This is a genomic window from Rhodococcus sp. KBW08 (assembly GCF_003852455.1).
Taxonomy (GTDB): domain Bacteria; phylum Actinomycetota; class Actinomycetes; order Mycobacteriales; family Mycobacteriaceae; genus Rhodococcus_F; species Rhodococcus_F baikonurensis.
The window spans coordinates 1-54,839 of sequence record NZ_QAJJ01000026.1; the positions used below are offsets into that span (position 1 = coordinate 1).

Consider the following 54,839-nt stretch of genomic DNA (forward strand, 5'->3'; position numbering starts at 1 on the left):
TCGGGATGCGTGGCAGCTGGATGGTGAGTACATCAAGGGTGAGGGTCTGGATCTGGTGCGTGTCCGGCACGGATTGCAGTCGCGGATGGTGTTGCTGATCGTGGAGATGTTTTCCCGGGAGGTTCTCGGCGGGAAGGGTTTTCGGGCGATCGCGCAGTGGTTGCACGGGTCGACGAATCTGGAGATCGGTGAGTGCAGCCTGCTGGTCGGGTTGGCGCGGTTGTTGATGCTCGACCCGGTGGTGGCGGATGCTTTTCATCGTGGTGACGTGGATGCGTTGAAGGCCCGTCAGGTGGCGTCGTTTTGTCAGCATCCGCCGAAGAACATGTCGCTGGCGGATGTGGACAAGGCCCGCGGAATCCTGTTGAGATTGGCGTCGAAGAATATTGCGGATTGTGATGCGGTGCGGGCAGCGATTCGCCGGATCGAGAAGCAGTACGGCACACGCGAGGACGGGGTCCCGGTCGGCGAGGATTCGGAGCGGAATGAGTTCTATGCCTCGAAAGGCTTGTACGGGCGGGTCACTGTGAAGGGTGACTTGGATGCTGTGAACGGGGCCCGTCTGATCACCTTGTTGTCTAGCCTGTCCGCTCCGACACCGGAGAAGGACGGCGTCAAAGACACCCGCACTCCGGCTTTACGACGCGCGGACGGGTTTTGTGAACTACTGCGGCGGTATGAGCGGGCGGGGTTGGGTCCGATCGAGGGTGGGGTGAAACCGCACATCACGGTAACGGCCAGTGCGAAAGACATGACAGACCTGCAAGCGTTGAAGGACTTGCTGCCGTCGACCGAGGAGTTGGGGTTCGCGTGGACGGATTGGGTGGGCCCGATCAGTATCGATACTGCCCGGATGTTGGCCTGCGACTGTACCGTCACCCGAATTTTGTTGGACGAGAATGGTGTTCCGCTCGACTGCGGTAAGGAAGCGAGAACGGCGACGGTGCCGCAGCGGCGGGCGTTGGCAGTTCGTGATGGTGGGTGCGCGTTTCCGGGGTGTGGGACTCCGTCGGGGTGGTGCGATGCCCATCATATTGTTCATTGGAATGACGGTGGCCCAACAGATCTCGATAATCTGATCTTGTTGTGCGGTCATCATCATCGGACGATGCACCACACGGAGTGGCGGGTGGAGATCGGAGCGGATCGGAAGTCGGTGTTTTATCCGCCGATGTCGATCGATCCGTATCAACAGCCGATCGGCGGGAACAGTCCACCGACAGCGGCGTGAACCGCGGCCCACTGAAAACTCATACACCGGGGCACAACCATGCTCCGGTGTATCCGCATGCTGTGTTGCGGTGGGAGGGGCCGGCACCAATACCATCGAGGGATGAGTTCTCCGCGTGACCTTGCTGCCATCCCGAGTCCCGCGCTCGAGGGCACTGCGCTCACCGTCGTGGTCCCGGTCGGTTCTTTCGAACAACACGGACCGCACCTGCCTCTCGATACTGACACGCGGATCGCGAGAGCAGTCGCACAGGCTCTGCCCGACGTCGTCGTGGCACCGGCCATCGAATACGGGGCGAGCGGCGAACACGAAGGGTTTGCCGGCACGATTTCGATCGGTGCCGAGGCCATGGAAACCCTCGTCGTGGAATACGGAAGGTCGGCGTTCAGATGGACGAAGCGGGTGCTGTTCGTCAACGGCCACGGCGGAAACGGTCCCGCGCTGGCCAAAGCTGTGGCACTTCTTCGATACGAGGGACGTGACGCCGCGTGGGTGCCGTGCGCTGTTGCGGGTGCCGATGCGCACGCGGGACACACTGAAACGAGCCTATTGCTGCACCTTTCGCCCGATTTGGTGCACATGAGCCTTGCTGAGACAGGAAATTTGTCTCCTATCGCGGACCTGATGCCAGGAATGCGTTCGGGCGGTATGGTCGCTGTGTCGCAAAACGGCGTTCTCGGCAATCCAGTCGGGGCTACCGCCGAAGACGGCGCATACATCTTCGGTGAGTTGGTAGGACGCGTGACGGATGGACTGGCCCGGTGGGAGCCTGGTCCAGATGGGAGGCTTCGGTGACGACCACGACCGAGTGGGGGCGGACGGTCCACCTGCGACGGCTTTCGAGGCTGCGACGAGTTGCAGCACGACGGGCTACGTCCCTTACGATCATCTGATGCGACCAGCAAGACTCCCCGACGGCTTCGGCATTCGGTTGGACCCCAAGGTGCGCACGTACTCGGGCGGCCGGGTGCTCATCGGCGGCTCTCCGACACGGATGCTCAAGCTGGCTCCGACGGCTGCGGCGATGATCGGCGACGGCTTCCTCGAGGTGGTCGATCAGCAGAGCGCTGCGGTTGCTCGGCACCTCCTTGATTCAGGCGTTGCGAATCCTCGTCCGATGTCGACGCCGTCCGCTGCCGATGTCACCGTCGTGATTCCGGTCAAGGACAACCAGGCCGGCGTCGAACGGTTGCTGCCCGTCCTCAAGGATCTGACCGTCATCGTTGTCGACGACGGTTCGGAAGTGCCGGTGGAGCCTCGTCGCGCCTGCCCGGGCACCGGCACCATCACAGTGGTGCGGCACGAGAGCGCCCGCGGACCATCGGCAGCGAGAAACTCGGGATTGCGTTCGGCCCAAACACGTTTCGTAGCTTTCCTCGACTCCGACGTCATACCGCGTGCCGGTTGGCTCGAGTTGATGTTGGGCCACTTCAGCGATCCAGGGGTTGCCCTTGTTGCACCCCGCATCGTCGCCCTCGATCCGTACGGGACGGCGCTGGCGCGGTACGAGAACATGCGATCGTCGCTCGACCTCGGACGCAAGGAAGCTGCGGTGAAGTCGGGCAGTCCGGTCGCCTATGTCCCCAGCGCGGCCGTGATCGTCCGGCGCGACGTGGCGCTCGAATGCAACGGTTTCGACGAGAGTCTCGAAGTAGCGGAGGACGTCGATTTCTGCTGGCGACTGCAGGCTGCGGGTTGGCGACTGCGGTACGAACCGGTAGCGCATGTCGCCCACGATCATCGAGTTCAGTTCAACAAGTGGTTCGCCAGGAGAGCGTTCTACGGCACGGGTGCGGCGCCGTTGGCTGCAAGACACGAGGGTTCGGTTCCGCCGATGGCGATGTCGTTCTCGACGCTCTTCGCGTGCATCGCCGCCGCAACACTGACCCGTTCCGGTCTTGCGGGTGCGTTGGGCGCACTGCTCTTCACCGTGTATCGCCTGCGAAAGATGTTCAACGGCCTGAGTCAGCCCACCCGGATCGCAGCGATCCTCACTGCGCAGGGGTTTGTCGGAGGATTCTGGCAACTCGCCTCGGCGATGTGTCGTCACTACTGGCCCGTGACGCTCTTGGCGGTGATCGCCTCCCGTCGAATTCGGCGACTGGCCGTCGCTGCGGCCGTTACCGAAGGTGTGGTGGACTGGTATCGCCACCGTGAGCCGGGCGGGTTGGGTCCGGTTCGGTACGTCTTGTTCAAACGAGCAGACGACATCGCGTATGGAGCCGGACTCTGGCGGGGTGCGTTCGACGCCCGTGACTGGGCGGCACTGAAACCTCGAATCACCAAGTGACAGAAGCCGACTACGCAGATTTCCTGGTTGTCGGTGGTGGCACGTGTGGCTGCGTCGTCGCAGCCAGGCTCAGTGAAGATCCATCCGCCACGGTGATGCTCCTCGAATCGGGAAGTGGATATCGTTCGGCGCTCGAACTTCCGGACGTCCTGGGTGATCCGTACCGATTGCCGGTCGGACCTGCGAGCGAATACACGTGGACGTATCCGGTCGAACTGACACCGCGTCGGGCGTCCACGATTGCGCGCGGGCGGACACTCGGTGGGTCCGGGGCCGTCAACGGTGCGTACTTCACCCGCGCGACCCGTGCAGATTTCGAGAATTGGCCGAGCTCATGGGGCTACGACGACGTCTTGCCGTACTTCAAGAAGTCTGAGACGGATCGTGATTTCGAGGGCGAGTTCCACGGGACGGCCGGTCCGATCCCGGTCGAGCGTCGAGCGTGGGACCAACTGCATCCACTGAGCGGCGAATTCCAGGCGGCAGCGCTCGCAGCGGGCTTTCCCGACGACGTCGACAAGAATGCGCCGGACTCGTTCGGCGTCGGCCGAGTGCCACTGAACGTGGCGGATCATCGTCGGATCAGTACTGCGATCGGGTATCTGATGCCGGCGTTGCACCGCCCGAATTTGCGGGTGCAATCCGGAATTAACGTCATTCGCATCGTATTCTCGGGAACCCGTGCGATCGGCGTCGACGTTCTCGACGACGGCAACGTCCGACGCATTCGTGCCGACCACGTGATCGTGTGTTCGGGTGCCGTGGCGACGCCGCACATCCTCTTGAATTCCGGTGTCGGTCCGGCGGAACAACTTGCAGAGCAAGGAGTTTCCGTCATTCTCGACAGGCCTGGCGTCGGACAGAACTTCGTCGACCATCCGGAAGTGCTGCTGCCCTACCGTTTTTCGACGCCTCGCACGATTCGCTCGCAGACACCGGTGCTGGAGACTGCTCTCAATCTAGCCGAGCTTGAAATCCGTCCGTACACCGCATCTTTCACGGATTTGGTTCCCGGTGTGCCTCGTATGGATCACGGCGTCGGAGTGGTTCTCATGGCGCCGCGCAGCCGGGGAAGTATCGAACTGGCATCGGGGGATCCCGCTGGGGCACCGCGTATTCGATACAACTACGTCGCGTCGACGCACGATCGAGCAGCCATTCGGGAAGGAATGCAGATCGCCGAGAACCTTCTCGAGTCGATCGCCGAGACCGGGTTGATCGACCGCCCCGTCGTGGAGTACACCGACGAGTGGATCGAATCTCGCCTCGGTACGTCCTTGCACATGTCCGGTAGCTGCGTGATGGGTGCCGAATCGGACCCGTTCGCAGTCGTCGATGATCGGTGCCGTGTGATCGGCGCGCAAGGACTCAGTATTGTTGACACGTCAATCCTGCCGACGATCCCGACCCGCGGCCCACACGCGACCGCGGTGATGGTCGCGGAACGAGCAAGCGCCATCCTGCTCGGTGACGAGTGACCGCGAGGGGCGGCAGGCTAGGTCGACAGTCATACCGAATGGTCGTTCTCGCCTATGGGCTGTGATCGGCGTTACAGTGGTCCACGGAGCGGAGGAACGCAAAATATGGCACGTGAACAGGCTGTGCCTGGCAACCCGTGGGTGGCGGTCAGGCCAGGCGATGACGTCGCGTTACTTGCGCGGCGACTTTCGTCTGCCCATCAGTCGTTCATCGATGCCCGCGGCGTGCCCGGCCAAGGGCTGACCGACGACTCCCATGTCCGTTCGGTCGTGCTCGAGTCCTGGATGCGGAGCCGCAACAAGGGAGTAAATCCTGATGTTGTCGGCAACCCTGAGATGCTCGAAGGGTTGGAGCTCGAAAAATATCGCTCCGCGCATCCCATGTCACTGATTCGTCCGGTGATTCGGAAACTCCTGGTGGAGGATGCTGCCGAGACCGGATTGCTGATCGCGATCAGCGACGCACATGGTCGATTGCTCTGGGTGGAGGGTGACAATTCGGCCAAGGACAAGGCGTTGTCCATGAACTTCGTCGAAGGCGCCGACTGGAGCGAAGATCGTGTCGGCACCAATGCGCCGGGAACGGCTCTTGCTCTCGATCACTCCGTACAGATATTCGGATCCGAGCATTTCAACCGAACCGTGCACGACTGGAGTTGTTCGGCCGCACCCGTCCACGATCCCACCACTGGGCAAATCCTCGGTGCCATCGACATCACCGGTGGTCCCAGGGTCGCGGTTCCCGAAGTGCTGTCACTGATCCGTGCAACTGTTGCGGCCGCCGAATCGGAATTGCGATTCCACCTCTTGAACTCGCCCATCCCGCTCAGCGCCACGGCTCCGCGCCTCGAAACATTCGGAGCAGGCCGGCCGACGCTGGTTCGAGGCGGTGACCGCATCCCGATTTCGCAGCGTCACGCCGAGATTCTCCTTCTGCTCTCCGAACATCCGGAGGGTCTCAGCTCCGACCACCTTGCGGTCCTGCTCGACGAGGGTGAACTCGACGCAGTGACCATTCGTGCGGAAATGTCGCGTCTTCGTAAGGTTTTCGGTGCCGACCGTTTGGCTTCGCGTCCTTATCGGATCATCACGGAGTTCACGACAGACGTCGGCGACGTGCGGGCAGCGTTGGATCGCGGAGACGCAGCGACGGCGATGAAACTGTATTCGGGCCCGGTGCTGGCAGGCTCGGCCTCTCCCGGCATCGAAGAGGTGCGGGAAGAGCTACGCACCAGGGTTCAGGCGGCACTACTGCGTGGAGGTGACGCCAACCTTCTGGCCCGGTGGACCACGTCCGTACACGGGCGCGAAGACTCCGTCGTGTGGGAGGCCTACCTGTCCACATTGGATCCTCAATCTCCGCTGTATTCACAGGTCCAGGCAAGAATTGATCTCCTCGACCGCCAATTGGGCATCTGAGAATCATCTGCGTTTCTCGCACGCAACGTACTTGCAACGTTGCAACTCCTAGTGTTGTGAATCACACCCCACCGGGGGGTGGGATTGCAGTCACCGCTTTGGTGGGTGCGCCCAGGAAGATCACGTTTACATAGGAGCTTGCAATGACCGTGTACGCCCGCCCAGGTACCGCCGACGCGATCATGTCCTTCCAGTCTCGATACGACAACTGGATCGGCAACGAATGGGTTGCTCCGGTCAAGGGTCAGTACTTCGAGAACCCGACACCGGTGACCGGACAGAATTTCTGTGACGTGGCTCGTTCCACCGCAGAAGACATCGAACTCGCTCTCGACGCAGCGCACGCAGCAGCTCCGGCCTGGGGCAAGACCTCGGTCGCCGAGCGCGCGATCATCTTGAACAAGATCGCTGATCGAATGGAGGAGAACCTCGAATCGATCGCACTCGCCGAGTCGTGGGACAACGGCAAGCCGATCCGCGAGACCCTCAACGCCGACATTCCTCTCGCCATCGATCACTTCCGTTACTTCGCGGGAGCCATTCGCGCACAGGAAGGTTCGCTTTCGGAGATCAACTCCGACACCGTGGCGTACCACTTCCACGAGCCGCTCGGCGTAGTCGGCCAGATCATTCCGTGGAACTTCCCGATCCTCATGGCCGTGTGGAAGCTTGCTCCCGCCCTCGCTGCCGGCAATGCCATCGTGCTCAAGCCTGCCGAGCAGACACCCGTGTCGATCCTGCACCTCATCGGCATCATCGGTGACCTGCTGCCTGCCGGTGTTCTCAACATCGTCAACGGCTTCGGCGTCGAGGCCGGCAAGCCGCTGGCGTCGAGCCCGCGTATCAAGAAGATCGCGTTCACCGGTGAAACCACCACAGGTCGCCTGATCATGCAGTACGCGTCGCAGAACCTCATCCCCGTGACCCTCGAACTCGGTGGCAAGAGCCCCAACATCTTCTTCTCCGACGTCCTCGCCTCCAACGACGACTACCAGGACAAGGCACTCGAGGGCTTCACGATGTTCGCCCTCAACCAGGGCGAGGTCTGCACCTGCCCGTCACGTTCGCTGATCCAGGAAGACATCTTCGACGAGTTCCTCGCAATGGCGGCCATCCGCACGAAGGCTGTGCGCCAAGGGGATCCGCTCGACACCGACACCATGATCGGTGCGCAGGCCAGCAACGACCAGCTCGAGAAGATCCTCTCGTACATCGAGATCGGCAAGGCCGAAGGCGCCAAGGTCATCACGGGCGGCGAGCGGGCCGAACTCGGCGGAGACCTGTCCGGCGGCTACTACGTCCAGCCGACGGTGTTCACCGGCAACAACAAGATGCGCATCTTCCAGGAAGAGATCTTTGGACCCGTCGTCTCGGTCACCTCGTTCAAGGACTACGACGAGGCCATCGAAATCGCCAACGACACCCTCTACGGTTTGGGTGCCGGTGTCTGGTCCCGCGACGGCGGAGTTGCGTACCGCGCTGGCCGCGACATCCAGGCCGGTCGCGTCTGGACCAACACGTACCACCAGTACCCGGCACACGCCGCTTTCGGTGGATACAAGCAGTCCGGCATCGGCCGCGAGAACCACCTGATGATGCTCTCGCACTACCAGCAGACCAAGAACCTCCTGGTCAGCTACGCCCAGAAGGCTCAGGGCTTCTTCTGATCGACCCACCGGCACCCGTGAGCCCCTCGCTGCGGGTGCCGGTGAGCACGACTGCAACACGCGAAACCTGCACAAACACACGGAGGTTGGAATGAGCGCCACGGACACACCCGATACCGGCGCCGTTCCACCCCGGTTGGTGACCACCGCTGGGGCGGCTGACCTCCTGCGCCGCCTCAGCGGGACTCACGGCGAACTGATGATGCATCAATCCGGCGGATGCTGCGACGGCTCGGCCCCGATGTGTTATCCCTCAGGCGAATTCATCGTCGGGGACCGCGACGTACTACTCGGAATCGTCGATCTCCGACTTGCTGTCGGGGAGATTCCCGAAGACCTTCCCACCGGAACCGACGCAGTCCAGGTCTGGATTTCCGGATCACAGTTCGAAGCCTGGAAGCACACCCAGTTGGTGCTGGACGTCGTGCCCGGCCGCGGTAGTGGATTCAGCCTGGAGTCTCCTGAGGGATTCAGATTCCTCAGTCGAGCAAGGGCATTCACACCGGACGAAAACGAAGCACTCGGCGCGTCGAGCATTCTCGTAGGCGCTGACTGGGAAGCGGGCGTGCGACCTTTGCCTCCGACGGTTCCCCAGGTGGTCGCCGAGGCCGTCGATGCCTGCCCGGTGCCGGGCACGGCCGCCCGATCCTGAGAACGGCCGCCTGAAGAAGATCTGAACAGACTCGGGGCCGCGCACATGACAGCCAGTTAACAGCACGGTCATCTCCAGGCGACCTTCTCCGCACATCGCCCACATACCGTTCATTTCACGCGACGCATCCACCGTGCGTCGTCTCATTCTTGACCGATTCAGAGGATGGACATGTCTCTTTCCGACCACGCAACCGGCAAAAACGCCGGTGCCGCGGGTGCACACCACGACGGCGCAGACTTCCATGCGGAAGACAATTCGTATCTGGAGAAACGAACACTCCGAAAGGGAACAGCAGGGTGGGTGCTGCTTGCGGGGTTGGGCGTCAGCTATGTGATTTCCGGCGACTACGCCGGCTGGAACAACGGTCTGGCCGAAGGTGGTTTCGGTGGCCTTCTCATCGCGGCGGTTGTCATCGCGGGTATGTACCTGGCGATGGTGCTCGGTATGGCCGAGATGTCGTCGGCGCTTCCGGCCGCGGGTGGCGGATACACCTTCGCCAGACGGGCCATGGGGCCCTGGGGCGGATTTGCCACCGGCACAGCAATTCTCATCGAGTACTCGATCGCGCCCGCGGCGATCGCGACCTTCATCGGTGCATACGTCGAATCCCTGAACCTGTTCGGGATCACCGACGGGTGGTGGGTGTACCTCGCGGTGTACGCGATCTTCATCGGCATTCACCTCACCGGCGCCGGTGAGGCACTCAAGGCGATGTTCATCATCACCGCCATTGCACTCGTCGGCCTGGTCGTGTTCGCGGTTTCGGCTGTCGGCCTTTTCGATTCGTCCAACCTCACCGATATCGCCGTCGACACCAGCGCGGTCGGATCTTCGTCGTTCCTGCCGTTCGGTCTGCTCGGAATCTGGGCCGCCGTGCCCTTCGCGATCTGGTTCTTCCTTGCTGTCGAGGGTGTGCCACTGGCCGCCGAGGAAGCGCGTGAGCCGGAGAAGAACGTACCCCGCGGCATCATCATCAGCATGTTGATCCTGATCGTCACAGGCGCAACGGTTCTCTTCCTCGCCACCGGTGCGCTCGGCGCCGACGCCCTGTCGACCTCCGGAAATCCGCTCGTCGAGGCACTGGGGGACAGCGGAGCGGCGAAGGCCGTCAACTACATCGGCCTCGCCGGTCTGGTCGCGAGCTTCTTCTCGATCATGTACGCGTACTCCCGTCAGACGTTTGCGCTCTCCCGCGCCGGTTACCTGCCGAAAAACCTGTCGGTGACCAACAAGCGCAAGGCACCCACTCTCGCTCTCGTCGTTCCCGGAATCATCGGCTTCGCGCTCTCACTCACCGGTGAAGGTGCCATGTTGCTCAACATGGCCGTGTTCGGCGCGGCAGTGAGCTACGTCCTGATGATGGTGAGTCACATCGTCCTTCGTAAGCGCGAGCCGAACATGCCGCGCCCGTACCGTACGCCCGGTGGTATCGCCACCACCTCGTTTGCGCTCGTGATCGCGGCAGTATCGGTGGTGGCCACCTTCCTGGTCGATCCCGTTGCAGCACTGTTGACCTTGGTTGCCTTCGGAGTCCTCATGGCGTACTTCGGTCTCTACAGTCGCCACCACCTTGTTGCCAACTCGCCGGACGAGGAGTTTGCTGTACTTGCACAGGCGGAAGAAGAATTGGGATGAGTCGCGGGATGGCCAAGTATCACCAGCAGGTATCCGGAACCAACTACTCGTTCGACGGTCTCGTCGATCTGATGGCAAAAGCGACACCGCTGCGCTCGGGCGACGAGCTCGCCGGATGCGCGGCAAGCTCCGACGCCGAACGTGCTGCTGCCCAATGGGTTCTGGCTGACCTTCCGCTGACCGTATTCCTCGAAGATCTGTTGGTTCCGTACGAGGACGACGAGGTAACTCGGCTCATCATCGACAGCCACGATCGCCTCGCCTTTGCACCGGTGGCCCACCTGACGGTTGGCGGACTGCGGGACTGGCTGCTCGAGACTGCGTCGGCGCCGGAAGCTTCCGCACGCTTGTCCGCCGTGAGTCCAGGACTCACCCCGGAAATGGTTGCCGCGGTCAGCAAGATCATGCGCAATCAGGACCTGATCGCCGTCGCGAAGGCCATCACGGTCACCGCGGGGTTCCGCACGACCATCGGGCTACCTGGACGGCTGAGCACTCGACTCCAGCCGAATCACCCGACGGACGATCCACGCGGCATTGCGGCGGCAACGCTCGACGGTCTCCTGATGGGATGTGGCGACGCCGTCATCGGTATCAACCCCGCGACGGACTCGCCCCAGGCCACCTCGGATCTGCTCCACCTGCTCGACGACATCCGTCAGAGATTCGAGATCCCGACTCAGTCGTGCGTGCTCTCGCACGTGACCACCACGATCGGACTGATCGAATCGGGGGTGCCGGTCGATCTGGTCTTCCAATCGATTGCCGGTACCGAAGGCGCCAATTCCGGTTTCGGAGTGAATATTCCGCTCCTGCGTGAGGGCAACGAGGCCGGGCGCTCCTTGAACCGCGGGACGGTCGGCAACAACGTCATGTACCTCGAGACGGGGCAGGGATCCGCCCTCAGTTCAGGTGCCCACTACGGCACCGGCGGAGCCCCGGTCGATCAGCAGACGCTCGAAACACGGGCATACGCCGTGGCACGTGATCTCGAACCGTTGCTGGTCAACACCGTGGTCGGCTTCATCGGTCCCGAGTATCTCTACGACGGCAAGCAGATCATTCGCGCGGGCTTGGAAGATCACTTCTGCGGAAAACTCCTCGGGCTGCCGATGGGAGTGGACGTCTGCTACACCAACCACGCCGAAGCCGATCAAGACGACATGGACAACCTGCTCACCTTGCTGGGCGTCGCCGGCGCGGCGTTCGTGATCGCGGTGCCCGGCGCCGACGACGTGATGCTCGGCTATCAAAGTCTGGCGTTCCACGACGCGCTGTACGTGCGTAAGGTTCTCGGCTTGCAGCCTGCCCCGGAGTTCGAGACCTGGCTCCATAATTTGGGGATGACCGACGCAAACGGTCGGGTTCTTCCGATCGATGCCGAGATGTCGCCGCTGCGGGCTCTGACGGTGAACTCATGACAGAAGATCAGGCACCGATCCTCGATTTCTGGGGTCCACTGCGCAAGACCACACAATCGCGCATCGGGTTGGGCCGCGCCGGTGATTCGTTGCCCACCAAGCGGGTTCTCGAATTCAAGGCGGCGCACGCCGCAGCTCGCGACGCGGTCCACGAGCCTCTCGATTCCGAGACTCTCGCCAGTCGGGTCGAAGGGGTGGGTATCGGGGCTCCGGTGGTGGTCGCGAGCAGCGTCTCCACCCGCAGCGAGTATCTCCGGAGGCCCGACCTAGGGCGCCGGCCCGCGGACCTGAGCGCGATCTCGAGCTCCGACAAGGAAATCGGGTTCATCCTCGCCGACGGACTCTCCCCGCGAGCACTGATGGACCACGGCGAGCAACTCCTGTCCGCGTTGGTCACGCTGTTGGGGGAGCGGTACTCCATCGCGCCGCCCGTGATTGCTACCAACGCCCGTGTGGCGCTGGGCGATCACATCGCCGCAGCGATGGGAGTGCAGACGGCGATCGTCCTGATCGGCGAACGTCCAGGGCTCTCCGTTGCGGACAGCGTCGGTATCTATCTGACTCACCTCCCGCGCGTCGGTCGCACCGACGCGGATCGAAACTGCATTTCCAATGTCCACCCACCGGAGGGTCTCGGATACGAGCAGGCTGCTCGTGTTGTCCTTGGGCTGGTGGCGGGAGCGCGCCAATTGGGCCGCTCCGGTGTCGACCTCAAGGACACCTCTCGCGCCGACGCCGTTGCGTCGGGCGAAGTGTTGACGCTCGATTAGTTGACAGCTGCACGGCATACCCGGGTCGATCGACACTCGGGTATGCCGTCGTACCCGAATCACGACGAAAATGAGGGAATCGATGTTCCGTTCGCTGCATGCCCGCGCCCTGTGCGCGTTGGCCGTAGGTAGTGTCCTGTTGAGTGCAACTGCATGTAGTTCGGCCGAGAGTGCCACGAAAGAGGATGCGGCGCAGAGTGATTCATCCTGCTCGGCGTTGGATCCCAGTCTGGCGTGGTACGGCGACAACCGTGTGAGGTTGGATGCCATGATGACGGAGTTCGGAACGTGTGGAGCTGCGGGTGATGTCGATGGCGGTGCTCCGTTGGCGCTCTTCGACTGGGACAACACAGTTGTCAAGAACGACATCGGAAGCGCCACTGCATTCTGGATGATCAAGAACAACAAGGTGTTACAGCCCGCCGGGGGCGACTGGGTAACCACCAGTCGCTTCATGACTCCAGCAGGCGCTGCCGCCCTTTCCGCCGCGTGTGGCTCGGAGACCGCCCCGGGTCAACCCCTGGCAACCAGCACCGACGTCGACTGCGCGGACGAGATCGTTGCGGTGCTCGAGGAGAAGACGCGCGACGGTCAGGCCGCATTCGACGGCTACGATCACCGCCGGACCAAGGCCGCGTATGCGTGGGCCGTGCAGTTGATGGCGGGGCACACCGAGGATGAGGTCACCGAGTACGCGCGCGCAGCGCGAGCCGAGAATCTCGCTGCTGCAGAAGGATCCGATCAGACCGTCGGTACCACGGAGGTCGACGGCTCGGTGCGCTACTACGCGCAGATCGAAGATTTGGTGAAGTCTCTCGGCGCTCATGGGTTCGACGTGCGGATCATCTCCGCCTCGGCTGAACCAGTTGTTCGAGTCTGGGCGGAACAGCTGGGATTGGGCGCCGATCACGTGATGGGCGTGCGTCCCATCGTCGAGGGCGGGGTTCTGTCCGGGCGCCTGCGTGGATGTGGTGGCGTTGCGGACGGTGACGACTCGGTCATTCCGTACATCGACGGCAAGCGGTGCCAGGTCAACGAGGTTGTCTTCGGGGTCCAAGGGCTTACGGCGTTCGAGCAGTTGCCTGCCGATCGGCGTCAGGTGTTTGCTGCCGGTGATTCCGTCACCGACGTGACTTTTCTCGGAGATGCGACCGGTGCGCGTCTGGTGATCAACCGGAACAATCCCGAACTGATGTGCAACGCCTACGACAACAGTGACGGGAAATGGCTGGTCAACCCCATGTTCATCGAACCGAAAGCACAGGCGGATGCTCCCTATCACTGCTCGACCGAGGCCTACACCGACGCGGCCGGGGCCAAAGGCGCCGTGACTCGTGCGGACGGCAGCGTGATCCCCGATCAGGTCGATTCCGTTGCCTGATAGGCGGCTTGTCGCAGTGACTTCACAACGATCGATCAGCGTGTGATCTGATTCTGTCGAGCCCTTTGTCGGGCTGCGGAAACCGGTGGGTGTCCGCTGACATGCTGGAGCCGCAGAGGCGGCACGTGAGTAGGAGAAATCGATGGCCTTCGCTGGCAACGTGGACGAATTGGCGCTGCTTCAAGCAGTACGTCTCAAGGAGCGGGTCGGAGCGGTGGTCCTGGCCGAGCACTTGGGCGTCAGCGCATCGTCCGGTCAAGCTGCGTACGACGCACTTGTCGAGCAGGGCAAAGCGGTCGAATCGGACGACGCCATCAGCCTGACCGAGAAGGGCTTGTCAGAACTCGAAGATCAGTTGGACGCTGAGCGGGTCTCGATCGACGAGGACTCCATCGGTGAGGTGTACGAGGCGTTCCTTCCCTTGGACGCCGAGTTCGTCGCACTCGTCGACGGCGCAGACGCGGATTCCCTTGCAGAGCTGGATCGCCGGGCGGCAAACCTGTTCGACGATCTGTCGGCTTTCGTTCCGCGGTTGTCTCGCTACCAGGATCTCTTCTCGGACGCTCTCGCGAAAGTTCAAGCGGGGGAGTCCAAGTGGATTTCGGAACCGATCATCGACTCCTATGCCACGGTGTGGGGGGAGATCCGTCAGGAGCTGTTCGGGGCTGCCGGTAAGGCTTGATCCGTAGCGTTCTACCCTGACGCCGTTCACAATGGGCCGTCCGATTCGTGAGAACGAATCGGACGGCCTGTGGCATGTCAGCGGCCGTGAAACTCGTTACCATTGCATACAAGTCGCGACTCAGATCACTTTCACCCCCTTTCGGGGGTAGTGCGGGGGTGAGCCACATCACTACCTTTCCTCTTATCGACGGTGATGCCCACAGGGCGACACCACGGGACCACGGAGGAATCGAGTGACCACAGTCTCTCCCACGGGCGGCACCAGTGCCGCCGGCGCCGGGGGTGCGAGTGCCGCAGGTGCGACGCAACCCCCGCAGAACACCACCAGTGTGCGGCGCGTCGCGATCGCGAGCTGCATCGGCACGACCATCGAGTTCTACGACTTCTTCATCTACGGAACCGCTGCGGCACTTGTCTTTCCGACGGTATTCTTCCCCGCGCTCGGTGCCACCGCGGGAACCGTCGCATCGTTTGCGACCTTCGCAGTCGCATTCATCGCGCGGCCCGTCGGCGCAATGCTGTTCGGACACTTCGGTGATCGCATCGGTCGCAAGAAGACCCTGATCTCGACGCTCCTGCTCATGGGTATCTCGACGCTCCTGATCGGCTTGCTGCCCGGTGCGGCAACCATCGGTGTTGCGGCTCCGATCATCCTGGTGCTCTTGCGATTCGGCCAAGGCTTCGCGGTCGGTGGCGAATGGGCGGGCGCAACCCTGCTCACCGCGGAATACGCCCCACCGGGCAAACGTGGTCTGTATGCGATGTTCCCGCAGCTCGGCCCCGCAATCGCTTTCGTTCTCTCGAGCAGTACCTTCCTCATTACCGGCGCTGTTCTCGGCGATACCAATCAGGCCTTCCTCGACTACGGCTGGCGTATCCCGTTCCTGTTCTCCATCGTGTTGGTCGGCATCGGCCTCTACATGCGACTCGCTATCGAGGAGACCCCGGTCTTCAAGGCGGAGCAGGCAGAGCGCGTCGCCGAGCAGAAGAACGAAGCACCGCGCACCCTCCCGTTCCTGGATGCCTGGCGATTCCAGACCAAGGAAATCTTGCTCTCGGCCGGCGCCCTCGCTTGCCTGTTCGCGTTCTTCTACATGGGCACGGCGTTCCTCACGAGCTACGGAACCAAGACCCTCGGCTTCTCTCGTCCGTTCGTTCTGTCGGTCGGTATCGCGTCGGCCTTCGTCTTCGGTGCGGCGATCATCGTTTCCGCCTTGTACTCGGACCGCATCGGGCGTCGCAAGGTCATCATGATCTCTTGTGGTCTGGCTGTGGTGTGGGCGCTCGTTCTGTTCCCGCTCCTGGACACCGGAACACCGATCGCGTTCATCCTCGGAATGTTCGGCACGCTGATGATCTTCGGAATCGCGTACGGCCCCTGCGGTGCGCTGCTTCCGGAAATGTTCCAGACCCGCTACCGCTACACCGGTGCCGGCCTCGGCTACAACCTCGCCGGAGTGCTCGGCGGCGCAGTGCCGCCGCTGATCGCCGCACCGCTGGCCTCGGCCTACGGGAGCATGGCCATCGGAATCATGCTGGCAATCCTCGGTGTGGTGAGTCTTGTCTGCACCTGGGCGCTCGTCGAGACCAAGGACCACGCGCTGTAACCACTGTGCGCCTTTATTAACCGCCGGCGGTTGATAAAGGCGCACAGTAGTCGGGTGGGGTGTCCGGACTTCGAACAGTTACGGACACCCTGCACCGGGAAGTATGTCGTGCATCACACCGAATCGAGTAAATTCGTAGATGAGAGGGTCCGCCGATGCGGCCCCTCTCATAGGTGCCTGAACAGGTAACCGGAGAGGACAGAACACATGAGTACGCCGCTGCCCAGCTATACGTCCGGAGTATGGGACGGTCCGATGCTGGGCGACACCATCGGAGACAACCTGGATCGCACGGTTGCCGCGCACGGTGACCGTGATGCGTTGATCGACCATGCCAGCGGTCGACGATGGACGTACCGAGAGTTCGCCGAACAGGTGAACGGGCTCGCTGCCGGACTCCTTTCCCGTGGTGTGGGGAAGGGTGATCGGGTGGGGATCTGGGCTCCCAACTGCCCGGAATGGACGTTCACGCAGTACGCGACGGCAAAGATCGGGGCGATCCTGGTCAACATCAACCCGGCATACCGCTCGCACGAGTTGCAGTACGTGCTCGAGCAGGCCGGAATCTCGACCCTGGTGTCGGCGGCCAGCTTCAAGACCTCGGACTACGCGTCGATGATCGAGACAGTGCGGCCGCAGTGCCCGGATCTGACTTCGGTGCTTTTGCTCGGCTCACCCGAGTGGGACGCCGTGCTTGCAGACGGGTTGGCGGCGCAGGCAAGCGATCCGGCTCCGCTTGCAGCTGCCCAGGCTGCGCTGTCGGCGGACGATGCGATCAACATCCAATACACCTCGGGCACTACCGGTTTCCCGAAGGGTGCGACGCTCAGCCACCACAACATTCTCAACAACGGCTTCTTCGTCGGCGAGTTGTGCCACTACAGCGAAATCGATCGGGTGTGCATCCCGGTGCCGTTCTACCACTGCTTCGGCATGGTGATGGGCAATCTTGCGTGCACCAGTCACGGTGCTGCCATGGTCATTCCGGGCCCGGCATTCGATCCGCGCGCTTCGCTCGAAGCCGTCCAGGCCGAAAAGTGCACATCTCTCTACGGCGTTCCGACGATGTTCATCGCAGAGTTGGCTTTGCCGGACTTCGAGAGCTTCGATCTGTCGAGCCTTCGTACCGGCATCATGGCTGGTTCGCCCTGCCCGGTAGAGGTGATGAAGCAGGTCATCGATCGGATGGGCATGGCAGAGGTGTCCATCTGCTACGGCATGACGGAGACGTCGCCGGTGTCGCTGCAGACTCGCTCCGACGATTCGATCGCGCAACGCACCGAAACGGTCGGGCGGGTGGGGCCGCACCTCGAGATCAAGATCGTCGATCCGGCAACAGGATTGACGGTGCCGCGCGGCGAACCTGGTGAGCTGTGCACGCGTGGTTACTCGGTCATGCTCGGCTACTGGGAGAACCCGGAGAAGACTGCCGAGGCGATCGACGCTGCCAGGTGGATGCACACCGGAGACATCGGAGTCATGGACGAGGCGGGGTACGTCGCCATCACCGGACGCATCAAGGACATGGTCATTCGCGGTGGTGAGAACGTCTATCCGCGTGAGATCGAGGAGTTCCTCTACACCCACCCCGACATTCTCGACGCCCAGGTCATCGGTGTGCCAGACGCAAAGTACGGCGAGGAATTGATGGTGTGGGTCCAGATGCGCGAAGGTGCAGACGATCTCGACGCCGATTCGGTCCGTGCCTTCTGCGCCGGCAAACTCGCGCACTACAAGATTCCACGGTACGTCCATGTCGTGGACGAGTTCCCGATGACAGTCACGGGCAAGGTTCGCAAGATCGCAATGCGAGAACAGGCGATCGAACTGATCGGTCAGGCCTGAGAGTATGTCCGCGAACCCAGGGGAGCGTGAGCCGGTACGCCCCGAGATCGCGCTCTCCTGGAAGCGCTCTCGACTCAGTGGCCTCGATCCGTCGTCGGCAATCGCCGTGGACACCGAGGAGCAGGACGGCGAGTCTCGTCTACTCCGGGCCGCCGCACCCGTGCTCGACGAGGTGTCGCAACAGATCGCGGGCACCGGGTTCTGTGTGCTGCTGGCCGATCGGGATTGCCGAGTGGTGGCCTCGGTGTACTCCGACAGCCGCGTCGAGCGGACGATCGAGCGGTTGGGTGTTGTCAACGGTTCACGCTTCGGTGAAGAGCACGCCGGCACCAATGCGCTCGGTACGCCGCTCGAGGTCGGACGAAGTGTCGTGATCCACGGTGACGAGCATTTTCTCGACAGCCTCAAGGGATTGAGTTGCTACGGCCAGCCGATCCTGCATCCCGTCACACGTCGCGTCGAAGGCATTCTCGACATGACCGGCGTTGTCTCGCAGGCTAACCCACTGTTCGCGCCCTTCCTTGCGCGTGCGGCAGCAGACATCGAGAAACGGCTGCTCGAAGGCTCCAAAGCGTCGGAGCAGCGGTTGGTCGACGCGTTTCAGCGAGTGTCACATCAACGCCACATTGCCGTCGCGGCCATCGGTGACGACATCCTGCTGAGCAACCGAACCGCCTTGGATCTGCTCGACACCGCCGACCACGTATCGCTGCGTTCCTTGATTGCCGACCTCAACCCGGACCAATCACGATTGGTGACAGTCGAATTGGCGTCCGGTGCGCTGGCGCGAGTTCAAGCCGACCGGATTTCCGGCGCCGACGGCGGTGCGCTCTTCCTGGTCGAACCGCTCCAGCGGGAACGGGCACCGATCCGCCGAACTCACGAGCGTGCACCGTCTCCGGGCGAGCGTCTGCGCCGAGACCTGTTGCGAGCGCGGGCGGGTTCTACCGCCGTGGCGATCTCGGGTGAAGCGGGTTCCGGCCGAACCTCGGCAGCATCAGACGTCGTCGGCAGCGTTGATGCGAGTTGGCTCGATGCCACGCGAATCGCGTTCGACGGCCGTGAGCAATGGGTCACCGATCTCGTGCGAGCCGCTCGTAAGCGTTCGGGCGTCGTGGTGATCGAACAGGTCCAACTCCTTCCGGACTCGGTGTTGCCGCTTGTTGCAGACCTGATCGATGCCAGCGCCGAGGGGCCGAGGATCGTACTGACCAGCGGCGCGGTCGCGGATCTACCGCCGGCAATCGCGTCGCTCATCTCGCGTTGTGCCTCCAGAATTGCCATCAGCCCACTGCGCGAGCGACAAGCCGAGATCGCCGAGTTGGCGCAGGCGATGTTGGAGGGGATCTCGCCCGAACTGAGGTTGACCGCCAGCGCCGCCGAAGCGCTCGCGGCGGCCAGTTGGCCGGGCAATCTGGCCGAATTGCGCGTCGTACTCCATCACGCCTCGGACGATCGCTCGAGCAATCGCATCGACGTCACAGATCTGCCCGAGGACTATCGCACCACCACCAAGGTGTCGCGGTTGGCCGGGCGGGAGAAGGCCGAGCGTCAGGCGATCATCGGAGCGTTGAAAGACTGCGGCGGCAACAAGGTTCACGCATCGGCACAGCTCGGAATCAGCCGAAGCACCCTCTACACACGCATGCGGGCTCTCGACATCACTGTGTAATTTTCTGTCCGATTCCAGTTGTACAAAGTTCGGACAGTTAGCACCCCTGGAAGCGCGGAAGTATGGCGTGCATCACATTCGCACCTCACTACTTCAGGGGAGTTTCCGATGACGGCAGTAGCCGAACACACCATCAGTTCCGCGGTACAGGGATTCCTGAACGGACCGAAGAAGCTCTACATCGGCGGCGAATTCGTCGACGCCGCTTCGGGGCAGACCTTCGCGACGTACAACCCAGCTGACGGACAGAAGCTCGCAGACGTGGCGCACGGGCAAGCCGAAGACATCGACCGCGCGGTGCGCGCCGCTCGCACAGCCTTCGAAGACGGCCCCTGGTCACGTATGAAGGCAAACGAGCGCGAGCGGATGATCTGGCGTGTCGGCGACATTCTCACCGCCCGCGCCGAAGAATTCGGCCAGCTCGAAGCTCTCGACAACGGCAAGTCCGTTGCCATCGCCACTGCCGTCGACGTTGCTTGGGCCGCAGACGTTTTCCGCTACTACGCAGGCTGGGCCACCAAGATCGAAGGCAGCACCGTCAACGTGTCGATGCCCTTCTCTCCGGGAGGCGAGTTCCATGCCTACACACTCCGTGAGGCAATCGGCGTCTGCGGACTGATCGTGCCGTGGAACTTCCCGCTGCTGATGTCGTCGTGGAAACTCGCACCCGCTCTCGCTGCCGGCAACACGGTGATCCTCAAGCCCGCCGAGCAGACCCCGCTCACCGCGCTCCTTCTCGCAGAGGTCTTCGAAGAAGCCGGCTTCCCGCCGGGCGTCGTCAACATCGTTCCCGGCTTCGGCGATGCTGGCGCTGCACTGTCCGGCCACGACGACGTGGACAAGGTCGCGTTCACCGGTTCCACCGAGGTGGGCAAGAAGATCGTGGACGCCGCCAAGGGCAATCTGAAGAAGGTCACGCTCGAACTCGGTGGGAAGAGCCCCAACATCGTGTTCGCCGACGCGGATTTCGATTCCGCGGTGGAGGGTTCGCTCAACGCCTGGCTGTTCAACCATGGACAGTGCTGCGTTGCGGGCACACGCCTGTACGTCGAGGACACCATCTTCGAGAAGTTCACCGAGGCTGTCGCCCACGCAGCGAGCCAGGTCAAGATCGGACCCGGTCTCGATCCCACCACCCAGCTCGGACCGCTGGTCTCGCAGGAGCAGTTCGACAAGGTGACCGGCTACCTGCGTGAGGGAATCGCCGACGGCGCACGCGCACTCACCGGCGGTAACCGCTGGGGCGATCAGGGCTACTTCGTCGAGCCCACCGTCTTCGTCGACGTCAAGCCCGAATTCTCCATCGTTCAGGAGGAGATCTTCGGACCCGTCGTGGCGGCGCTGCCGTTCAACGCGGACGACGGACCGATCACTGCCGCAAACGATTCCATCTACGGCCTTGCCGCCGGCATCTGGACCCGGGACATCTCCAAGGCTCACCGCACGGCAAAGCGTCTGAAGGCCGGCTCGGTGTGGATCAATCAGTACAACGGATTCGACACCGCAATGCCCTTCGGTGGATACAAGCAGTCGGGTTGGGGCCGCGAACTCGGCGCTTCCGCCATCGATCTCTACACCCAGACCAAGGCCGTCAACATCGCCCTCTGATCGACCCCATCGCTCATTCTCTCGTCCGACAATCAAGGAGATCACCAGTGAAGACCAAAGCTGCTGTACTGCTCGAGCCCGGAAAGCCTTTCGAGATCATGGAACTCGACCTCGACGGCCCGGGCGTGGGTGAGGTACTGATCAAGTACACCGCTGCCGGACTGTGCCATTCGGATCTGCACCTGACCGACGGTGATCTCCCGCCGCGTTACCCGATCGTCGGCGGACATGAAGGCTCGGGCATCATCGAAGAGGTCGGACCCGGCGTCACGAAGGTCAAGCCGGGCGATCACGTCGTGTGCAGCTTCATTCCCAACTGCGGCACCTGTCGCTACTGCTCGACCGGTCGCCAGAACCTCTGCGACATGGGTGCCACCATCCTCGAAGGTTCCATGACGGACGGGTCCTTCCGTTTCCACGGCAACGGAATGGATTTCGGCGGAATGTGCATGTTGGGAACGTTCTCCGAGCGCGCCACCATTTCTCAGCACTCGGTAGTCAAGATCGACGACTGGCTTCCGTTGGAGACAGCAGTGGTGGTCGGCTGCGGCGTGCCGTCGGGTTGGGGAACGGCCGTCAACGCCGGTAACCTCCGCGCCGGTGACACCGCGGTGATCTACGGCATCGGTGGCCTCGGCATCAACGCCGTTCAGGGCGCCGTTTCGGCCGGCTGCAAGTACGTCGTGGTGGTCGACCCGGTTGCGCTCAAGCGTGAGACCGCACTCAAGTTCGGTGCCACGCATGCCTTTGCGGATGCCGAGAGCGCTGCTGCCAAGGTAAACGAGCTGACCTGGGGACAGGGCGCCGACGCCGCGCTCATCCTTGTCGGCACCGTCGACGAGGACGTGGTCAGTGCAGCGACTGCAGTGATCGGCAAGGGCGGCACCGTGGTGATCACAGGTCTCGCCGATCCGGCCAAGCTGACCGTTCACGTGTCGGGAACCGATCTGACGCTGAATCAGAAGACGATCAAGGGCACGCTGTTCGGATCCATGAATCCGCAGTACGACATCGTGCGTCTGCTCCGTCTCTACGATGCCGGTCAGCTCAAGCTCGACGAACTGATCACCAATACCTACAGCCTTGAAGACGTCAACCAGGGCTACCAGGATCTGCGTGACGGCAAGAACATCCGTGGCGTGATCATTCACGACAAGTAGGACACCTGCTGTGCGCCTTTATTAACCGCGGGCGGTTAATAAAGGCGCACAGCGCTATTTCTTGGCTTTCGACAAAATCTGCATCAACTGAAGTAGTGCCGAGAACTTCGCGAACACCGAGCGCGAGACCACCGGGCCGAAAGCCGCGGTGTCTGTTGCGTCGAACGCGTCGAGCAGATCGCGGAAGCTTTCGACCTGCTTGACCATCGCGTCGAGATCGACGTGCGTGACGGCGCCGGCATCCCGCAGAGCGAGTAGGTACTGCGGCGCCGTCACCAAGGCGACTGCCGGTATCTTCCGCTCGAACAGTGGTTCACCCTCACCGAAGTGAATGACCGGTCCTGGCGCCACGATTCGGCGATCGCCCGCTCCGATGTCGCGCCACAGTGGTGCAACGATGTCGTGTACTTCCCGACTTGTTGCGTAAAGCAGTTCCGGCTCCGGACTGGTCTCCAAGGCATAGCTGCCGGTCGAGGTGTCTTCGGTGTCGCCCAGTGCACCGAGGTGTTCGATCGCGATCCCGGCCACTGCTCGCGCCTGACCGGCTTCGCCCTTCCACATCTCGGGGTGCGCTTCGAGCCAGGTAGACGTTGCCTGCCCGTGTTTGGACACCGCCGGAATTCGAAGGTGGCCGGTCGTCAGGACGAAAACGTACGACCGTCGATGCGGCTGCGCGACGGCGTGCCGCGCCAAAGCCAACATTCCCAGATGCCCGTTCTCCTCGACGCCGTTGGTTCCGTCGCTGTGAGTGATGAGCAGAATTGTCTCTTCCGGTGATGTCCCCGGAGATACCGCCCACACGGTGTCGGTCCGGGTGCCTGGATGCAGAGTTGCATCCAGAACCAGAGTCGCCCGCTGGCCGGAACGCGCTGCAGCGACAACCTTCCTGCCCTCGTCGCCGGCCACCCAGACGGCGGGGATGTCGTGGTACGGCTGCGTGAACGGAAGATATTGTCCCAGCGCGTTGTCCGGAGCAATGTCTCGCCACACTGCGATCACTCCGAGCACTCCGGCCTTGCGAGCCTTGTCGAGTTTCGGGCCCAGAAGAGTTGCGGAGAGAACCGGATTTCGAAGAGTCTCGTCGGTGGCGATCGGACCCCACTCGCTGACCAGGAGCTTGCGGGGAAGATCGATGTGCGGGACCTCGATCACTGCGATCGCGCCTTTGGCCGCGGACCATTTGGGGCGTCGCGCGCTGACGTAGACCAGAGGAGCGGAGATTCCCTGTGGTCCGGTCAATCCGGAGTAGGGGAATGCGGACGAAACGTTGATCGGCCCCGTCGGCAATTCGATGCGAAGTCCGTCAGATGTCGCCGGTAGATCCCAACGTTCGAAAGTGTGTGAATCACGCCGGACTTCGAGGCCCAGTTCGGTCAGTTCGTTCGCGACTTCTTCCACCACCGCGTGGTGTGCAGGCGATCCCGTCAATCGTGGGCCGAGCGCGTCGAGTCGCCGTTGGCCGGCAAGGAGGTGATCGCGATCGACGGCCTGGCCGTGATTCATGGGATTGCCTTTCGTACTGCGTGACGTCTGCTCTGATGAGGCGCCTGCCCGTGTCGTGTCCACGGTACCGAGCGGTCTGAAAAGGAGAAGGAGAGCGCGCCGGATATGCCGTTTTCGCAGATATACCGGGTGCCAACGGGCCGATCGGTCCGTACCGTATGACCTTGGCACCGAAAGACCCCGTGTTCTTCGGACAGACCAGTCCACGGCGAGAGAGGCCTACGTTGGCTACGTATCTTTACAGGTTGGGGAAGTTCGCTTTCCGCCACAAGTATCTTGTGGTGGCCGCGTGGATTATCGTGATCGCGGTGGTGGGGGGCGCTATCAGCGCCACAAATCCGACGTTCTCCAAGGAATTCAATCTTCCGGGCACCGATTCACAGCGTGCGACCGAGTTGATGAACGAGAACTTTGCAGCTGCAGCGGAGCAGCAAACTCAGGCGTCGACCAGCATTCTCATCGCGGCAGACGACGGACTTGCCGCACACAGCGATCAGATCGACCAGTTGATCGCGCAGGCGAAGACGTTGCCGGACATCGTCGATCCCGAGAAGATCGTCAATCCGGTCACTCTCGCGGAGACCAATCCAGCGGTGGCGTCAGCCGTTCTCGGCGACAACGGCAAGGTCGGGCTGATCCAGCTCAATCAGTCGATTCGCATCGAGGATCAGACGCAGGCCAACAAGACTGCGTTCCTCGATTTGATGGCAAAATTCCGCTCCGGTGGTCTGCAAGTCGAAGGAACCGGTTCGATGATGCAGGTGCAGGCCGCGGGCGGCCTGTCGGAGATGCTCGGCTTCGCGGTGGCGTTCATCGTGATGATCGTGGCGTTCGGCGCACTCATCGCGGCCTTCATTCCGTTGTTCACTGCAATTCTGGGAATTGCGCTGGCCACTCTGACGGTCACACTCGGCTCGGGCTTCTTCGACATCAACGAAGGCGTCACGGGAATCGTCACGATGATCGGCATCGCAGTCTCGATCGACTATGCGTTGTTCATCGTGTCGCGCTACCGCAGTGAGCTCAACTTGGGCGGAACCAGGGAAGCGGCAGCCGGGCGGGCAGTAGGTACTGCCGGTTCGTCTGTCGTATTCGCAGGCCTGACAGTGGTGGTTGCGCTGGCAGCCCTGGCGGTGGTCGGGGTTCCGATGATCACGCAGATGGGAATCTCGGCAGCGGTTGCCGTCATCATCGCTGTGCTCGGCGCAATCACATTGATCCCAGCGGTTCTGGGTATCTTCGGTCGGTTCGCGTTCTCGCCTCGTATCCCCGGGCTGCGCCACGGTGACGAGCCCGAGACGATGGAATCCAACGGGCATCGCTGGGCCAAGATAGTCACCAAGTACCCGTGGCCGATCGCGGGTGCTGCGCTGGTGCTTCTGGTGATCGCGGCTATTCCGATGACGAAGCTCGAACTCGGACTCTCGTTCACTCAGGACGAAGAGCGACCGGCACTTGCCCTGCTGCAGCGTGGGTTCGGTGAAGGCGTCAACGGCGAATTGTTCGTCGTGCTCGACGCTCCGGACGGAACCGACATCACCGCGATTGCCGAAGGCACTGTCGCGCACATCAAGGGCCTCGACAACGTCGCAACGCCGGATCAGTTGATGTGGGTCGGAAACGGACCCGACGCGGCAAACCCGATGGCGGGCGCCAACTCTGCGCTCATCGCGGTCACCCCACAGATGTCGCCGAGCGGTCCCGAAACCCACGAGCTGATGAATCAGATCCGGGATTACGGATCGACGGTGAAGTCGGAAGGAGCAGAACTCGGTGTAGCGGGTCAAACCGCGATCGTTGCCGACATGTCGTCGAAGCTCAGTTCCGCGCTCATTCCTTATCTCATCGTCGTGGTCGGGCTTGCGTTCATCATCATGATGGTCGTCTTCCGCTCGATCCTGGTGCCACTGACCGCAACTCTCGGATTCCTGTTCTCCGTCTGTGCGACCTTCGGCGCCACGGTGGCCATTTTCCAGGAGGGCGACTTCGGGCTGATCGAGCACACACAACCGATCATCTCGTTCCTGCCGATCTTCATGATCGGTGTGGTGTTCGGGTTGGCGATGGACTATCAAGTGTTCCTCGTGACGAGAATGCGCGAGGAATACGTGCACGGATTGTCGGCCAAGGACGCCATCATCTCCGGCTACACCCATGGCGCCCGCGTGGTCGCGTCGGCGGCCATCATCATGATCTCCGTCTTCGGTGCATTCATGCTGTCCTCGGAGACGACAAGCAAGATGATGGGCTTCGGCCTCGCGGCGGCAGTCTTCTTCGACGCCTTCATCATCCGCATGATCGTGATTCCTGCGGTCATGTCGATCCTCGGTGATTCGGCGTGGAAGTTGCCCGCGTGGCTCGACAAGATCCTGCCGAACGTCGACATCGAGGGTGAAGCGATTCGGCGAATTCCGATCGAGCAGGATCCGGATTCCGATCCAGACCCGAATCAGGTGCCTGTGAGGGTGTAAGCACTCAGGTCGTCAGAACGGGGTGCCGGTTGCACAGCAACTGGCACCCCGTTCTTGTGTGTTCATACGGCGCGAGCGCGATAGGAAACCATCCGGTTGGTAACAAAAATCGCTGTGATCGCGACAGGACTTCCAGAGGCGACGCGCATCGGGGGCGAGCCGTGACGGTGACTGCGAGGGTACGTGTCGAAGGAGCAAACCGATTCGAGTCGGGCCGAGAAGTGGACCTTCGCGCTGACGGTCGTCTCCCTGATCGCCGGCGGGACAGTCGTTGCCGGGCTGGTGGATCGGTGGAGCAGCTCGCCGTCCGATGACATCTCGGTAGCTGCGTCTTCGTCGATCAGCATGACGTCCACACCGGACGAGATGGCGCCGGAGGACGTGCCTGAATTCTCGTACGTCACGCCGAGCGCGGTGTACCCGACCACGATTCCGGGTTGCGAGAGCGTCGAAGCGCCAGAGGAGGAGACGTTCTTCTCCTACATTCTGGACGGTTCTGACACGTACGACGATCCGCGCTTTCCGTGGTTCTCGAGCGCCAAGGCAGCCGCGATGTCCGACGCGGTCAAACAGGCGCTCCCGAAAGATGTCGAGCTGAAGTTCGCCAGCCCGGGTAATTCGCTGCAGTTCGGGCCGATCTCTGCACCTTCGAACACAGATGGGCTGCCCGAGGGATTCTCGCTCGAGGAGTTGGCGTCCACCACAGCGTCCGGGACGCTGATTCGGGACGGGAAGATCGGCGCGCTCAGCCTGATGCTGCACTCGAGTTCTGATCCGATCCCATCGTGTGTCGCGGGGTCGCTCGTCGAACGTCGGGTGCTGGCCGATCAGTCTGTGGTGGATCTGCAGGATACGTGGACCGAAACCAATGGTGTACGCACCCTTAATCGGTCGGCAATGTTGTACGGCGCCGACGGGACCCGGATTCAGGCGTATGTCAACGACACGAACAACGACGGAGGTCGGGACGCCGAGAGTTCCGGCGTGGTGCCACTGACGCTCGACGAACTTGCAACCCTTGTCGCAATGCCACAACTGCTGATCACGACGCCTGTTCCCCCGGGCACTGCACCGCTTTCGCCAGAGTGCCACGGAATCCCTCGAGATTCCGGCGACGGGGCCGAACTCGATCGCGCGACAATCGAACGTCTCAACGCCGTACTCGAGATCAGATGGCGCGCTGTACCTCCGGGTTTTCCGATTCTGGACGCCGGACCGGGCACCCTGACGGTCGCGGAGAATGACAAGTCCACCGCATGTCAGAGATTTCACACTCGGACGGGAGACAGCGAGGCGACGCTCAACATGACAATTACCGGCGGACAACCACTCCCCACGGAGCCCAACAAATACGACCCTTCCTACGACGGGCACCCCTTGGAGGTGGTGACGCGACCGGATGGATCCGTGATCGAGCGAGACGAACGGCACTACGCGACCGTGCCCATGACAAATGACGGCTCGAAAGCAGAATCGACGCAGGAAACGAGCAGGTCGGTGGTCGTCACCCGCCCGAATGGGACCCAAGTCTCGGTTTCGTCGTCGGCTGCGATCCCGAACGATCCGATGACGTTCGAGCAGTTGGAGTTTCTCGCGACGACCGAAGGCCTGGAGATTCGATGACCACCAGATTCTCCCCGAAGACGCGCCTTCGGATCGCAGCCGCTGTAGCCGTAGTCACCGTCACTGCCGCCATCGCCACGGTGGTCACGTCGACGAGTTCCGAACCGACAGCGATCTCGTCGCCGCTATGGAGCGTCGAGGCCTCCGAGATTCTCGGGCGCGAGTTCGCGATATTTCGGAGCCCACTCGTGGGAACCGAATTCAACATGGACATGGGTGGATTCATCGACGCCGGATCACTTGTGGTCACGATGATCGGTATGCCTGATCGTCAGGCGTATTCGTTGGACGACGCGGAATTGGTCGGATTGGACGCCGAGGACGGCGCTGTCCGTTGGCGCACGTCGGCGGTCGACATCGGTGGTTGTTCCGAAACCTTGCTCGGCGACTCGTTGCTGTGTTTCTCCGGGCCGTACGTATCCGGTGGTTCGTACTCGCTGTTCGACATCGAGACTGGAGAGCGACGAGACATCAAGACGCCGTGGGCGCCGATCATTGCGGTTGTCTCGGGTGACACAGTCCTCGCGCTCGAAGGTGATATCGAGAGCAACGACGTTCGCGTGCACAGCGGAACGGTCGACGATCCGGAAGCGAACTGGTCCAAGGCGTTCGACATCGGTGGATCGTGGGAAGACGGATACGTCGATCGTATGATGTCAGTTCACGGTGATCTGGGTGTGATCACTCTCGACGAGTCTCTGGGATTCGATCTGAAGACGGGCGAACAGCGCTGGGTGCACGGTTACTCCACCTGCTCGACCGCGCACACATCGTCTGACGGCGTGACCTTGGTGTCGGATGGCGGTTGCGAAGGCAATGGCCGTCCGACAAGTGAGTACGCGCTCGATCCGCACGGGCGCGAGTTCGCCAGGACGGACGAACTCCCCTCGGAGTCCTCGTATTTCGGGGGGCGGTACAGCCGAGATGATCCCGCGGGAGGATCGACTCCGATTATATTGGGACACAGTGGTTTCGACCGGAAATCTGGCGAGAAACTATGGACCAACAGCGAGGTGTTCGATGCCGCGCAGTCGTTGGCGGTGATCGGCAACGTGGTCGCCGTGACTCGTTCCGGTTCCGAGCCCGAGGTCCAGTTCGTGGACCTCTTCACCGGTGAGGTCCTGTGGCGATCGAACGCCGAGCGCGCCGGAGAGATCGTCTGGCACGGGGATGTCGTCGTCGACGACGGCAATGTCTACGGAACAGATGTCAGGACCGGCCAACGGAGTTGGGAGGTTCAAGTGGAGCGGGACGGGGACGACGAGTTCACCCCCTGGGCGATGCCGCGGGAGCTGTGGGCGGGGGACAAGGTGCTGTTGCGCTCGAGCGAAGATCGAATCACAGCGTTGAAACTGTCGTGAAATTCGGTGGCTGCGAATCTGTGGTGAGGAGCGGAACTCGATGGGCTACTGGTGAACTGGCATGATTCGACCTTTCGACATGCCGAACAAGCGCCTGAACTCCAGGCGCTCCTGCTCGAAATTGTAGAGGCGGTAGACGGGCCACACGAGCGCGTGGAGCATCGAGTCGCCCCAGATGGTCAGTTTGAGGCGCCAATTCATGATGTTGTGAAGGTGCAGAACCGATTCGGATGCTTGGTTGTACTTCAGGTACTCCAACGGAGGGGTTTCACCGCGTCGACCGGACGTTTCTGCTCGCATGTCGGCGATCTGACCGATCGTCATCCCTTCCTCCCGAAGGCACAGTGAAAGGTCGATATCTTCGTGGATGTCCGGCCGGTCACTGACTTGCTCGCGGACGGACAGCCATGCGCTCTTTCTGATCGCCATGTTCGCTCCGGCGACAGCGAGTACTTGACGTTCGCAATCGAACTTCCCCTGCTTCACCTGCCTGTCCAGTGCGTAGCGGTGGATTCGAGCAAACGGCGATTCGAAGAGGTAGGTGAGTCCGGCAACCGCTGAATGAGCGGTGCTGCGTTGGAAGAAACTCTTGACCGCATCTGCCCATCCCGGTTGTACCCGTGTGTCCGCGTCGATACGACCGATGATGTTGCCGGTCGAGGCGTCGAAGCCCGCGTTCCGGGCGTGTACGACGCCTTGGCGGGCCTCGAAGACATATCTGACTTTGTCGTACTTCTCGGCGAACTCCTGGATGATCGATGCGGTACCGTCCGTCGAGTTGTTGTCGACAATCAGAATCTCATCGATTTCCGACTGGGTCAGTAGACGCTCGATGCAGCCGGAAACCGCGTTCTCTTCGTTGAATACCGGAACAACCACCGAAAGTCGATTAGTGGACAAGTGTTCAATATCCTGCATGGGTGCGGTCACTGTATTCCTTTGCTGGGCAATTGGGTCCAGTCCTTCGCAAAGGTTACGATAGCAATAGGTGACCATTCGGACAATTTGAACCGATGGCGATATGATCAATCCCGCAACAGCTTATTGCGGGAAACTATCAGCATAAGTGCAGCTGGCACGGCATAAATGCATGCAGATAAGGCTTTCAGAACTGATTGATTTTTACCCACTCGGGTCTATTCGTCGGTTGAACACCGGACTTTAGTCCTTTTAATTCCGGCAAATATAATGCCGCCCGTTCGCTGATTTGTGAATCGCCACTGCGGCAACCGCCTGGCAATATCTAGATGTCGCAAGTCGCTTTTCAGTGAAAGTGGAGTCGGTGCAGCGCAAGTGCCATATTTGTAGATTCAACGGACCCTTGACGGCAAGGTTGCCGCCATCTGCAAATATTTGCTTTTGTAGCTGTCGGTCTGGATTTTCCAGTGAAGTCTGCCCCCGCGACTCTTCAGCACCGATCTCCGATGTGCAAACAGCAGCCGGCACCTACCTATCGGGTCAGGATGCCTTCGGTTTCGGGTGCCGGAACGGTTTTCCCCGTGATCGGATCGACTTCCTCGAGCGGTGGAACGTCTTCTCCGTCGAGCACTCGGCGCATGCGCTCCTTGTCGAGCTGCCCCTCCCAATTGGCGACCACGAAGGTTGCGACACAGTTCCCGAGCAGGTTCACCGAGACTCTCATCGAGTCCATGATTCGATCGGCGCCCAGTAGAAGAGCGACGGCGGCGACCGGAATTGCGCCGTGACCGATTGCGGCCACGGTGGCGGACAGTGCCAGGAATGACGATCCCGGCACCCCGGCCATTCCCTTGGACGTGAGCATCAGTACCAGGACAGCAGTGATCTGTTCACCGAGCGTCAGGTCCACTCCGAGAGCCTGAGCCAGAAACAGCATGCAGATCGACAGGTACAGCGTCGCGCCGTCGAGATTGAACGAGTAGCCGGTCGGCACCACCAATCCTGTTGTCGTGCGCGAGCATCCGGCGTTGGTGAGCTTGACCATGATTCGGGGCAGAACTACTTCGGTCGACGCCGTTCCCAAAGCGAGGAAGAGTTCGTCCTTGATGTACTTGACGAACTTCCACAGGTTCACGCCCGCGAAGTACCTGACTATCGCGGCCAGGATGAGGATGAACAGGACGGCGGCGAGATAGCATGCGGCGATCAGCTTTCCGTAACTTCCGAGCGAAGCGATCCCGTACTGGCCGACGATGTATGCCATCGCACTCAAAGCGCCCAACGGCGCCAGTCTCATGATCCAGCCGACGATCATGAAGAACAAATGGCTCAGACGATCGACGTGTCCGAACAGTGCGGCGAAGAAGAGGGTCTGGAGCGGTGTGTTCTCAGCGAAGGCCGAAACTGTCGAGACAGGAATGATGTTGAGCAGGAACTTGGCGGTGGGGGGGATTCGCCACTGCCGGTTTTGTGGTCACGACCTCGAAGTAGATGAGAGCCTTGACGCCGATGCGCCCCACCGCTTTCAGATTGCCGACGTGGGCGATCCCGATCACTACGGTGCAGAAGATGATCGGCGCGATCAGCATTTTGATCAGCTTGATGAACCCGTCGGCAAGGGGTTTGAGGTTCGCGCCAAATTCCGGCCACAACCAGCCGATGAGAACACCGATGACGATAGCGGCGATCAATTGCACGAACAGTGATCGGTACCAGGGAGGCTTGTTGGCAAGTCGCGCGAGCTCGCTGTTCGGCAGTTTTACGGGAGTGGGCATGGACGAGAACGGTAGGTCTGCTCGATTGCGAAATAATAACTCGCGAATGTCGTGGGTGTAACGCGTCGAGGTTGCATCTCGGACAACAATTCGGTCAACAAGCGACAGTTGTGTGTGACTGTGGTTATTGTTTCCCTGAGCGGTGATCTTCCGTCCGCGTGCATGCACGACGTGTGAGAGGGGCTGTCATGGGGCAAATTATCGGAACCATCATTTTCGGCGCAGTCATCGGAATCCTGGCTCGTCTCGTACTGCCAGGTAAGCAGCAGTACGGCATGATCGTGACCGTCGTGCTGGGTATCGCCGGAGCGCTTATCGGGTACTGGGTCTGGGGAGCGATCTCTGACAAGGGCGATACGGGCGGAATCGACTGGATCCGCTGGATCATCAGCATCGCCGCGGCGGCCGTGCTCTCGATCGGCTACAGCGCCGTCACTGGCAAGAAATAGCAAGCCAACGCAATTCTTTTTGTTTGCCCTAGTTGTCCGACCCCAGTTGTGAGCGAACGGCACTCTCGTCGCCTCAGGTGCGCCGAAAGGCGCGTTCGCTCAGGGGAGGGGTGCCTAAATTCAGAGCGCCCGTCGCTGCAGATGCAGCGCCTCGAGGAACTGGGCAGGCAGATCCTGCTCGAGGATTTCGTCGTCAGGATGCGGAAGCGCTTTGATCTTCGCGAACTCGTCGTTGAGGCGTTCCATCTTGACGTCGAGGCGGTGTGCCGCGGCAGCAGCCTCGGTGAGTTCGTCGAGGAGTTCGACGGGAACCTCGCGGTTGTACTTGTAGTAGATCTTGTGTTCGAGGCTCGCCCAGAAATCCATCGCGATGGTGCGGATCTGGAGTTCGATCGGAACGTGCCGGACGCGGTCACTCATGAAAACCGGGACCTCGACGATCAAGTGCAGGCTCTTGTAGCCGTTGGGTTTCGGATCGGCGATGTAGTCCTCGCGCTCGATCACCCGAAGGTCCGTCTGGCTGGTGAGCATCTCGGCGATGCGGTACGTGTCGGAAATGAAGCTGCAGGTGATGCGCACGCCGGCGATGTCGAAGATGTTCTTCGAGATGTCGTCGATCGTGAGCGGGATGTTCAGGCGTTGAGCCTTACGTAGGATGCTGTCCGGCGACTTGACTCGTGACGTCACGTGTTCGATGGGGCTGTACTGATTGATGTGAGTGAACTCGTCCTTGAGGATGTTCACCTTGGTCATCAGTTCGGAGATTCCGAATTGGTACAACATCATGAAGCGGGAGAACTCGGTCCGCAGTTCGGCGAAATCGGCCCGGCTGACCCCACTGCTGTCTTCCACGTTCGGCACCCTCATCTGTTAGCTGGTGTAACCAGTCTGCCACCGATTGTGCCGTGTCCGGTTTCAGTGGGTGCGCAGTGCGGCGAGTGTCATATCCCGCAGGACGCGGCGTGCGCGTGCCGGCGAAGCGGGGTTGGCGCTGTGAGGGGTCGAGTTGATCAGGCCGAAGGTGGCGTGCGCTTTGATGCGCGCATCCGCCTGGTCGAGTTGGGGATCGAGTTGCTCGAGCACACCGACCCAGACCTCGACGTACTTGCGCTGCGTTTGGCGTACTTGTCGACGCGCGTCGGCCGGCAGGCTTTCGAGGTCGCGGTCCTGGATACGGATCAGGTCTGGCTCGCCCAGTGCGAAGTCGAGGTGGAACTCCACCAGTGCGTCGAGAGCAGCGCTCGGTGAGTCCGCTGCCTCTGCTGCCGCTGATCCGCCTTCGTGCAGTCGTGTGCTGATGCCGACGAGAAGTTCCACGAGGACGGCATCCTTGTTGGGGAAATGCCGGTACACGGCCGGGCCGCTGATGCCGACGGCCGCGCCGAGGTCTTCGAGTCGCACACTCACGAATCCGCGCTCGGCGATCAACCGGGCGGCGGCGTCCAAGAGTTGACGACGACGGTCGGCCTTCATCTGATCGCGTCGCGTCGGAGCTGCTACCTGCTCAGAGGTCATTCTCTCGATCTTTCTTCGCTTGTGTTCTGGACAACTCAGTTAATCATAGTTAATCTAGTTTCAGTTATCGAGCATTAACTCATGGCGAAGGCGGCGGGATGACTCCCAGTGGAATCACGCAAGGATCGGGCTACCGGTCCGATCACACCGTTCTGGTGGACGAACTGAAGAAGAAACTGGCGCAAGCAGCGCTGGGCGGCAACGAGCGCTCTCGCGAGCGCCACGTGAGCAGAGGGAAACTGCTGCCGCGAGATCGCGTTGACTCGCTGCTCGATCAGGGCAGCCCGTTCCTCGAGCTGTCCCCGCTGGCGGCCAACGGCCTGTACGACGACGAGTGCCCCGGCGCCGGCGTCATCACCGGTATCGGCCGTGTGTCGGGCCGCGAGTGCGTCATCGTCGCCAACGACGCGACGGTCAAGGGCGGCACCTACTACCCGATGACGGTGAAGAAGCACCTGCGCGCGCAGGAAGTTGCGTTGCAGAACAACCTTCCCTGCATCTACCTCGTCGACTCCGGCGGCGCTTTCCTGCCGCGCCAGGACGAAGTCTTCCCGGACCGCGAGCACTTCGGCCGGATCTTCTACAACCAGGCGACCATGAGCGCCAAGGGGATTCCCCAGATCGCCGCAGTTCTCGGTTCGTGCACCGCGGGCGGCGCCTACGTGCCCGCGATGAGTGACGAAGCAGTGATCGTCCGCAACCAGGGCACCATCTTCCTCGGTGGTCCGCCGCTGGTGAAGGCGGCCACCGGTGAGATCGTCACGGCGGAAGAGCTCGGCGGCGGCGACCTGCACTCCAAGGTTTCCGGCGTCACCGATCACCTGGCCGAGGACGACCGCGACGCACTTCGCATCGTGCGCAACATCATTGCCACACTCGGCCCCCGCTCCGAACGCCCGTGGGACGTCATCTCCACCGTTCCGCCCGTCGCCGATCAGAGCGAGCTCTACGACGTCGTTCCGACCGATCCCCGTACTCCGTACGACGTGCACGAGGTGATCACCAAGCTCGTCGACGGTGGTGCGTTCCAGGAGTTCAAGGCCGAGTACGGCAAGACGCTCGTCACCGGTTTCGCCCACATCGAGGGCCATCCGGTCGGCATCATCGCCAACAACGGCGTGCTCTTCGGCGAATCCGCCATGAAGGGAGCACATTTCATCGAACTGTGCGACAAGCGCAGTGTGCCGCTTCTGTTCCTGCAGAACATCGCGGGCTTCATGGTGGGACGCGATTACGAGGCAGGCGGCATCGCCAAGCACGGCGCCAAGATGGTCACGGCAGTTGCGTGTGCACGGGTCCCTAAGCTGACGGTTGTCATCGGCGGCTCGTACGGCGCCGGCAACTACTCGATGTGTGGACGCGCGTATTCACCTCGCTTCCTGTGGATGTGGCCGAACGCGCGCATCTCGGTCATGGGCGGCGAGCAGGCCGCGTCGGTGCTCTCGACCGTTCGTAGTGACCAGCTCGACAGTGCGGGTAATCCGTGGTCGGCCGAGGACGAAGAATCCTTCAAGGCGCCGATCCGCGAGCAGTACGAGGCTCAGGGCAATCCGTACTACTCCACCGCACGGCTGTGGGATGACGGTGTCATCGACCCCGCAGATACCAGAACTGTTCTCGGCCTGGCCCTTTCGGTGTGCGCAAACGCACCGATCGAGCCGGTCTCCTACGGCGTCTTCCGGATGTGAGCGAAATGACTGAGTTGCGCACTATCGATACTGTTCTCGTGGCCAACCGCGGTGAGATCGCGGTTCGCGTGATCCGCACGTTGCGTGAGTTGGGGATTCGCAGCGTCGCCGTCTACAGCGACGCCGACGCGAATGCTCGCCACGTCCGCGAGGCCGACACTGCCGTCAACATCGGACCGGCCGCGGCGCGTGAAAGCTACCTCGTCATCGACAAGGTCATCGACGCTGCCAAGTCCACCGGCGCTCAGGGTATTCACCCCGGTTACGGCTTCCTGTCGGAGAACTCGGCGTTCTCGGCTGCCTGTGCGGCTGCCGGAATTGCCTTCCTCGGCCCCTCCGAGCGGGCCATCGAGGTGATGGGCGACAAGATCACCGCGAAGAACGCTGTTGCCGCGTTCGACGTGCCGGTGGTCCCGGGTATCGCGCGCCCGAATCTGACCGACGAAGAACTCATCGCCGCAGCCGAGGACATCGGCTACCCGGTGTTGGTCAAGCCTTCGGCAGGTGGCGGTGGCAAGGGAATGCGTCTGGTCGAGGATCCGGCCAATCTGGCCGAGGCTCTTCGTAGTGCCCGCCGTGAGGCCGCGTCGTCGTTCGGTGACGACACCCTGTTCCTCGAGCGATTCGTCTTGCGGCCCCGGCACATCGAGGTCCAGGTTCTCGCCGACCAGCACGGCAACGTCGTTCACCTCGGTGAGCGCGAATGCAGCCTGCAGCGGCGTCACCAGAAGGTCATCGAAGAGGCTCCGTCGCCGCTGCTCGATCAGGTGACCCGTGACCGGATCGGCGCGGCAGCGTGCAACACCGCTCGAAGCGTCGATTACACCGGCGCCGGCACTGTCGAGTTCATCGTCTCCGCCGACAAGCCGGACGAGTTCTTCTTCATGGAGATGAACACCCGCCTGCAGGTCGAGCACCCCGTCACCGAAATGGTGACCGGACTGGATCTGGTCGAATGGCAGGTTCGTGTGGCAGCAGGGGAGAAGTTGGCCTTCTCCCAGAGCGACATCACACTGACCGGGCACGCCATCGAAGCTCGTGTGTACGCGGAGGATCCGGGCCGCGGGTTCCTGCCGACCGGCGGCCGCGTCGTCGATCTGGTCGAGCCGTCCGGTTCCGGCGTGCGCGTCGATTCGGGACTGCTCGCGGGCACCGTCGTCGGCAGTGACTACGACCCGATGCTCAGCAAGGTCATCGCCCACGCTCCCGACCGCGCGGGCGCACTGCGCAAGCTCGATCGCGCACTCGGTGACACCGCAGTGCTCGGAGTCGTGACCAACATCGAGTTCGCACGATTCCTTCTCGCTGATCCGGACGTGATCGCGGGCAATCTCGACACCGGTCTGCTCGATCGTCGCGTCGAAGACTTCGTCGCAGCCGACGCCTCCGACGAGGTTCTCATTGCTGCCGCGGCCTATCGCTGGCTCTCGCGGTGGACAACTCCGGAATCCGTTGATCCCTGGGACGTCCCGAGTGGGTGGCGCGTCGGAACTCCCGCTCCGACCAGCATCAGGCTCTCCGCCGGCACCCGAACGGCGCACGTTGCGATCGTCGGGGTTCCCGCGGATGCAAAGGTCGATGTCGAAGGTTCCCAGCCGCGCGCATTCAGCGCAACCCTGAAGGGATCCGAACTGGCGGTAGTGATCGACGGACGCCGACGCACGTTCGTCGTCGCCGAGACCGACGGTGGTTTGTGGCTCGCGGGCGGCGGAACCTGGCACGTGCGCGAGGTTGCCGAAGTCAGCGTCCGCGGTGAGGACAAGCATGCCGGTGATGCCGAAATCGCCAGCCCCATGCCCGGTGCCGTCATCGCGGTCAACGTCGAGAACGGCGCGGCAGTGAGCGCGGGACAACCACTCGTCGTGGTCGAGGCCATGAAGATGGAGCACTCCTTGACGTCCCCGATCGACGGGATCGTGGAAGTGCTTGTCCGTCAGGGCGATCAGGTGATGGTGGATCAGGTTCTGGCCCGCGTGGTACCTGCCGACGAAGAGACTGCAGAAGTAAAGACCGAGAACACGACGCAGAAGGAAGACGCCTGATGTCCGATTACCTTGCCACCGGAGCGCTTCCGGACGAATACCAGCAGCTCGCCAAGACTGTTGCCGACTTCGCCAAGACCGTCGTGGCACCGGTTGCTGCCGAGCACGACGCCAACCACACCTTCCCGTACGAGGTGGTGGCCGGGATGGCCGACATGGGACTGTTCGGCCTGCCCTTCCCCGAGGAGTACGGCGGAATGGGCGGCGACTACTTCGCGCTCTGCCTGGCGCTCGAAGAGTTGGGCAAGGTCGACCAGAGCGTCGCGATCACTCTCGAAGCTGGTGTGTCCCTCGGCGCAATGCCGATCTACCGTTTCGGTAACGAGGCACAGAAGCAGGAGTGGCTTCCGCAGCTCACCAGCGGCAAGTCGTTGGCTGCCTTCGGCCTGACCGAGCCCGGTGCGGGTAGCGACGCCGGCGGAACCAAGACCACCGCGAAGTTCGACAGCGGTGAGTGGATCATCAACGGCAACAAGCAGTTCATCACCAACTCTGGCACCGACATCACCAAGCTCGTGACGGTCACCGCGGTCACGGGTGTCAAGGACGGTGGCAAGAAGGAGATCTCGACGATCCTGGTGCCGACCACGACGCCCGGCTTCACGGCAGAACCGGCGTACAACAAAGTCGGTTGGAACGCATCCGACACCCATCCGCTCACGTTCGCGGATGTTCGTGTCCCCGAAGAGAATCTGCTCGGTGAGCGCGGCCGCGGCTACGCGAACTTCCTGCGCATCCTCGACGAAGGCCGCATCGCCATTTCAGCGTTGAGTGTCGGTGCCGCCCAGGGCTGCGTCGACGAGTCGATCAAATACGCCAAGGAACGCGAGGCGTTCGGTCGCCCCATCGGACACAACCAGGCCATCGCGTTCAAGATCGCGCGTATGGAGGCTCGCGCCCACGTCGCACGTACCGCGTATTACGACGCGGCCGCACTCATGTTGTCGGGCAAGCCGTTCAAGAAGCAGGCATCCATCGCCAAGCTCATCTCCTCCGAAGCTGCCATGGACAACGCTCGCGACGCCACGCAGATCCACGGCGGATACGGCTTCATGAACGAGTACGCCGTCGCGCGCCACTACCGTGACAGCAAGATCCTCGAAATCGGTGAGGGAACCACCGAGGTGCAGTTGATGCTCATCGCCCGTGAGGCAGGGCTGTGACGAACCCCAAGAAGATCACTCAGCGCGGGCTCTGGTTCGAGGAGTTCGAGGTCGGCGCGATCTACGAGCACCGCCCAGGACGAACGGTGACCGAGGCTGACAACGTCCTGTTCACGACTTTGACGATGAACACGCAGGCGCTGCATCTCGATGCCGCGTACAGCGAGGACACTCAATTCGGTGTGCGGCTGGTCAATTCGATGTTCACCCTGTCGACCATCGTGGGCCTCTCGGTCGCGCAGTTGACGCAGGGCACCATCGTCGCCAACCTCGGTTTCTCCGAGATCAGCTTCCCGAAGCCGCTCTTTCACGGCGACACTTTGTATGCCGAGACGCTCATCGCGGACAAGCGTGAGTCGAAGAGCCGTCCAGGTGAAGGCATCGTGACGCTCGTGCACACCGGTCGCAACCAGCACGGTGACGTCGTCGCACTGGCCACGCGCAAGACGTTGGTGCAGCTCCGCCCGGCTGAGGTGTCCTCATGACGTGGACGCCGCCGGGGCCGGCGTGGTTGTTCTGCCCGGCGGATCGTCCCGAGCGCTATGCGAAGGCCGCGGCTGTTGCCGACGTCGTGATCCTCGATCTCGAAGACGGTGTGGCTCCGGCCGACAAGGAAGCCGCACGTGCGGCCCTGATCGACACGCCTCTCGATCCCGAGCGGACGGTCGTGCGCGTCAATCCGGTCGGTACACCTGATCACGAACTCGATCTGATCGCGCTGGACGGCACACACTATTCGCGTCTCATGCTGTCCAAATGCGAATCGGCGGAGGACGTTCTCTCGCTCGCACCGGCGGACGTGGTTGCACTCGTCGAATCCCCACGCGGAGCCCTCGCCGTGGCCGACATCGCGCTTGCTGCGAACGCCATCGGTGTCATGTGGGGAGCCGAGGATCTGGTTGCCGGTCTCGGTGGTAACTCGAGCAGACACCCGAACGGTTCGTACCGCGACGTTGCCAAGCATGTCCGATCTACGTCTCTGCTGGCCGCGAAGAGCTACGGCCGGTTGGCGGTCGATTCCGTGTACCTCGACATCAAGGACCTCGTGGGCCTCGGCGTCGAGTCCGCTGACGCCGTCGCAGTCGGCTTCGACGTGAAGGTTGCGATCCACCCGAGTCAGGTCGAGGTCATCCGTGGTGCATTCGCACCTTCGGAAAAAGAGATCGACTGGGCCACACGAGTGCTTGCCGCGGTGTCTACTGAACGTGGTGTGTTCGCGTTCGAGGGCAAGATGGTCGACGCTCCCGTTCTTCGTCACGCCGAGAAGCTTCTTCACCGAGCCGGAATCTTTCAGCAGAAGGAGAACTAGCGGATGAGCAAAGTCGTGAATACGGCAGCTGAGGCAGTTGCCGACATCGCGAGCGGATCCAGGCTCGCAGTGGGCGGCTTCGGGCTGTGCGGTATTCCCGACGCACTGATCGCGGCGATCGCCGACGGCGACGCCACCGATCTCGAGGTGTTCTCCAACAACTGCGGTGTCGACGACTACGGTCTCGGCATCCTGCTCGGCGCGCACCGGATCGCCAGGGTGACGGCGTCGTACGTGGGGGAGAACAAGGAGTTCGCCCGCCAGTATCTCGCCGGTGAGCTCGAAGTGGAGTTGACGCCGCAGGGGACGCTGGCCGAGCGGCTGCGAGCAGGCGGTACCGGCATTCCGGCGTTCTACACTCCGGCCGGTGTCGGCACACCGATCGCCGAGGGCGGCTTGCCGTGGCGATACAACCCGGACGGTTCGATCGCCGTGGCGTCGCCACCGAAGGCGACGGCAGTGTTCGGTGGCCGCACGTATGTATTGGAAGAGGCGATCACCGCTGACTTCGCGCTCGTGCACGCGGACTACGGCGACACCGAAGGAAATCTCGTCTTCAACAAGACGGCGATGAACTTCAACCCGCTTGCTGCCATGGCCGGCCGGATCACCATCGCGCAGGTGGAGAACCTCGTCGAGCCGGGCGACATCGACCCCGCGCACGTGCACCTACCTGGAGTGTTCGTCGCGCGCGTCGTGCATACAGGCCCGCAGGAGAAGCGGATCGAGAAGCGGACCGTCTCAGGAGGTACCAAGTGACCAGTGCAGAGGAAACTCGTATCGGCTGGACCCGCCACGAGATGGCCGCTCGCGCTGCCGCCGAGATGCGGCCGGGTGAGTACGTCAACCTCGGCATCGGCCTGCCGACGCTGATCCCCAGCTACCTGCCCGAGGGCGTCAAGGTGGTCCTTCACAGCGAAAACGGCATCCTCGGCACCGGGCCGTACCCGACGGACGATCAGGTCGATGCCGACCTCATCAATGCCGGTAAAGAAACCGTCACCGTCAATCCCGGTGCCGCGTTCTTCGACTCGGCCCTCTCCTTCGGGATGATCCGCGGCGGACACATCGACACCGCGGTGCTCGGCGGGATGCAGGTGTCGAAGACCGGCGACCTTGCCAACTGGATGGTGCCGGGCAAGATGGTGAAGGGTATGGGCGGGGCGATGGACCTGGTCCACGGAGCCCGCCGCGTCATCGTCGTGATGGAGCACACCGACCGCGACGGCAATCCCAAGATCGTCGAGGCGTGCACGCTGCCGCTTACCGGTCAGGGAGTCGTCCACCGGATCATCACCGACCTGGCAGTGCTGGACGTCACCGCGGACGGGCTGCAGCTTGTGGAGCTAGCTCCAGGGGTCAGCAGCGAGCACCTGAAGAGCGTCACCGGTGCGGCCCTGTCCTTACTAGCCGACCAGAGGTAAGGGAGCGGGATTCAGTCGAAGTATGTGGTCGTTCATAGCGGGTTTGTACGGCCAAACTCATCTTGGCTGCTGTCAGATGACACACCCAGGCGCAGCGCTGTGACTACGTCAACGATCGATGATCTTACGGTCTTCTCGTAGAATTCGATATCGGCAATCGCCTCCGGTGCTGCGGTTATAGATATGCATACTGTGTCCCCCAGCCCAATTGCGTTGTGAGCAAGTCGAATATTGAAACCTATCGACGGCAACGAACTGGCAAACAGTACCGGTGCGCCGGCAAGAGTTGTATCTGCTGGACCCGCGCGATAGCTGGCCAGCTTCGTGTGCACACTGACTCGCTCACAGGGGACCTCGAGCTTTCGCGCTTCAATCCGGGTGAAGATGCGAAGAGCTGGCGCAGGCACTTGGTTCACAAATGATCTGAATTTCTCCGCAGCGGCGCTAGTTGCGGCATGCTTTCCGTCCCTCAACTCTTGACTGATCGAGCTCGCTCGAAGCGTCAAATCCTCAGTAAGCACGTGGAGATCGATCGCACATGGCGAGATCCGATTGAGATCACGGCTGGTGGAACGTGGCGGAAGAGCGACCGGAACATTGCATCGGTATGTCGCGATGGGTAGTTCAAAGGCCTTTGCATAGCGCTCGATCGCAAGGGAGACCGCGGTTGCGAGAGTTTCCGTGATTGTGAAACCAGGTACTCGAAGATCGGCGAGGGCCAGTGGAAATGTTCGCGACATTGGTCTGCCGAGCGATGGGCCCGCGAGAAATCCAGGGGTTGGCAGCTCTATTGTGTCGGCGGTCTTCGTTGTCCTTGAGCGGACGTAGTTGCCTGCTGTCTGCGAAGCAAGTCGTAATGAGTTGTAAGAGCCCCGGACAGCTCCAAACATCGAGTGGCGGAGGCGCGGGCGGGAAGCCAAGTCATCGGGTGCGGGTTCACAAACAGTTTGAGTCGATGCCAGCAGTGCACGAACCAGGTCGACTGATCCAAGTCCGTCAGTGGCACAGTGCGAAAACTGGAAAACCAGCGCGGTTGCAGGCCCGCGAGATCCTGGTACATCCATGATTTCGCGCAGCACGTGAACCTGCCACAAGCTCTTATACGGATCCAGCCGAGTCTCCATTAGTTTGGAAAAATCGCGCATGCACTCACTCCACGTTTTCCCGTGGACGAAGACTTCGTTAATATGTGAATCGATTCCACTGGAGTCGGCGACTCTGTAGGGGTAGTCCAATTTTACGGGGTCGTCTTCGAGGTGTTCTCCAAGAATGGGAATTCTGTTCATTCGCTGTGCGAGATGCTCGCGAATTTGCCTCGCTGATGGCGCATTCCCGCTGTCATCGCAATCGAAGACCTGCAGGCTGTAGATGTCAGGATGTCGACTGTAGACGTAGTACGCATCTGTTGGGTTAATGCGAAAATATTTTGGGATATTGATTCACCTTCCAGTACTTGTCGTCCAGTTAATGAGTGTCCAACCTACGATAGCGGAGATCCGTTGAGATCTCATTTGGAGGACCCTAATCGGGGGCTTGCCGCGGCGGACTCTTAGCCCGCAGTCACGCAGAGGTTTACGCGACGCCGCCATCGACGGGCGCATATATGTACTTACTACACGCGTCACTATTAACACATGTCGCTAGGGCAGCTTTCCGAGTCGTGTGTAGGACACAGTCGTAGACTTGAATCGCTGTCGCAATTGCCCCGCAGGGCCGCTTTGTCGCTTCGACGGTGCGATTGTCACGAGATACCGCCCGGACTGGTGGCAAGTGGCGTGCCTGTAGAGTTTTCGGGGATCGGAGCGAGATCGCCCGTATCGGACTCTGGGGTGTCGGCCTCGCCAGTTCGGTCGGCCGCGGTTCAGTTGCGTGGGGGCTGGTTGGTTTACATCTAATGCATTGGGGGTAGCAAACCGCGGAGTCCGCGCTGCGTCTGTGATCGTGGACATTGTAACAATCCGGACCGGGCCGCCCGATATGCGTGGTGTTGCTTTGCTGTGGCTTTGACGCATCAGAGATAATGGGAGGTTCTGGCTCGCTGCGGGCGAACGGGATCGGTACTTGCTGTGAATTGGACTTCGATTCAGGCGGGTGCGCAATGGTGTGGAAGAGAGGCTGTGGGCGTGAATTCGCTGAATAACGGAGAACTGGGGAGCGGCAAGCCGGAGGTCGGCAGCTCGCCGGAGGACGTTCAGCGATCAGGCGCATTCCCACTCTCTGCGGCGCAGCTCGGCATGTGGTTCGCTCAGCACCTCGACCCCTCTGTTCCGGTGAATATCGCCCAGTACGTAGAACTCCGTGGAGTGCTGGCGCTCGACGTGCTTCGTCAGGCGTGTGCCGACGCCGGCCGCGAAATCGGGTCGGCCTTCGTTCGGATCTTCGAGATCGACGCCCAGCCGTACCAGATCATCGACGCCACGCTCGATGATTCGGTTGGCTATGTGGACCTTCGGAGTGAGGACGATTCGCACGATGCGGCGATGCAGTGGATGCGTGCAGATCGCAGTCGGCCGATCGACATGCTTACGGACCGACTGATCTCTGCCACCATTCTGCGACTCGGCGAGAATCGCTACTACTGGTACACACGGGTTCACCACACAATTCTCGACGGTTTCGGTGCCTCGACGTTCGTCACTCGTGTGGCGGAGTTGTACTCGGCGCGCGTGGCGGGCCGGGATCCGGAGCCGAGCGAGGCCTCCGATCTCCGGAACGTCTACGAGGTGGACAACAAGTACCGCCAGTCGAGTCGGTTCGAAACCGATCGCAAGTACTGGGCAGACAAGATCGAGAATCTCGACGAGATCTCGAGCCTCGCGGGTCGAAGTGCCGCGCCTGCTCCGGTCAGTCGGATCGACAGTGCAGCGCTGTCCAACCACGTCGAGGCGCTGCTCGGGCGGTTCCTCGAGCGCGTAGAGAAGACCACTGTTGCCGGCACTGTCGTCGCGGCGTTTGCGGCGTACCTCGCTCAGATGACCGGACGAGAGGACGTGTCGCTGAGTTTGCCCGTTTCCGGTCGAACGACAGCCGTGCTGCGCCGGTCCGGTGGCATGGTCTCCAACGTCGTCCCGCTGCGACTGACCGTCACTGCGGACACCACCGTCCAGGATCTTCTGGACGACGTCAGGAACGAAATGTCCGGCGCACTGCGCCACCAGCGGTACCGACACGAGGACATGGTTCGCGGCGGTGACGGGCCGGGTCGGGGCGGATTCTTCGGCCCGTGGATCAACATCATGATGTTTTCCACCGAGTTGGCGTTCGGGCCCCTCGTCGGCGAGCTTCACATCCTGTCCACGGGGTTGATCGAAGACCTCGGTGTCAACCTGTACCAGAGCGTCGGCGACACCCGTACGCACATCGACTTCGAGTCGAATCCCAATCTGTACGGGCCCGCTGACGCCCAGCGAAATCACTCGCGGTTCGTGGAGTTCCTCGAGAAGTTCGTCTCGGCCGAAACGAGCCGCAAGGTCTGGGATCTCCCTGTCGCAACCGACGAGGAGCGGAACAAGGTTGCATTGTGGAACCGCACCGGCTTCCACGTTGCCTCGCAGACCATCACCGAAGCATTCGAGCGTCAAGTCGAGCGTACGCCCGATGCCACCGCTGTCGTTTTCGAAGGCGCCAGCCTCACGTACGCCGAATTCGACGCCCGCGCAAACGGTTTGGCCCGTCAGCTCATCGGCATGGGTGTTGGGCCCGAATCGCTTGTGGGACTGTCGATCCGCAGGTCTCTGGACCTGATGGTCGGTCTGTACGCGATCGCCAAGGCCGGCGGAGCCTGGGTGCCGGTAGATCCCGACCATCCAGCCGACCGCACCGCATATATTCTCGAGTCGGCGCAGCCCACGTGTGTTGTGACTACTGCGCGGGACGATGTGGATCTGCCCGAGGGGACACGGGTGATCGAGATCGACACCCTCGACTACGAACAGCTCGACGGTAGGTCGATCGCCAACGCAGATCGACTGTCTCCCTTGCATTTCTCGAACACTGCGTACGTGATCTACACCTCGGGGTCGACCGGGCGACCCAAGGGTGTCGCGGTCACTCATGCAGCGATCAACAATCAGCTTCAGTGGATGAACACCGAGTACGGGCTTTCGGCGTCGGACATCTACCTGCAGAAGACCGCCACGACATTCGACGTGTCGCTGTGGGGATTCTTCATGCCGTTGCAGGTCGGCGCCACACTGGTAGTTGCGACTCCGGACGGTCATCGAGACCCGATCTACGTGGCAAACAAGATCGCGGAACTCGGCGTCACGATCACCGACTTCGTGCCATCCATGCTCACGCTGTTCACTGCGAACGCACCTGCCGGATCTTGTGATTCGTTGCGCCACGTGTTCGTCATCGGCGAGGCGCTCCCACCGGAGACATCTTCCGCCTTCCGTGAACTCTGTGGAGCCGGACTGCACAACCTGTACGGTCCGACTGAAGCCGCGGTGTCGGTCACGTACTATGAGGCCGTGTCCTCGGACACTACTTCCGTGCCGATCGGTATGCCGCAGTGGAACACTCAGGCACACGTACTGGACGGGCAACTTCGACCGACGCCCATCGGGCAGCCGGGTGAGCTCTACCTCGCCGGCGTCCAACTCGCGCGTGGGTACGTGGGTCGACCTGATCTGAGCTCGGATCGGTTCGTCGCCAATCCGTACGGCACGGCCGGTGAGCGTATGTACCGGACCGGAGACCTCGTCCGACGCCGTGAGGACGGAAATCTCGACTACATCGGGCGTACCGACTTCCAGGTGAAGTTCCGTGGGCAGCGCATCGAGCTCGGCGAAATCGAGACCGTTCTTCTAGCACACCCCGATGTTTCCCAGGCTGTCGTCTTGGTGACCGTCACCCCGACCGGTGATCAATTGGTCGGCTACGTCGTGCCGGGGCCTGGCCGAAACATCGATGCTGCTGTCCTCAGCGAGTTCGCCGGTCGAAGCCTCCCGTCGTACATGGTTCCGGCCGCGTTGATGGTGCTCGATGCGTTGCCGCTCAACACGAGTGGCAAATTGGATCGTGCCGGGTTGCCCGAGCCGGTGTTCGCGAGTGCGAAGCAGTACCGCGAGCCCCGCACCGAAATCGAACGCATCGTGGCTGACGTGTTTGCCGACGTGCTCGGTGTCGAGCGCGTCGGTATCGATGACGACTTCTTCGAGCTCGGTGGAAACTCTCTGGTTGCAACACAATTGGTGACCCGAGTGGGTTCGGCATTGGGAGTGCAACTCGGCGTTCGGGAGCTTTTCGAATCCACCACGGTCGCTACCTTGGCGGCCCGCGCCGAGTCGGTGGCGGGCAACGCCAGGCAGCTCACCCCGCTGATCGCCAAGCCTCGTCCCGAGGTCGTCCCGCTCTCGCTTGCGCAGCAGCGTATGTGGTTCATCAACCGTCTCGACCCGTCGACACCCGCGTACAACCTTCCGTTCACGGTCCGGCTCACCGGTTCGGTGGACCCGTCTGCCCTGCATGCCGCGGTGATGGACCTTCTCGAGCGGCACGAGTCTCTGCGCACGATCTACCCCGATGTCGACGGAACCGCGCAACAACTGGTTCTGCCGGTCGACCGGGCTGCAGTGGAGTTGAACCCGGTCAAGATTCGGAATTCGCATCTCGACGCGGCCCTGTTCGACGTGGCGTCTCGCGGCTTCGACGTGACGCTCGAAATTCCGGTACGGGTTGCCCTCTTCGAGGTGTCTCCGACGGACTACGTGCTGGTGATGGTTCTCCATCACATCGCTGCCGACGGACTGTCGTTCCGTCCGCTCGCACGTGACCTTCTCGTCGCATACTCGGCGCGAAGTGAGAAGTCTGCGCCGGCGTGGACGCCGCTGCCGATTCAGTACGCCGATTACGCGCTGTGGCAACGCGAAGCACTGGGATCCGACGAAGACCCCCGATCGGAATCGTCTCGCCAGATCAACTATTGGCGCCGGGCGCTCGCTGATCTGCCGGATCAGTTGGATCTGCCCACAGACCGACCTCGTCCTGCCGTCGCGTCCAATCACGGTGCCAAGCACCATTTTCAGATCAGCGAACGCACGACGCGCAAGCTGAACGAGTTGGCGCGTTCGAGGAGCGTCTCGCTGTTCATGGTGTTGCAGGCGGCCTATGCAACGCTGTTGAGCCGGATCAGTGGTACCTCCGACATCGCGATCGGTGCCCCGATCGGCGGGCGAGGCGATCAAGCACTCAACGACGTGATCGGCATGTTCGTGAACACCCTGGTGCTTCGCACCGAGGTCGATCCTGATGAGTCATTCGCCAATTTGATTCAGCGAGTTCGTGATTCGGGCTTGTCTGCGTACGCACATGCGGATGTCCCATTCGAGCGCCTGGTCGAGGCTCTCAATCCGCCGCGCTCACGGGCTCGTCACCCTCTGTTCCAGGTTGCGTTGACCGCGGAGATCAGTGGACGGCGCGAGCTCGAGTTCTCTGGAGTGAAGGCCGTGGCGGCGGAACTCGAGGTGCCGATCGCGAAGTTCGACATCGAGCTGATGGTGTCCGAGGGGCAAGAGGGCGCAACGGACTTCGAAGGCCTGGACGCGACGCTTACCTACGCGACCGATCTCTTCGATGCTTCGACAATGGTGAAGTTCGCCGAGCGTTTCCTCCGCGTCCTGAATGCCGTCGTCGACGATCAAAACACCATGGTCGGCGATATCGCCGTGTTCGGGAATGACGAGTCGGCAAGAGTGCTCGACTGGTCGGCGGGAACGCGCAGTAGTGCTCCGGAGTTGTCGATCCTGTCGGCCTTCTACCGGGCTGCAGACGCTCAGCCGAACGCCGTCGCGGTGGCGGACGACGATCGAACACTGACCTACGAGGAATTGGACACACGGTCCAGTCTCCTCGCACTGGAACTGGCCGCGACCGGTGTATGTGCGGGCGACGTTGTGGCGTTGACCGTTCCCAGGTCGTGGCAATGGGTAGTGGCGATGCTGGCTGCATGGAAGGTAGGAGCCGCGTACGCACCCATCGACCCGAGCTTCCCGCAGGAGCGCATCCAGTCGATTCTGGAAGATACCGATGCGGTGTGTGTCGTGACCGTCGACGTCATCGAACTCGACATCCCGGTACTCGTTGTGAAGTCTGATCTTCCACCGGCGCCCGCCGTTCAGCGCCAGGACGACCCCTGGCTTTCTGTCGGTGCGAAAGATCATCTCGGATATGTGATTTCGACGTCCGGCTCGACCGGGCGTCCCAAGCCGACGATGGTGCCGATGCGAGGCATCGAGAACACTGTCGCGTGGTACCGCTCGGAACTGCCCGAAGCCGGACCGATCCTCGTTGCGTCCTCACCGAGTTTCGACCTCACGCAGAAGAACATATGGGCAGCGCTCGGTAGTGGAGTGCCGCTTCATTTGAGCGGAGATGGTTTCGATCCGCATGCCATTCTCGGGATCGTCGAATCAGCTGGCATCCGTGTTGCGAACATGTCGCCGAGCGCCTTCGTCGCTCTTTCCGATGCAGATGCGGAGGGAGTGCTCACACAACTGGATGTAGCTTTCCTCGGCGGTGAGCCGATCCAACTCCCCAGGCTCTCGCACCTGATGCGGGCTGGAGTGCGAATCGTCAACAGCTATGGTCCCACTGAGGCTTCGGATGTTGTTTCGGCACTGTCCGCGACATCGGAGCACAGCGCCGGTGTGCCTATCGGTACGCCGATTCCGAACATCGACTTGTTTGTGCTCGATTCTCGTCTGCATCCGGTCCCAGCCGGCCTGATCGGCGAGCTGTACGTTGCGGGCGTTGGTGTCGGGCGAGGTTACGGTGCTCGGTTCGACGTGACGGCTGAACGGTTCGTCGCAAATCCGTTCGGCGACGGTGGTTCCAGGATGTACCGGACAGGCGATCTTGTCCGGTGGAACGATCTGGGACAGTTGGAGTATGTCGGCCGCAGCGACTTCCAGGTGAAACTGCGTGGGCTGCGGATCGAATTGGGCGAGATCGAAGCCGCGCTCGTGTCGCTCGAGTCAGTCGTGCAAGCCGTCGTCTTGATGCACTACGACGAACGGATCGGCGATCAACTTGTCGCGTACGTCGTCGCGGACGGTGACACGTCCCTCGAAACTGAGATGCTCACGACTGCCGTCGCGGAGAAGCTTCCCGAGTACATGATTCCTTCCGCGTTCATGATCGTGGAGGAAATCCCCCTGACGTCGAACGGCAAGTTAAATCGTCGCGCATTGCCAGTTCCCACGTTCGAGGTCCGCGAGTTTCGTGCACCCACCACGCCGGTGGAAGAGATTGTCGCGCAGGTGATTGCGGATGTTCTCGGAGTGGAACGAGTCGGCCTCGACGACGACTTCTTTGAACTCGGTGGCAACTCCCTGGTGGCTACTCAGGTCACCTCCCGATTGGGGCGGGCGCTCGACACTACAGTGCCGGTGCGAACGCTATTCGACGTTTCCACCGTCGAGGCGCTCGCCGCACACATCGAGTCGCACGTAGGTAGCGGCGGGCAGAAGGCGCTCGTCGCACAGGTGCGTCCCGCGGAAATTCCGCTGTCGTTGGCGCAGCAGCGTATGTGGTTCCTGAACCGTTTCGATACCGACTCCGCTGCCTACAACATCACTTTTGCTCTGCACCTGACTGGTCATCTCGATACTGCCGCGATGGAAACTGCGCTCGAGGACGTACTGGCCCGGCACGAAGTTCTCCGGACGGTGTATCCGGACGGGGCTTCCGGACCGAAGCAGTCGATTCTGTCGCTTTCGGAGGCGTTCGGCGGACTGACCGTGGAGTCGGTTTCGGATCAGGACGAGCTCGAAAGTCGAGTCGCTGCAATCGGATCCTCAGCGATCGACGTCACCGTCGACGTGCCGATCCGTGTCCGCCTGTTGACGGTCAGCGACACCGAGCACACCCTCGCGATCGTGGTTCATCACATCGCCGCTGACGGTTGGTCGATGGCGCCCCTGGCTCGCGATGTCATGATTGCCTACTCGGCACGCAAGGACGGGATCGCGCCGGCGTGGCAGCCGTTGACTGTGCAGTACGCCGACTATTCGTTGTGGCAGCGTGAGGTTCTGGGGTCGGAAGACGACTCGGAATCACTGATCTCGCAGCAGATCTCGTACTGGACCGAGACTCTGGCAGACCTACCGGATGTGATCGAGCTTCCGTCGGACCGGTCTCGGCCTGATGTGGCGTCGATGCGCGGCGAGCGATTCGCGTTCGAGATCTCCGGGGATGTGCACCGTCGATTGGAGGCGCTGGCACGGGAGAACAACGCGACGCTCTTCATGGCGTTGCACTCGGCGCTTGCCGTTCTGATGGCCCGACTGAGCGGGACCTCGGACATCGCCGTGGGCACTCCCGTTGCCGGTCGTGGCGACGAGGCGCTCGACGATCTCGTCGGTATGTTCGTCAACACGCTTGTTCTGCGCACCGAGGTCGACCAGGCTCAGGCATTCACGGATCTGCTGGCTGCGGCGAGTGATTCTGCGCTCGGCGCGTTCGCTCACTCGGACGTGCCCTTCGAGCGGTTGGTGGACGTCTTGGCTCCGGCCAGGTCGCAGGCCAGACATCCGCTGTTCCAGGTTGTCCTGTCCTTGCAGAATCTCGCGCAAACGACACTCGAACTACCGGGCCTGGCCATCAAGGCCGCCGAAATCGACACCACCACTGCAAAGTTCGACCTCGAACTCGCAGTAACCGAGTCGATCGGCGAAGACGGGATCCAGCAAGGGCTCTCGGCCGAATTCACGTTTGCTGCAGATCTGTTCGACGTGTCGACGGTCGAAGTGTTTGCTCGGCGACTGGTTCGTATTCTAGAGACTGTCGTATCGATTCCCTCGATTGTCGTCGGTGACATCGACATTCTCGATGCGGCAGAGCGTGGTGCGCTGGCCGATGTTCGTGGAGGTCAGGCGGTCTCGGGAACCCTGGTCGAGATCCTCACAGCGGCGGCCGCTGTGGATCCGTCGGCGGATGCGATTCGCTTCGACGGTCAGTCGATCAGCTACCGCGAACTCGACGAGCGGTCGTCGCAACTCGCTCGTGTTCTGATGGCGAAGGGCGTCGGGCCGGAGGATCGGGTCGCGATCGCGATTCCGCGTTCGGCCGATTCGGTTCTCGCTCTGTGGGCAGTGGCGAAAACGGGTGCTGCATTCGTGCCCGTCGACCCGACGTATCCGGTTGACCGTATCGCCCACATGATTACCGATTCCGGTGCGGTGCTGGGTCTTGCCCTCAGTGACGTCGAGGCAGGATTGCCGTCGGCGTTGACGTGGGTTGTTCTCGACGACGAGAAGACAGCGGCGGCGTGCGCGGCAGAATCTTGCGCGCCGGTGAGTGATTCGGATCGACGCAGTGCGATCGACGAGCGGCAGCCTGCCTACGTCATCTACACCTCCGGCACCACGGGTCTGCCCAAGGGCGTTGTGGTCACCAATGCCGGTGTGGCGAATTTCTGTGCCGAGCAGGTCGAGCGCTATGCGTTGACTAACGATGCTCGGACGCTCCATTTCGCATCGCCGAGTTTCGATGCTTCCGTTCTCGAGTTGCTGATGGCATTCGGAGCGGCATCGACGATGGTGATTGCGCCGACGACGGTGTACGGCGGCGCGGAATTGGCTGAGATCATGCGCTCGGAGGGCGTGACCCATGCGTTCGTGACGCCCGCTGCTCTGGCATCGGTGGATCCGAGTGGGCTCGACGCGTTGCGGGTGGTTGTCGTCGGTGGCGAAGCCAGTTCGCGGTCTCTCGTTGCCAAGTGGGCGGTTCCACTCCCGGACGGCGGTGTGCGTGGATTCTTCAATGCGTACGGTCCGACGGAGTCGACGGTCGCGTCGAACATCAGTGATGCGCTGACCGCGTTTGACCGCATGAACATCGGCGGCCCGATTCGGGGTATGGCCGCGCGGATCTTGGACGGCCACTTGCAGCCCGTTCCGGTTGGTGTCGCGGGTGAGTTGTACGTGTCGGGTGTTCAGGTCGCTCGTGGATACCTGGGACAGCCGGCATTGACAGCGGGTCGTTTTGTCGCGGACCCGTTCGGGGCGCCCGGTGAGCGGTTGTACCGCACGGGTGATGTGGTCCGGTGGATCGACGGTGGCGCGGTGGAGTACGTGGGCCGCAGCGACTTCCAGGTCAAGATCCGTGGGTTCCGTATCGAACTCGGCGAAATCGAGGTCGCACTGACCCGATGCGCGGGCGTTGCGCAAGCTGTAGCTCTTGTACGCTCCGACGATCACTTCGGCGATCGCCTCGTTGCCTACGTAGTGCCACAGGCCGGCGCCGAGGTGGATCCCGCACAGGTCATCGAGTCGGTGTCTACGTTCCTCACCGGCTACATGGTTCCCGACTCGGTCCTGGTGCTCGATTCGATTCCGTTGACCACCGCGGGCAAGACGGATATCAAAGCTCTCCCTTCGCCCGTGTTCGAGTCGAAGGTCTACCAAGCGCCGGTCACGACCGTCGAAGAGACTGTCGCGCAGGTGTTCTCCGAAGTTCTCGGAGTGGCACAGGTCGGCCGAGACGATGATTTCTTCGAACTCGGAGGCAACTCGCTGGTCGCGACCCGGGTCGCCGCACGATTGGGGGAGGCGCTCGACACAAGCGTTCCGGTTCGTGCGCTCTTCGAAGCGTCGACCGTGCAGTCACTCGCCGTCCGGCTCGAGCTGCACGCCGGCTCGGGTGCCACAGCGCCACTGGTGCCGCAGCCCCGGCCAGCTCGGATCCCTCTTTCGTTGGCGCAGCAGCGCATGTGGTTCCTGAACAGGTTCGAACCGGCATCGGCAGTGAACAACGTTCCGGCGGCGATCAGGATTTCGGGCGCCCTCGATGTGGCAGCTCTCAACGCCGCAGTGATCGATGTCGTGGGCAGGCACGAATCACTGCGGACGCTGTACCCGGACGTCGACGGCGTCGGGTACCAGGAAGTCCGCGACGTTCGAGACGTTGTGGTCGATCTCAGCCCCGTGTCGATCACGGAAGATCGCTTGGCTGCAGGTGTCGCCGAGCTGGCCACGGCCGGCTTCGACGTGACGTCCGAAGTTCCGTTGCGCGTGAAGCTCTTCAAAGTCGGCGACAGCGAATACGTCCTGGTTTTCGTGGTGCATCACATCTCGACTGACGGTTTCTCGATGGGTCCGTTGACCCGCGACGTGATGGTTGCGTACGAAGCACGTACACGAGCGTCGGTGCCGGCTTGGACGCCGTTGCCGGTGCAGTACGCGGATTACTCGTTGTGGCAGCGTGAGGTTCTCGGGTCCGAGGACGATCCGCAGTCCGTCATCGCGCAGCAGATTGCGTTCTGGTCGGGTGCGTTGGCTGATCTTCCGGAGCAGTTGGATCTGCCTGGTGATCGTCCGCGCCCCGAGGTCGCGTCAGGGCGCGGAGCGGAGGTCGAGTTCGAGATCGACGCCGCTCTGCACAAAGCTGTCAATTCGATTGCGCACAGCAGTAACTCGACACCCTTCATGGTTGTCCACGCGGCTCTCGCCGTCGTGCTCTCGCGCTTGTCCGCAACCACGGATATCGCGATCGGTACACCGATCGCGGGTCGTGGTGAGGCGCAGCTCGACGATGTGATCGGTATGTTCGTCAATACTTTGGTGTTGCGTACCGAGGTTGATCCGTCGATGTCGTTTGCGGAGTTGTTGGCTTCTGCGCGTGAGGTGGATCTGCAGGCGTTCGCGCATGCGGATGTTCCGTTCGAGCGGATCGTGGAAGCGCTCGATCCGGTTCGTTCGCAGGCTCGTCATCCGTTGTTCCAGGTAGCGTTGACGTTCCAGAATCACGAACAGACAACGCTCGAATTGGGCGACCTCGAAGTGTCGATCGAAAGTGCCGATCTTGCGTTGGCGAAATTCGATCTCCAGTTGACCTTGACCGAACGAACCGACGAGGCCGGCGCACCCGCAGGGATGTCAGCCGCCTTGACGTATGCGACGGATCTCTTCGACGAGTCGACCGTTCTGGAATTCGGTGATCGGCTGGTACGGACCTTCCGTGCGGTGACTGCTGATCCCACCGTAGCGGTGGGTGACGTTGACATCTTGGTCGATGGTGAACGAAACCTGCTGTCCCGCTTCAGCGCTGGCCAGATCGATCGTGGTGTGGATTC

At 61.9% G+C, this 54,839-nt stretch carries 34 protein-coding genes and 1 pseudogene; 29 read left to right on the forward strand and 6 right to left on the reverse strand.

What is annotated here, in order from left to right:
* The 17 genes from DBV08_RS28705 to DBV08_RS28785 form a co-directional block, all read left to right on the forward strand.
* Window positions 1-1,231, forward strand: a 1,231-nt coding sequence (locus DBV08_RS28705) for an HNH endonuclease signature motif containing protein (protein ID WP_148090795.1), incomplete at its 5' end; no start/stop codon positions are given.
* A gap of 102 nt (window positions 1,232-1,333) precedes the next feature.
* Window positions 1,334-2,026, forward strand: a complete 693-nt coding sequence (gene mftE / locus DBV08_RS28710; protein ID WP_019744248.1) for a mycofactocin biosynthesis peptidyl-dipeptidase MftE — start codon at window positions 1,334-1,336, stop codon at window positions 2,024-2,026.
* Window positions 2,027-2,123: 97 nt separating this feature from the next.
* The gene (gene mftF / locus DBV08_RS28715) at window positions 2,124-3,521 is read left to right on the forward strand and encodes a mycofactocin biosynthesis glycosyltransferase MftF (protein ID WP_124569661.1); all 1,398 of its coding nucleotides are present in this window, start codon (window positions 2,124-2,126) and stop codon (window positions 3,519-3,521) included.
* On the forward strand, window positions 3,518-4,999 hold the full coding sequence (mftG, locus tag DBV08_RS28720; protein ID WP_124569662.1) for a mycofactocin system GMC family oxidoreductase MftG: 1,482 nt from the start codon (window positions 3,518-3,520) through the stop codon (window positions 4,997-4,999). The genes mftF and mftG overlap by 4 nt, the downstream gene beginning before the upstream one ends.
* Window positions 5,000-5,104: 105 nt before the next feature.
* Window positions 5,105-6,418 carry a helix-turn-helix domain-containing protein gene (locus tag DBV08_RS28725; protein WP_007730155.1) on the forward strand — a complete coding sequence of 438 codons (1,314 nt, stop codon included), beginning with the start codon at window positions 5,105-5,107 and terminating at the stop codon, window positions 6,416-6,418.
* 143 nt (window positions 6,419-6,561) lie between these two features.
* The gene (gene adh / locus DBV08_RS28730) at window positions 6,562-8,085 is read left to right on the forward strand and encodes an aldehyde dehydrogenase (RefSeq protein ID WP_007730158.1); all 1,524 of its coding nucleotides are present in this window, start codon (window positions 6,562-6,564) and stop codon (window positions 8,083-8,085) included.
* A gap of 91 nt (window positions 8,086-8,176) precedes the next feature.
* Window positions 8,177-8,737 (forward strand): DUF779 domain-containing protein, encoded by a 561-nt coding sequence (locus DBV08_RS28735; RefSeq protein ID WP_021343525.1) that lies wholly within the window; start codon window positions 8,177-8,179, stop codon window positions 8,735-8,737.
* Between the two features lie 165 nt (window positions 8,738-8,902).
* The gene (gene eat, locus DBV08_RS28740; RefSeq protein ID WP_003941913.1) at window positions 8,903-10,375 is read left to right on the forward strand and encodes an ethanolamine permease; all 1,473 of its coding nucleotides are present in this window, start codon (window positions 8,903-8,905) and stop codon (window positions 10,373-10,375) included.
* Complete coding sequence (locus tag DBV08_RS28745; RefSeq protein ID WP_019744243.1) at window positions 10,372-11,796, forward strand: ethanolamine ammonia-lyase subunit EutB; 1,425 nt, start codon at window positions 10,372-10,374, stop codon at window positions 11,794-11,796. Before eat ends, DBV08_RS28745 begins: the two co-directional genes overlap by 4 nt.
* The gene (gene eutC, locus DBV08_RS28750) at window positions 11,793-12,566 is read left to right on the forward strand and encodes an ethanolamine ammonia-lyase subunit EutC (RefSeq protein ID WP_021343527.1); all 774 of its coding nucleotides are present in this window, start codon (window positions 11,793-11,795) and stop codon (window positions 12,564-12,566) included. The genes DBV08_RS28745 and eutC overlap by 4 nt, the downstream gene beginning before the upstream one ends.
* A gap of 82 nt (window positions 12,567-12,648) precedes the next feature.
* Window positions 12,649-13,947 (forward strand): haloacid dehalogenase-like hydrolase, encoded by a 1,299-nt coding sequence (locus DBV08_RS28755; RefSeq protein ID WP_124569663.1) that lies wholly within the window; start codon window positions 12,649-12,651, stop codon window positions 13,945-13,947.
* A 142-nt stretch (window positions 13,948-14,089) separates the two neighbouring features.
* A complete protein-coding gene (locus DBV08_RS28760) occupies window positions 14,090-14,629 on the forward strand; it encodes a hypothetical protein (protein WP_031333095.1) in 540 nt (179 codons plus the stop codon).
* 331 nt (window positions 14,630-14,960) lie between these two features.
* A complete protein-coding gene (locus DBV08_RS28765) occupies window positions 14,961-16,238 on the forward strand; it encodes an MFS transporter (RefSeq protein ID WP_095970468.1) in 1,278 nt (425 codons plus the stop codon).
* A 207-nt stretch (window positions 16,239-16,445) separates the two neighbouring features.
* Complete coding sequence (locus DBV08_RS28770) at window positions 16,446-18,083, forward strand: AMP-binding protein (protein WP_124569664.1); 1,638 nt, start codon at window positions 16,446-16,448, stop codon at window positions 18,081-18,083.
* Window positions 18,084-18,087: 4 nt separating this feature from the next.
* Window positions 18,088-19,755, forward strand: a complete 1,668-nt coding sequence (locus tag DBV08_RS28775; protein WP_124569665.1) for a sigma-54-dependent Fis family transcriptional regulator — start codon at window positions 18,088-18,090, stop codon at window positions 19,753-19,755.
* Between the two features lie 108 nt (window positions 19,756-19,863).
* The gene (locus DBV08_RS28780) at window positions 19,864-21,363 is read left to right on the forward strand and encodes an aldehyde dehydrogenase family protein (protein ID WP_124569666.1); all 1,500 of its coding nucleotides are present in this window, start codon (window positions 19,864-19,866) and stop codon (window positions 21,361-21,363) included.
* Window positions 21,364-21,410: 47 nt separating this feature from the next.
* Window positions 21,411-22,523: an NDMA-dependent alcohol dehydrogenase gene (locus DBV08_RS28785; protein WP_019744235.1), complete on the forward strand. Its 1,113-nt coding sequence runs from the start codon at window positions 21,411-21,413 to the stop codon at window positions 22,521-22,523.
* Window positions 22,524-22,577: 54 nt separating this feature from the next.
* Here the strand turns inward: DBV08_RS28785 and DBV08_RS28790 are convergent, their stop codons facing one another.
* A complete protein-coding gene (locus DBV08_RS28790) occupies window positions 22,578-24,026 on the reverse strand; it encodes a hypothetical protein (RefSeq protein ID WP_124569667.1) in 1,449 nt (482 codons plus the stop codon).
* A 224-nt stretch (window positions 24,027-24,250) separates the two neighbouring features.
* Here DBV08_RS28790 and DBV08_RS28795 point away from each other — a divergent pair, with 224 nt between their 5' ends.
* The 3 genes from DBV08_RS28795 (at window position 24,251) to DBV08_RS28805 (ending at window position 29,481) form a co-directional block, all read left to right on the forward strand.
* Window positions 24,251-26,497 (forward strand): MMPL family transporter, encoded by a 2,247-nt coding sequence (locus DBV08_RS28795; protein ID WP_124569673.1) that lies wholly within the window; start codon window positions 24,251-24,253, stop codon window positions 26,495-26,497.
* A 183-nt stretch (window positions 26,498-26,680) separates the two neighbouring features.
* Window positions 26,681-28,120, forward strand: a complete 1,440-nt coding sequence (locus tag DBV08_RS28800) for a hypothetical protein (RefSeq protein ID WP_124569668.1) — start codon at window positions 26,681-26,683, stop codon at window positions 28,118-28,120.
* The gene (locus DBV08_RS28805; protein WP_124569669.1) at window positions 28,117-29,481 is read left to right on the forward strand and encodes a PQQ-binding-like beta-propeller repeat protein; all 1,365 of its coding nucleotides are present in this window, start codon (window positions 28,117-28,119) and stop codon (window positions 29,479-29,481) included. Before DBV08_RS28800 ends, DBV08_RS28805 begins: the two co-directional genes overlap by 4 nt.
* A 45-nt stretch (window positions 29,482-29,526) precedes the next feature.
* On the opposite strand, the gene DBV08_RS28810 is transcribed toward DBV08_RS28805, so the two are convergent.
* Both DBV08_RS28810 and DBV08_RS28815 read right to left on the reverse strand, forming a co-directional pair.
* Entirely contained in the window at window positions 29,527-30,381 is an 855-nt protein-coding gene (locus DBV08_RS28810) for a glycosyltransferase family 2 protein (RefSeq protein WP_260395801.1), read from the reverse strand.
* Between the two features lie 550 nt (window positions 30,382-30,931).
* Window positions 30,932-32,174, reverse strand: a pseudogene (locus tag DBV08_RS28815) (cation:dicarboxylate symporter family transporter).
* A gap of 188 nt (window positions 32,175-32,362) precedes the next feature.
* Here DBV08_RS28815 and DBV08_RS28820 point away from each other — a divergent pair.
* The gene (locus tag DBV08_RS28820; RefSeq protein WP_003942027.1) at window positions 32,363-32,623 is read left to right on the forward strand and encodes a GlsB/YeaQ/YmgE family stress response membrane protein; all 261 of its coding nucleotides are present in this window, start codon (window positions 32,363-32,365) and stop codon (window positions 32,621-32,623) included.
* 120 nt (window positions 32,624-32,743) lie between these two features.
* Here the strand turns inward: DBV08_RS28820 and DBV08_RS28825 are convergent, their stop codons facing one another.
* The gene (locus tag DBV08_RS28825) at window positions 32,744-33,490 is read right to left on the reverse strand and encodes a GTP pyrophosphokinase family protein (protein WP_019744227.1); all 747 of its coding nucleotides are present in this window, start codon (window positions 33,488-33,490) and stop codon (window positions 32,744-32,746) included.
* A gap of 48 nt (window positions 33,491-33,538) precedes the next feature.
* Window positions 33,539-34,138 (reverse strand): TetR/AcrR family transcriptional regulator, encoded by a 600-nt coding sequence (locus tag DBV08_RS28830; protein ID WP_003941968.1) that lies wholly within the window; start codon window positions 34,136-34,138, stop codon window positions 33,539-33,541.
* Between the two features lie 98 nt (window positions 34,139-34,236).
* Here DBV08_RS28830 and DBV08_RS28835 point away from each other — a divergent pair, with 98 nt between their 5' ends.
* Genes DBV08_RS28835 through DBV08_RS28865 form a run of 7 tightly spaced genes read left to right on the forward strand, consistent with a single transcriptional unit; the run spans window position 34,237 to window position 41,764 of the window.
* Window positions 34,237-35,826, forward strand: coding sequence for a carboxyl transferase domain-containing protein (locus tag DBV08_RS28835; protein ID WP_042453308.1), 1,590 nt, complete (start codon window positions 34,237-34,239; stop codon window positions 35,824-35,826).
* Between the two features lie 5 nt (window positions 35,827-35,831).
* Window positions 35,832-37,868, forward strand: coding sequence for an acetyl/propionyl/methylcrotonyl-CoA carboxylase subunit alpha (locus tag DBV08_RS28840; protein ID WP_124569671.1), 2,037 nt, complete (start codon window positions 35,832-35,834; stop codon window positions 37,866-37,868).
* Window positions 37,868-39,031: an acyl-CoA dehydrogenase family protein gene (locus DBV08_RS28845; protein ID WP_007730190.1), complete on the forward strand. Its 1,164-nt coding sequence runs from the start codon at window positions 37,868-37,870 to the stop codon at window positions 39,029-39,031. Before DBV08_RS28840 ends, DBV08_RS28845 begins: the two co-directional genes overlap by 1 nt.
* Window positions 39,028-39,516 (forward strand): MaoC family dehydratase, encoded by a 489-nt coding sequence (locus DBV08_RS28850; RefSeq protein ID WP_003942078.1) that lies wholly within the window; start codon window positions 39,028-39,030, stop codon window positions 39,514-39,516. Before DBV08_RS28845 ends, DBV08_RS28850 begins: the two co-directional genes overlap by 4 nt.
* Window positions 39,513-40,340 carry a CoA ester lyase gene (locus tag DBV08_RS28855; RefSeq protein ID WP_003942031.1) on the forward strand — a complete coding sequence of 276 codons (828 nt, stop codon included), beginning with the start codon at window positions 39,513-39,515 and terminating at the stop codon, window positions 40,338-40,340. The genes DBV08_RS28850 and DBV08_RS28855 overlap by 4 nt, the downstream gene beginning before the upstream one ends.
* Before the next feature lie 3 nt (window positions 40,341-40,343).
* Window positions 40,344-41,099: a CoA transferase subunit A gene (locus DBV08_RS28860; RefSeq protein WP_007730192.1), complete on the forward strand. Its 756-nt coding sequence runs from the start codon at window positions 40,344-40,346 to the stop codon at window positions 41,097-41,099.
* Window positions 41,096-41,764 (forward strand): 3-oxoacid CoA-transferase subunit B, encoded by a 669-nt coding sequence (locus DBV08_RS28865; protein ID WP_260395802.1) that lies wholly within the window; start codon window positions 41,096-41,098, stop codon window positions 41,762-41,764. The genes DBV08_RS28860 and DBV08_RS28865 overlap by 4 nt, the downstream gene beginning before the upstream one ends.
* Window positions 41,765-41,796: 32 nt before the next feature.
* On the opposite strand, the gene DBV08_RS28870 is transcribed toward DBV08_RS28865, so the two are convergent.
* The gene (locus DBV08_RS28870) at window positions 41,797-43,203 is read right to left on the reverse strand and encodes a wax ester/triacylglycerol synthase domain-containing protein (protein WP_124569672.1); all 1,407 of its coding nucleotides are present in this window, start codon (window positions 43,201-43,203) and stop codon (window positions 41,797-41,799) included.
* Window positions 43,204-43,998: 795 nt separating this feature from the next.
* Between DBV08_RS28870 and DBV08_RS28875 the strand changes: the two genes are divergently transcribed.
* Window positions 43,999-54,839: non-ribosomal peptide synthetase (locus tag DBV08_RS28875; RefSeq protein WP_124569675.1), on the forward strand; the 10,841-nt coding region annotated here is incomplete at its 3' end.

Bases quoted from the DNA above. Each gene is read 5' to 3' on its own strand.
- mftE (WP_019744248.1), top strand. From the start codon at position 1,334: ATGAGTTCTCCGCGTGACCTTGCTGCCATCCCGAGTCCCGCGCTCGAG.
- mftF (WP_124569661.1), top strand. From the start codon at position 2,124: ATGCGACCAGCAAGACTCCCCGACGGCTTCGGCATTCGGTTGGACCCC.
- DBV08_RS28725 (WP_007730155.1), top strand. From the start codon at position 5,105: ATGGCACGTGAACAGGCTGTGCCTGGCAACCCGTGGGTGGCGGTCAGG.
- adh (WP_007730158.1), top strand. From the start codon at position 6,562: ATGACCGTGTACGCCCGCCCAGGTACCGCCGACGCGATCATGTCCTTC.
- DBV08_RS28735 (WP_021343525.1), top strand. From the start codon at position 8,177: ATGAGCGCCACGGACACACCCGATACCGGCGCCGTTCCACCCCGGTTG.
- eat (WP_003941913.1), top strand. From the start codon at position 8,903: ATGGACATGTCTCTTTCCGACCACGCAACCGGCAAAAACGCCGGTGCC.
- DBV08_RS28745 (WP_019744243.1), top strand. From the start codon at position 10,372: ATGAGTCGCGGGATGGCCAAGTATCACCAGCAGGTATCCGGAACCAAC.
- eutC (WP_021343527.1), top strand. From the start codon at position 11,793: ATGACAGAAGATCAGGCACCGATCCTCGATTTCTGGGGTCCACTGCGC.
- DBV08_RS28755 (WP_124569663.1), top strand. From the start codon at position 12,649: ATGTTCCGTTCGCTGCATGCCCGCGCCCTGTGCGCGTTGGCCGTAGGT.
- DBV08_RS28760 (WP_031333095.1), top strand. From the start codon at position 14,090: ATGGCCTTCGCTGGCAACGTGGACGAATTGGCGCTGCTTCAAGCAGTA.
- DBV08_RS28770 (WP_124569664.1), top strand. From the start codon at position 16,446: ATGAGTACGCCGCTGCCCAGCTATACGTCCGGAGTATGGGACGGTCCG.
- DBV08_RS28775 (WP_124569665.1), top strand. From the start codon at position 18,088: ATGTCCGCGAACCCAGGGGAGCGTGAGCCGGTACGCCCCGAGATCGCG.
- DBV08_RS28780 (WP_124569666.1), top strand. From the start codon at position 19,864: ATGACGGCAGTAGCCGAACACACCATCAGTTCCGCGGTACAGGGATTC.
- DBV08_RS28790 (WP_124569667.1), bottom strand. From the start codon at position 24,026: ATGAATCACGGCCAGGCCGTCGATCGCGATCACCTCCTTGCCGGCCAA.
- DBV08_RS28805 (WP_124569669.1), top strand. From the start codon at position 28,117: ATGACCACCAGATTCTCCCCGAAGACGCGCCTTCGGATCGCAGCCGCT.
- DBV08_RS28820 (WP_003942027.1), top strand. From the start codon at position 32,363: ATGGGGCAAATTATCGGAACCATCATTTTCGGCGCAGTCATCGGAATC.
- DBV08_RS28825 (WP_019744227.1), bottom strand. From the start codon at position 33,490: ATGAGGGTGCCGAACGTGGAAGACAGCAGTGGGGTCAGCCGGGCCGAT.
- DBV08_RS28830 (WP_003941968.1), bottom strand. From the start codon at position 34,138: ATGACCTCTGAGCAGGTAGCAGCTCCGACGCGACGCGATCAGATGAAG.
- DBV08_RS28835 (WP_042453308.1), top strand. From the start codon at position 34,237: ATGACTCCCAGTGGAATCACGCAAGGATCGGGCTACCGGTCCGATCAC.
- DBV08_RS28840 (WP_124569671.1), top strand. From the start codon at position 35,832: ATGACTGAGTTGCGCACTATCGATACTGTTCTCGTGGCCAACCGCGGT.
- DBV08_RS28845 (WP_007730190.1), top strand. From the start codon at position 37,868: ATGTCCGATTACCTTGCCACCGGAGCGCTTCCGGACGAATACCAGCAG.
- DBV08_RS28855 (WP_003942031.1), top strand. From the start codon at position 39,513: ATGACGTGGACGCCGCCGGGGCCGGCGTGGTTGTTCTGCCCGGCGGAT.
- DBV08_RS28860 (WP_007730192.1), top strand. From the start codon at position 40,344: ATGAGCAAAGTCGTGAATACGGCAGCTGAGGCAGTTGCCGACATCGCG.